A 57,671-nucleotide genomic window follows, 5' to 3' on the forward strand; every position below is an offset into this window, starting at 1 on the left:
CTCGAATTACAAACAGCCGGTTACCTATCCCAAACTAAGCAACAAAAAAAGCGTAAACCTAAATTAGGCAAACCAGAAACCTTTGTTGCTACTGATGGGACCGAGATCTCAGTCGGTAAAAATAATTTGCAAAATGATCGGTTGTCGTTAAAAACAGCACAAAAAAATCACTATTGGCTCCACGTAAAAGACATCCCTGGATCTCATGTGATCGTGCATAGTGCCCAGCCGACTAAAGAAACTTTACTACAAGCTGCTAGTTTAGCCGCCTACTATTCTAAGGCTCGGAACTCAGCCAATGTTCCAGTCGATTATGTGCAAGTTCGACATCTAAGAAAGCCCAATGGTGCTAAACTGGGCTTTGTGATCTATGAAGGACAAAAGACCCTTTATGTCACGCCAGACAAAGCATTAGTAGCTAAACTAAAAAAATAGATATATCAAAAAGAGTATGCTATCAACTTGGATAACATACTCTTTTTTAATTATTCAGTTTCAGTATCTTCTATCGTATAGAGTCTTATAGTTTGTGGTCCACCCTCACTTTTAGCATCAAATACGTACGATCCATTGGAATAGCGCTCATTAAAGTTATGGGCATTTGGTTCAACAGTGATCATTTTTTCAGTCTCGGTGATAACTTCTAAACGTTGATCAGGTGCGATCAAAAACGCAGTGAATACTCGATGTGGTTTGCTCTTTAGTTCCCGTAAGATCTGTACTCCTCGGCGAGCCCGTGATGTTATTGGGATCTCAGTGATCTTCATCTTCTTAAATGATCCTCGTGTCGTTAATAACCCAAGTGCGCTTTGCTCATCGGCTAACAATACAGAAACTAAAGTATCATCACGTAGATCCATACACTTGACCCCTGCTGCTCGTGCCCCTGTTGTTGGAACTTCAGCTAGATCATAGCGTAGACCGTAACCATTATAAGATACACAGACTAATTGCTTGTTCTCAGTTGTGTAATACAACGAAATAACTTCATCGGTCGGTGTTTTGAGTGTGATATAACGACTTGCCCGTGACTTATAAGTCCGGCCAGGCTTTAGATCAACTAGTGCGGTCTGCTTGATAAAGCCTTCTTTAGTTGCAAAAACAAAGTTTCCTGGTTCGTCTAAACTTTTGAAAACTTTAGCAAAAATGACACGCTCATCGGAATCTAAGCCTACAGTTTGCGAGAGATGTTCCCCTGTATCTTTAAAGCGTGATTCGGTGATCTCGTGAACTGGACGATAGATCACATTTCCTTTATTAGTAAAGATAAAGAGATGATCTAACGTGTTGACAGTCGTTTGTAGGATAGGTTCATCGTCTTCGCGCAAGCCATTATCATTAACATCTGATGCGTTGAAAGAACGCAATGAGGAGCGTTTAACATAACCCTCCCGTGAGATCTGAACGACCACATCTTCTTGAGCAACTAAGACTTCAGTTTCTATCTTAAGTGATGCGATCTTGGCTTGGATCTCGGTTTTACGTGGAGATGCGTATTTTTTAGCGATCATTTGTAATTCTTGGCGAATGACCTTATCTAATTCCTTAGGATCATTTAAGATCTTTTCGTATTTAGCGATCGCTTTTTTAAGAGTAGCGGCTTCTTTTTCTAGCTCAGTCACGTCAGTATTCGTTAACCGATACAATTGTAAGGCAACGATCGCATCGGCTTGTTTTTCAGTGAAATCAAACTGTTGAACTAAATTCTTAGTAGCATCTTTACGGTTTTTAGAAGCACGAATCACCTTGATGACTTGGTCTAAGATCGATAAAGCTTTGATCAGACCAATAACGATATGTTCTCTTTGCTTAGCTTTATTTAAGTCAAATTCAGTCCGTTTAGTTGTAACTGCTCGTTGATGTTCTAAATATGAGATCAAAATCTGTTTTAACCCAACATGCTTAGGGCGCATATGATCGATCGCGACCATGTTAAAGTTATATGAGATCTGGAGATCAGTATTTTTAAAGAGATAATTCAAGATCCCTTCAGCATTGGCATTTTTCTTTAACTCGATCACGATCCGTAAACCGTCACGGTCACTTTCATCCCGAACTTCAGCGATCCCTTCAACTTTTTTGAGTAACCGGATCTCATCTATTTTTTTGACTAAAACGGCTTTATTAACTTCATAAGGGATCTCAGTGACCACGATCGCAGATTTTCCTCCACGGAGGGCTTCGATCTCAGTCTTAGCACGTAACATCGCACGACCACGGCCAGTTTCATAGGCTTTCTTGATCCCGTCTGATCCTTGCAAGATCCCACCAGTTGGGAAATCAGGTCCTTTGATAAATTGCATCAACTCTTCCAAGCTTGCTTCGGGGTGTTTCATCAAATAGATCGTTGCTTGGATCGTTTCATCTAAGTTGTGGGTCGGGATCTCGGTCGCATATCCCGCTGAGATCCCTGTAGCACCGTTTACCAGTAAGTTAGGGAAACGGGCGGGTAAAACAGTCGGTTCGTATTCCGTATCATCGAAGTTTAGGACCATATCAACTGTCTTTTTATCAATGTCTTTAAGCATTTCAGCAGCGATCTCAGACAGACGCGCTTCAGTGTAACGCATCGCAGCAGGCGGATCTCCATCCATCGAACCGTTATTACCGTGCATTTCGATCAACGGTTCACGTAACTTCCAATCTTGACTCAAACGCACCATCGCTTCGTAGATCGAACTATCGCCGTGAGGATGGAAATTACCCATCACGTTACCTACAGATTTAGCCGATTTTCTAAATGGTTTATCGAAAGTATTTTTATCTTCGTGCATTGCAAATAAGATCCGGCGTTGCACGGGTTTTAAGCCATCCCGAATATCAGGTAAGGCGCGCTCTTGGATGATGTATTTAGAATAACGTCCAAAACGTTCACCCATAACGGCTTCCAAGGATAGTTCTTGGATATTTTGTTCAGACATTTACAAATTGCTCCTAACTATGCTTTATCTTCTGTTTCATGAGCTTTATTAGCTAAAGTCGTATCTAATAAGCTTCCATCTTCTTCTAGGGTGAACTGGACATTTTTCTCGATCCATTTGCGTCGTGGCTCGACTTTATCACCCATCAAGGTCGTGACTCGCTTTTCAGCTAAGGCATCATCATCGATCTTGACTCTGACCAAAGTTCTTGTTTTGGGATCCATCGTTGTTTCCCAAAGTTGATCGGCATTCATTTCACCTAAGCCCTTGAAACGTTGCAAAGTATACCCTTTACCGATCTCTTTAGCTTGTTTTTCCAATTCCTCGTCAGTCCAAGCGTAACGTACTTGAAGTTTTTTATTGACACTTTTTTGGAGTTTATATAATGGAGGTAAAGCGATATATACTCGACCGGCATTGATCATCGGACGCATGTATTTATAGAAGAAAGTCAACAATAGCGTTTGAATGTGCGCACCGTCAGTATCAGCATCGGTCATGATGATGATCTTGTCATAGTTGGCATCTTCAAGCTCAAATTCAGCACCAACACCTGCACCGATCGTATAGATCATCGTATTGATCTCTTCATTTTTCAAGATATCTTGCAACTTAGCTTTTTGTGTATTCAAAACTTTCCCACGTAACGGTAGGATCGCTTGGAATTTACGGTCGCGCCCTTGTTTAGCAGATCCACCAGCTGAATCCCCTTCGACGAGGAACAATTCATTTCGTTTGGCATTACGTGATTGTGCGGGGGTCAATTTACCTGAAAGCAACCGATCTTTTTTATGTCGTTTTTTGCCATTCCGACTTTCATCACGCGCTTTACGCGCAGCTTCGCGCGCCTCTCTAGCTTTAATAGATTTTTTAACAAGATCTTTAGCGAAATCGCCATTTTCCATCAAATAGTAGGTCAATTGCTCATTGACGACATTATCAACGATCGCCCGCGCTTCGGGTGTTCCTAACTTACCCTTTGTTTGTCCTTCAAATTGCAATAATTCTTCAGGGATGCGCACAGAAACGATGGCCGAAAGCCCTTCACGAACATCGCTACCTTCAAGATTTTTATCTTTGTCCTTTAAAAGACCGACTTTACGAGCGTATTCATTGAACGCTTTAGTCCAAGCGGCTTTCATCCCTGCCTCGTGTGTTCCTCCGTCTTTAGTGCGGACATTATTAACAAATGACATGATATTTTCTGAGTAACCGTCATTGTATTGACCAGATACTTCAACTTCAACACCATCTTTTTGCCCTTCAAAATACATCACATCGCCTAATGTATCTTTATCTTCATTTAAATAGGAAACAAACTCTTTGATCCCCTCTTCAAATAAGAAGATATCTTGGGTATCTGTCCTTTCATCAGTCAAAACGATCTTGACACCTTTTAATAAAAAGGCTGATTCACGTAGACGTTCTGCTAAAGTATCATAATTGAATTTTGTTGTCGAAAAGATCTCAGGATCAGGCTTAAAAGTGACCGTAGTCCCACTGTTTTTCTTTGTTTTGCCTAATTTTTTGAGAGTCCCGACTGGTTGACCACCATTTTTGAAATCTTCTTCGTACTCAACGCCATCACGAACTGTATTGACAGTCAAGCTAGAAGATAGTGCGTTTACGACTGAGGCTCCTACACCATGAAGACCACCAGAAGTTTTATAGTCACCTTGACCAAATTTCCCCCCAGCATGTAACACTGTGAAAATAACTTCCACTGTTGGGATCCCCATAGCGTGCATCCCAACTGGCATCCCGCGCCCGTAATCAACGACTGTGATCGAATTATCAGGATGGATCGTGACATCTATCTCTTTACCATAACCAGATAAGGCTTCATCAACTGCATTATCGACAATTTCATAAACTAAGTGATGCAATCCGCGGCCGTCAGTGGAACCGATATACATCCCAGGTCGTTTTCTAACTGCTTCTAAGCCCTTTAAGACTTGAATGGAGTCATCACCGTATTTTACTTTACTCATACATTCATTTCCTTTATCAAATTTAAAAGTCACGTTATCTATCTTACCGCATCAAAAGGATAACTATCAATATAAATTAATGTTATCTTGAACTTGGTAGATCTCGGATAAAGTGTCATTGGCAAAAACTTTGTACATTTCATCAAAAGTTTTTGCCAGGTCTTGCTTTAGTAGATCGCATTCAGGCAACCAGAAGACCTCACCTTCACTTGATGACTTAAGTTCACCTGAAAATTTGGTTGCGCGATAAAGCAAAACTATGTAGCGGGTCTCATTGACAAAAAATTGTTTGATCCCACAAAGTTTGGGATCTAATAAAGTCAACCCCGTTTCTTCAAAAAATTCTCGGATCATTGCTTGGTGAAATGATTCACCCATTTCAACATGTCCGCCTGGAAAAGTGATCCCCGGCCATTGCTTTTTACGTCGGTTTTCAACTAGCACTTGTTCACCGTTGCGTAATAAACACATATTAGTGAGTTCGATAGTCTCGGTTCGTGCCATTAAATTCACTCCTTTATATAACGCTGAGAGACGCATTTAAACGCAGCGTTCACGTTCTAGTTAATAGATTATCAATCTTAGCGCAAAATATCAAACGATATTATTTATCGAACATACATTCTATATTATACACAAATATTAACAAAATGGGGATGATTTTGGCTAAAAAACTTTCAACTTCCGCTAATGTTAATTTGCGGAAGTTGAATTTTAGGGCATAAAAATAGTGTGATCAGCTTTTGCCACTGAGCACACTATCTATTATTAACGTTTGTTTTTATAGATCACGATCTCTCCGATCAATATAAAAATGAGTGTTGCACCAAATTCGAGTAGCCACGAAGTTTTTAGACTAAAAAGTTGCAGACAGATCGTTGTCAGTAAGATCCCTAGTGGAGCAGATATCAATAAAACAAAATTGATAAGACTATCGACACGAGTTAGCTGTTCTTCATCGATGACCTGGACCAGATCGGTATAATATTTAGGTGCCATATATCCACTAAGAATGATACCGATCAATTTAAAAAACAGCGTATACCCTAATGGCAATCCGAGAAAACAACTCCCTATAGCAAACACAAGTGCTACATTAGCCAACATAATAAGTTGACCATAATTTACCTTTTCTAACCAATTAAAACGTAAAAATGAACCTAAAAGTAAACCGATAAAAGAAGTGAGTTGTAAAATGACTAGGGTCTGTGAATAGCTTCCCAAACGTAAATTACTAGTCGAGACCATGGCAACGTTTAGTAGTAATCCATATCCCATAGCTATCACTTTGCCGAATGTAAGTAACCACACGGTCTGCATAATATGTTTTTGTTTCATATGAGTATATGCTAATCTCATTTTTTGTAAAAAATCTGTGGCTGAGACGTGATCTTGGGCTGAAATTACCATTTTTACTGTATCATCAAACTTGATCTTTTTTAGAAAAAATAAGCTCAAAGCAAAGGTTACAGCATTCAAAAGTGCTAATCCCCAAAAATTATTGGGGTATACGACTAACCATTGCGCACCAATGAGCTGTCCGATAATTATACTTAAGCTGAATAAAACGATATCTAACGAAGAAATTTCGCGCCGTTCACTTTGATCGATCCAAGTCTTTGAAAACGGAGTAAACATCTTACTCATATAACCATCGAGTAGATCTGATAATACGTTTGCTAATAAGATGATCACGAACAAAGCTAGTGGCATATGATATTTAAGCAACAAAAAAGCAAGTGCAAAATAGAGCAAAACTTGTATCATGTTAAGTAATGCTGCTTTTTTGAGACGTTTAGTTTCACGGTCAGTCAAATAAGCTAATACAGGCTCAAGCAATCCTGGTAAATTTTCAAACAATTTGACTAATGATATCGCTAAAGTACTATACGTTTGTTTAGAAGCCAAAGTCAACAAGGCTAAGTTATATAGCGCACTTCCGATCCGATTGACTGTTTTTTCACAGATCAAATAGCGTACGTGCTTTTTTTCTCTCAAAACAACGATCAATTTAGCATTTGTCACCCTTCTTAAATTCATAATTTTCCCCCATCAATAACCTTTGAAAATATCTGATACTGATATTGCTGTACTTTTTATCCTACTAATAAAAAAGATAATGCTTTAATTAATTGTCCCCCGATTTTGAATCTATATGTTCTAAATTACAGTTACTATAGCATATTAAGAAGAAAAACAATAATACTTTTATGATTAAAATATACTAATTATAATTTCAATTAGAAATGACTTGTACTTTATCAGTTTTTCGAGTTATTTTTCAATAAAAAAACGTTGGCTTTCAAACCAACGTCTACTTAAAGATCGCATCACTGATCCGATCACTGCTTTTGTTATTTAAACTGTTCAAATGATGTGCATAGATCTCAGTCGTTTGAATGTTTGTATGCCGCAAAAGCTGTTGAGTCTCTTCCAACGTGGCACCATTCAGCAAGTTCAAAGTAGCACTGGTATGTCGCGTGCTATGAGCCGTTAAACGTGAACTATTATAACCAGCTTCAATAAAGCAGTGTTTTACGATCCCACGAATGCTTCGAGTTGAAAGCCGCTTACCTAGGTTGTTATTAGAAGTCGAAGCAAAGAGCGGTGCTACACTATTTGTCTCTTTTCTTGCTCTCAAATATTCACGTAACGCTGTTTCAACTTGATCGGGCATTCTGATCGGAGCATCCTTTTCGATATGCCCTTTACCTTGAACATATAAAACGACCACATCACCACTGACACGCATATCTTCAATATTAGCACGTCTGACCTCGATCGTTCGCAAAGCCATCGTCAACATCAAGGCTAACATTGCATAATCGCGCTTACCTTTTAGAGTGCTGCGATCGATATTTTCCAAAACTGCTGCCGCTTGCTTAGAAGTCAGATAATCTTTTTTATGTTCGGTCCCTAGCTTTAAACCTTTGACATTTTTAGCAATATCACGATAGATCCCCATCTCCTCGGTCCATTTGAAAAATTGCTTGACCGCCATTAAATAATTTTGTACGGTTGTTGGGCGTAACCCAATTGCTAACAAAGATTCGCGATAGTTTTTAACATCTTGTGGGGTCGGCTTTGTGATCTGGTGTTGTTTAGTGTAATTAAACCATTGTTTCAATGAGGTTTTATAAGTACGGATCGTGTTAGGTGAAGCATCGATAAAATTGATAAAGCGTTCCAAATAATCAATTTCAGCTAATTGTGTAGCGTAACTAGTTTGCAGATCCATAAAAATTCCTCCTGTTAGTTTTTAGATCCCCAGCTTATTTTAAGCTGGGGATCGTTTTTGTTTACTAAAGTTAAAGTAACTTTTTATTTATCGAACTTTATTTTGATAAGCGATCACTTCTTGGTCATAACCGTACTTTTCATTATACTTAGCTAATAATTCTTGATCATGTGTATAGACCTTGCCTGTTGTCAAAAGTTTTTCGTAAAGCTCAAGGTAGGCAATATCAGCTTTTTTTGCTAATGCCAATTCTTTTTGGTGGTCATAGGCGACTTTACAAAAAGATATCCCGCTAACCCCAGAGCCATCGATCTCTAGTAAAGCATACTGCGCTCTAAGATCAGCTTGCAACTTTTTCCAATCACAAAAAGGCTCACCGACTGAGCCGGGATTTAACACGATCTGTTCAGCAGTCGTATAACGCATCAGTTGATGGTGAACATGTGCATAGACTGCTAGATCGGCGTGGATCCCCTCTAAAACGGCATCAAAGTCTGTTTGTGGTCTCGTAGGATAGAGCTTTTGACCATAATTTAACTCTGGCAAATTATGTGAGACACTGATCGTCAATGGACCACGCGTAAGTGTTTGTTGGATCGGATTTTTAGCTAAAAAATCTAATTCAGCTTGTCCTAGATCTTGACCACAAGTCATTGCTAATTTAGAAAAATACACATGACTAGGTTTGACTAATTCGATCTTACCGGCTAACCCGTGTAATAACAGATCATCCCAATTGCCGCGGATAAATACCGTTGGCTGTAATGAATGCAGTAATTCTAAGATCTGTTTTCCCCCAGGTCCAGGCATCAAAATATCGCCTAAGACCCAGACCTCATCAACTGCTTTAGCTTTGATATCAGCAATAACAGCCTCTAACGCTGTTAAATTACCATGGATATCCGAAATTATCGCTATTTTATCCATCAAACCATCCCTATTCCTTAATCATTTACCAAATTATCAGTCTTTGGTTTCAATAATTTCATACATTTGCGTCGTTCTTTGACTACTGCCGTTTGCATCTCTTTCTTTGACCACTCAACTACCGGTGCAAATTCATATTTAACATACATATTTTTATCTTCAAAGCGTACATTTAAAATGGCATCGATCTGGACCCAGATCCCGGTACTTTCATCATAGATAAATTCCCCTACTTCCGAGACTTCACGAAATTCGTGCGGTTGATACATGATCTCGGCTTGAGTCGTCGTATATTCAGCCGACAGATCTGGCGTTTGGAGCTGTTGACATAAACAGTCACAATAGATAAACTCACCCGCAGCACGAGGAGCAACTCTAATACTTAAAATGTTTATCACAACAAATGTTGCTTTACGATAATTAACAATATCGCCAATACTGATCACTTCATTTGAACGACGCCTAACTCGAATTTTTTCTAACATTGACTTTCCCAGCTATATAAAATGTGAAACAACATAATCTTTGGTAATTATACTTGCGAAAGAAATATAGTTTTTCCCTTCCTAAACTTGAGACCCACATCTAACGAACTGTGAGCAACTCTTCTCGCACATTTTTAACTTTCCGAATAGGCCACTCCAGCTAAATAGCAGATCTCAGTATACGAACTAATTCCATAATAATATACTATCATTTTTCCTAAGTTTTAGCTATAACTTATGGAAACGTTTTAAAAATATAGCTAAAAAATACTCGCCAATATTTACGACGAGTATCTCTTTACTTAGACATTATTGGTAAAATTCTTTTTTCTTGGACGCCAATTCAAGGCTAAAACAGCAATAATGACCAAAAATGAGCCTAACAGATCTGCTCCACTGAGTTGTAGACCAAAAAAGATGATCGAACCGATCGTTGCTGCTATTGGCTCAAAGGCATCTAGCATACTAGCTGTTGTTGGGCGGATGTATTTCAAAGCATTAGTAAAGAGTTGAAATGGGATGATCGTCCCTAAAACGACAACAGCTAAAACTAATAATACTAATTCTAATGTCAAAGAAAATGACTCAAATTTTGGATGGATCACAGTCAAACCGATCCCGGCGATCAACAATCCCCAACCGGTCACTGCCGTTGACGAATAATGTTTTAATAAGCTACGAGGGATCAAAGTATTAGCTGCTCCCCCAACTGCTGAAAGTAATCCCCAGATCAAAACGGCTGGTGTGATCGCTAATTGAGTTAGATCACCATGCGTTGCAAGCAGTGCTACACCTAAAAATGCCACCATAGCACTGATCAGTTCGATCCGCCGTGGTCGTTGCTTTTGAAAGACTGCTAGATATAAAATAATGAAAAATGGTCCGACAAATTGCAAGATCGTCGCGATCGAAGCATCACCTAATTTGATCGCCATAAAATAACAAAATTGTACTGGAATTATTCCACCTAGCCCATAAGCGATCGCTGTTTTGGCACTTTGCTTATTTTGCCAAAGCGCTAATGGGGCTTCCTTTTTATAGCTGGCCAAGGCCAATAAAACTAGGCCCCCACTGAGCATTCGGATCTGACTCAATAATAGTGGAGTCAATCTAGGCTCGAGTTCAAAGATAAATTTAGCAAATAAGCCCGACACGCCCCAAAGAAAAGTCGACAAAATCGTCAGCATCGTCCAGAGTTTTTGTTGTTTTGTCATTTGTTGTCCTCACTATCTAAAAAATTCCAAATAAAAGAGCTGAGAGGTCTTCTCAGCTCAAAGTGACTGTGTTAATCAGTCAAGTCCATCAGTTTTTTGCTCAGCTCAATTTCAACTGGTGTGGCATTACTATTTTCAAAAATTATTTCACCGGCTGTTTGATTAGGTGAAAGCAACTGCTTTTGTGTCAATAAATGCTTCAACTCGCGCGCTGCCCCTGCACCTCCGTCAAAAACAGCGATATTTTTTCCAATAACATCCTGGATCGCTTTTTTAACAAATGGAAAATGCGTGCATCCTAAAACAACTGAATCAACGTTTTCTTTATACGGTGCTAATATATCTTCTAAGTATGCATATAATTCTGATGAACTTAATTCGCCTTTTTCGACAAACTCAACTAACTTCGGTGCTGGTAACTTGATGATCTCGCCTTGATCAGAAAAACGTTCCATCAAATGATTGAATTTTTCTTCCTTTAAAGTCAATGGAGTCGCCATCACTAAGACTTTAGAACCCGTTTGATGCAAAACAGCTGGTTTAACAGCTGGTTCCAGTCCTACGATCGGAATTTCAGGGTACTTTTGACGTAAATATGTGGCCGCAGCGCTTGTCGCAGTATTACAAGCGATCACGATCGCTTTGACTTTCTTTTGCTGGATAAAGTCCTCTACGATCGCTTCGCTCAAAGCTTTGACTTTGGCTACACTTTTTGTACCATAAGGGGAATTTTTCGAATCCCCAAAGAAATAATAGCGCTCATTTGGCATGAGCTTATAGATCTCACGTAAGACACTGATCCCGCCGAGACCTGAATCAAATACTCCGATCGGAGCTAAAGCCTTATTTTCCGTCATCACTGTTCCTCATCTCTACTGCATTATTCACAATTAAATATTCTAACACTTTTTGACAGTGAGGAGTAGTCTTAATAATTATCAGTAAATTTTTTGATACGTTCACTTGCTTGGCGTAGGTCATCCATAGAAGCTGCATAACTCAAACGCACATACCCTTCACCACCTTGACCAAAGGAAACACCTGGGATCAAAGCAACTTTTGCTTTCTTGGCTAATTCACGGACAAACTTCCATGAGTCATGCCCACATTTAGCGGGGATCTTAGCAAATAAATAAAAAGCACCGTCTGGTTTGACCACCTCAAAACCAGCATCTTCTAAAGCTTGGCGCATAAAATCACGTCTAGCTCGATATTCCTTGCGCATGCTCAAGGCGTCATCTTTTCCTTTAGTCAATGCTTCTAAGGCAGCAAATTGAACATTTGTCGTTGGTGCGGTTACCATATATTGATGTGCTTTGACAACTTGTTCACTAAAATCCTTTGGCCCTAAAATAAAACCCAAACGCCAGCCAGTCATCGCATGTGATTTAGATAGACCGCTGATCACGATCGTATTTTCGGGTAAAAAACTTGCTAACGAAACATGTTGGCCCTCATAAGTCAACTCAGCATAAACTTCATCACATAAAGCCCAAATATCATATTCAGCGATCACTTTAGCTAAAGCCGCTAATTGTCCTTTTGTATATGTCGCCCCTGTTGGATTACTTGGGTAGACCAACACGACTGCTTTGATATTTTTATCTTTATTTGCATCTAAAGTAGCACGTAATTTTTCAGGTGTTAAAATAAAACCATCAGCGCTCGTATCAACTTGCAATACATCGGCTCCATTCAACTGACTGATCGGAGCATAGATCGGAAAGACTGGAGTTGGCATCAAGACTGTATCTCCTGGATTTAAGATCGTTTGCAAACTAGCTGCGATCGCTTCTGTCGCCCCCACAGTCGTAATAACCTGTTCTGGAGTGTAAGCTAGATCATATTTTTCTTTGTAGTACTTAGCGGCAGCACGTCGCAACTCCATTATTCCCGAATTAGGTGTATAGTGGGACTGGTCCGCATTGATCGCCGCGATCGCAGCTTGTTTTACATGCTTTGGTGTATTAAAATCTGGCTCTCCTAATGTTAACTTAATGATCCCCTCGATCTGACTGACTTCCATATCGAATTGCCGAATATCTGATACAGCAATGGATTCGATCCTATGGTTAAATCTAGCTTGCATAAAAACATTACCTCACTTTTTTAAATTTACTCCATTATATAGCAGATAAATTAAAATTGCCAAAGAATTTTAAATAAATAAAAAATGCAGCCCGTGTGACTGCATTTTGACATAGCTATACCTTAGCACTTCGTTTGGTAAATTCGCGATAATAGATCTGTGCGCATATGCATACTAGGATGACCTTAACTGCTCCAGGAAGAAGAAAGGGAACTCCCAATAAAAGAGCATTTTCCAAGTTGATATCGCTGATCACAAGTAACCACAGTGAACCACATAACAACTGTATTAAAGCTCCTAGACTGTTAGCAACTAATAACCAGCCAAACGTTTGCTTTTTTATGACCAATGAGCCAACAATTATGACATAGACTAAAAAACCCAGTAAATAGCCCCCAGTATTACTGAATAAGACGCCTAGCCCCCCTTTAAAATTAGCAAAGATCGGTAAACCGATAAAACCAAGTAATAGATACACTAAAATCGTCTGTAAACTATATCTTAGCGGTAAGATCGAGGCTAACAAACCGACAGCAAATGTCTGAAGCGTCAACGGTATCACAGGTAAGGGGATCGTTAATTGTGAACAAACGATCAGTAAAGCGAGCATGATGCCAGCTAAAGATATGTAATATAATCTATTTTTCAAATTCAGTCATCCTCTCTACTACCAATATCATAAGCATACGAGTTTTAAACCTTTTTGTCAACTTTATTAAAATTAAAAGTTTACTATATCTATAAAAAAAGAAGCTAGCAGGCTTCTTTTAACTAGTCTTCTTGGGTCACGATCATCTTAGTTTCAGGAGCAAACATCGCACGTTGTTCTGGCGTCGGTGCTTGGTCGGTGATAAATAACGAGATCTTATCCAAAGGACAAATACGATAGTAAGATTTATTGACAAACTTTTGATGTTCAGCTACCAAAATGACTTTACGCGCCCGTTTGACCGCCATTCCAACGATCTGAGCATCATCTTGATCAAGTAAATAGGCACCATTTTCATCGATCCCAGATGCGGCAATAAAGGCTGTATCAAATACGACGTTTTGCAATTCTTCGATCGCTAAATTTGAATAGAAATAACGATTCTCATGATTCAAAGTTCCACTCAAGACCTTGACCCGTACTTTATTATGCTCGGCTAAAGCCATACAATTATCTAAAGAATGGGTCACGATCGTTAGGGGCATATTGATATTTTGACAAGTCTTCAATAAGATCGTTGACGAATCGACAAAATAAACATGATGCGGTTTAAAATAGGGCGTGGCTGCTAAGGCGATCTGCGTTTTTTGCTTAGTGAAACGAGCTAAACGGCTTTGAAAGTTCGGCACGCTACGCCCAAAATCTAATGGTAAGATCCCACCATGTGTGCGCCTGACCTCACCTCGTTTAGCTAACAACACGATATCGCGTCGCGCAGTATCTTGCGAGATCCCAAATTCCTGCATGATATCTTTAGTCGACAATTCCTGTCTTTCTTCTAATAATTGTTTGATCAATTCAATTCTCTTTTCTTGACTCATCAAGCGCACCTCTTAACTAATTATCTATAATTATTATACCTTTAGTTATCAGCAATTAAAAGCATTTATAATGATGTGCTTATTTAAATAGGTTAATTCCCTTAAAGAATAGCTTATTTTCTCCTACTGAAAAATAAAAAGCGCATACGTCCTTAAATTGAGCGCATGCACTTTTATTACTTAACTAAAACAACTTTTAAGCGTTAAAAGCTTCTTCTAATTGTGGAACGATCTGTTTCTTACGGGAAACAACACCTGGTAGATCAACTTTGTCAGCCACCAATTCTTTTTCAAAGGCCTTTTCGACCATTTCCTTAGGTTCGCCAACGACTAAAAGACGTGTGTTGGAATCTAGGATGTTAGTTACCATCAGCAAGAACAGATCATAACCTTCAGCAGCCGATTGTTTTTCGATAGCTTCACGTAAAGCAGCTTCACGTGCGAAAACTTCATCAAGATCGACTGTGTTTACTTGATCGACACGGACTGTCTTCCCGCCCATGTCAAATGATTTTGCATCGGCTGTGATCAATTCTTCTTCTGTCTTACTTGCCAAGTTTGTCCCGGCTTTAAGCATTTCAAGGCCATAAGCTTCTAGATCTACATTAGCGATCTTAGCTAAAGCTTTTGCAGCAGCTTCATCTTTAGCTGTAGTCGTTGGTGATTTGAATAGCAAAGTATCAGAAATAATAGCAGATAACATCAAACCAGCCAATTTAACTGGGATCTCAACGTTATTTTGCACGAATTCACCGTAAATGATCGTACTTGTACAGCCAACTGGTTCAGCATGATAGTACAAAGGTGCAGCTGTCGCAAAGTTAGCGATCCGGTGATGATCAACAACGTGTGTGACTGTCACATCAGCAATATCAGCGACACTTTGTTGTTCTTCGTTGTGATCGACCAACATTACAGCATTTACTTCAGGAGCTGCCTTTTCGATCACACGTGGAGCTGGTTCTTCAAAATGTTCTAAAACAAATTTTGTTTCTTCGTTTGGTGTACCCAAAGCAACAGCTTCGACTTCATTACCCAAAGCGTTTTGCAAAAATGCGTAAGCTTTAGCAGCTACGATCGCATCTGTATCTGGATTTTTATGTCCGAAAACTAATTCTTTCATCAAAAAATATCTCCCATCTAAAGTATTCCTAACTTCAATAATTCTACCACACAACTAGCCAAACTTAAATAACAATAAAAAAGCTGTGACATAAGTCGCTATTTGACGTTCAAAATATGTAAAAAGAACTCACCATGATGCGCATTTGCATCGTGGTGAGCCCTTTTATGTGGAACTGATCCTTTGATAATAGCTTATAGGCTTTCTTTGAGACGTGAAACGTAATCTTTTTTAGCTAGATAACCATCAAAAGTTTTCAAAAAACTATTGATACGTGGGATCTGATCCTTACCACGTCTAAAAACGAAGGCCAAATCGAACTTGATCTCTGGTTCAAATAACGCCATCCCCATCTCACCATGGTTTTTAGCTGTTACAAACGACATTGGTAGTGCAGTGTAACTACCAGTTCGTTTAGCAAATTCAAAAAGCTGCTCTGGTGTAGCAAAGTGAGCTACGCTATTAGGATGATCGACCATTGCGTTCTTATAAGCTTCTCTGATCGTATCATTCAAGTAGTATTGTGGTGGATATGTCACCCATTTATTGTTCAAAGTGTCCTTGAACCGCACCCGCTTGCGCTTTTCTAAGCGTTCATTATTGTGCAAGAAGATCAGGTCTTCGGTAATGATCTTTTTAGTTTCGTATGGTTTCCAGTTCTTGATACTTTCATCTGGAAGATACATTACCGCTAGATCGATCGTATTATTTTCTAAGCGCTCCCAAATCTCCTTACGTGTCAACATATGCGTGGAGAGTTTGATGCCGTTATTTTTTTCGTAATATTCGATCGCAAAATCAGTGAAGACTTGATCCTCGATCGAAGCTAAGATCCCAATGTTGATCGTCCCTTGAGTTGCACTTGTCGATTGTTGGATCTCATCAGCTGCTTTATTTAATGTTTCATAGATCTGGTGAGTTGCATCTAGCATGGTGTAGCCCGCATCAGAAAGGTGCAACTTTTTACCAACCGAATAAAACAGTGGTGCTCCGACCGTTCGTTCTAATTTCTTTATTTGTTGAGTCAAAGCTGGCTGCGTGATCCCCAAGATCTGAGCTGCTTGGGTATAACTCATCGTTTCAGCTAATTGCAAGAAATAGGTCAACGTCTTTGATGAAAAGATGTTTTCTTGTTGTGTCTTCATATAAGTATATCCTTTCCCGTAGCATTATCCTTCATTAATTCAAATGCCAAATATCTTATCTTTATATAAATAATTATACTATATTATGATAGTAATGTTAAAACTTTTTGAACTCTCTAAGGGGAATAATTCCATTATAAGTGAAAAATTCTATAACTACTAAAAATTTGGATAAATTAATGAATATAGTACACAAAATAAAATAAAAAACGATAATTTATGCTTCCACCCATAAATTACCGTTCCACTAGTAGATAACTTCCACATGATCTACCATTTTCAAATACGCAAGCACAAAACAATAAACAAAAAATTATATTGTTATGATCTGTACTACAGTATCAGTATACTATCACTCATTCTAAGTTTCAATGAAAATATATGAAAAAAAGTTGAGAACTTATTAATCCTCAACTTTGATTTTAATTATTTGATTTTTAGCGTTTGCTTCAATTGAGATTGAACTTTATCCAAATTTTCCTTTGGTACGACTTCATATGAGACTCCATCGATCATTTGACCATTACCCTTGAGTTGGATCTGATCGATATTTTTAGCCCCGCCATAATTAGTTACGATATCTTTAATATCATCAAATGTTAAATCAGTTTTCATATTAGCCGAAATAGCATTCAAAATGCTATGGTATTTAGCTAAACTATCGATCGAAGCTGCTTTTTCCACTAAAGCAGTCAATACTTGACGTTGGCGCAATTGCCGCCCGTAATCGCCTCGCGGATCCTCATAACGCATCCGAGTATAAGCTAAGATATTATCAGAATCGATCGTGACTTCTCCTTTAGGAAAATGAACATCTAAGTTAGTAAATTCTAAGTCATTATCGACTTTGACCGGACCGATCGCTTCTGACAACTGTTCAAGGCCTTTCATATTGATCTCGATATAATGGTCGATCGGAATATCTAAATAGCTTTGTAATGTATTCAATGCTCCAGAAACACCATCGTATGAATAAGCTGCATTGATCTTATTGTTGCCTGGATGGCCTGCGATCGTAACTAAAGTATCTCGTGGAATACTCAATAATTCCGTCTTTTTAGGAGTAACAGCCGCTACCATGATCGTATCGGAACGCCCTTGTTCAGTCCGGCCGTACTCACCAGTATCGCTTCCTAATAAAAGGACCGAAAACGGTTGTCCGTTGTCTAAATTGACACTGCCGGTACGCTTATCGTCATGTTTGACAGCTTTATATGTAACATCGACAGCTTTTTTAGCATCGAAATAGAGTTTGCCTACAATAACTGCATCAATTAGTAAAAAGAGGCCCAATGCGATCAAGACCCACTTCCACCAACGTCTTTTCTTCTTATGATGATGCTTATGTTTATGTTGTTCATCAGGCATCAACAATCACCGCCTTAGTATCTATATTAATAAAAACAAACCTTGTATATTATACCAATATTCCTAAATTTTGTATAACAAAAGCTTTTCATATCTGAGTTAAAAATTTAAAATGACCACCCAATACGTATGGATGGTCATTTTTATCATTTAGTCTTTAGCTGACCAGTTTTCAGGATCATGGCGCCATTTTTCCAAGACTTTACGTTCTGCAGTTGAAATATAGTTAGCTTCAACGGCTGCTTCCAATAATTCTGAGTAATTAGTCAATGTAAAATAACTCAGATCTGCTTGACTAAAATTATCAACGATCGCTTGTAATTGATAACTAAAGATCGCGCCAACGCCTAAAACATCGGCTCCTTCATTTTGCGCAGCCTTAACAGCTTTCAAGACGCTCCCACCCGTCGATAGGAGATCGTCGATCACGACTGTTTTAGCCCCAGGATGCAAAACACCTTCGATCTGCTTACCACGCCCATGATCTTTGGGTTTAGAACGAACATAAACCAATGGCAAGTCTAACTCAGCGGCTATCCAAGCTGCATGTGGGATCCCTGCCGTAGCTGTCCCTGCGATAACTTCGACTTCTGGATACTTTTCTCTTATCAATTCGGCAATTCCTTTGGCGATCGCTGTTCTGATCTTAGGATAGCTGATCGTCAAACGGTTATCACAATAGATCGGACTTTTGATCCCACTTGCCCAAGTAAAAGGTTCATTTGGGGATAATTTTACAGCTTGAATTTTGAGTAAGTCTTTTGCGATTTCTTTCATTTACTTTATCCTTTCTTACTGGTTCCAAAGCTCAAAAATTTCTTGATAAGCCATCACGGGATCTTTGGCTTGCGTGATCGGGCGCCCAACGACGATCGCACTTGAGCCATTTAGTGCCGCCATATCTGGGGTCATGACCCGTTTTTGATCGCCTAAACTGTCGGTTTTTAGCCGGATCCCAGGCGTGACCCGTAAGAAATCTGGCCCCGTAACTTCTCTTAGCCTACTAGCTTCCCAGCCAGAACAAACGACTCCATCTAAGCCTGCATTTTGCGCTAATTTAGCATAATTTTCCACACTTTTATCAAGTCCGACCGAGATCAATTGTTCTTCTTTGACTACTCGTTCATCAGTTGAGGTCAATTGAGTGATCGCTAATAATTTTGGTTCTTTTTTACCAGCTTTTAGCGCCCCTTCAACTAAGCCGAATCTAGCTGCCTTGAGCATCTCATGCCCCCCATTAGCATGTGTCGTGGTGAGACTAACACCTAATTGGCCTAAGACATACATTGCCCGTTCGACTGTATGCGGGATATCATGGCATTTTAGATCTAAAAAGACATCGTGTCCTTGCGCTAAGACCGCTTTAACTAGATCTTGGCCTGCACTGTAATACAGTTCCATTCCGATCTTTACAAAAAGCTTCTCAGTTTGCGGAAAGTTTTGCAAAAAAGCAAGAGCCCGCAAAGCATCATTGAAATCAAGGGCGATGATCGGACGTTTAAGCTTCATTATCTCTAGCCTCCCGTACTTCTTGGATCAACTTTTCAATACTTTCGATCCCCAACTCATCCATTACTTTGGGCAATTCTGCAACTAAATGTGGACAGATCAAAGGATCGTAGAAGTGCGCCGTTCCGACTTGGACGGCTGAAGCTCCAGCTAAATACATCTCGATGATATCTTTGGCACTCTTGATCCCTCCGACCCCAATGATCGGGATCTCGACTGCATGGGAAACTTGATAGATCATTCTGATCGCGATCGGTTTGATCGAATGTCCCGAAAAGCCACCAGTCAAATTACCCAAGACCGATCTACGAGTTTTTAAATTCAGACTCATCCCCATCAATGTATTGATCATTGTCAAGCCATCAGCGCCAGCAGCTTCAACTGCTTTTGCGATCGCTACTACATCAGTCACATTAGGGGAAAGTTTAACATAGACTGGTACCTTAGAAACAGCTTTGACTTGTTTGGTCAATTCAGCTGCGGTCTGTGGATCAGTCCCAAATGCCATCCCGCCTTCATGCACGTTAGGACAAGAAATGTTCAATTCTAAAGCAGTCACTAAATTAGAATCGGAGAGTTTTTTAGCAACTTCCACATAATCGGCGACCGTTGAGCCACCTACACTACCTAACACTGGTAAGTCGGGATAATCTTGCTTTAACGCTGGTAATTTCTCATCAATAACTGCTGTTATCCCCGGATTTTGTAATCCGACCGCATTGATGACCCCATTGTCTAACACAGCGATCTTAGGATTGGGATTACCGTCACGAGCCTCAGGTGTCGTCGTCTTGATAACTAACGCCCCTAAAGTATTCAAATTAAATTTTTGAGCTGCCCCAACATCTCCAAAGCCAAAAGTTCCACTTGCTGGCATGATAGGATTTTTTAGATCTAAACCTGGTAATTTGACTGATAACCTTGACATAATTTACCTCCCTTTATAGTGCTGTAGTCGAGAATGAACGATTTTCTAAAGCTTTCAATAAAGCATCCACGGTATCAAACGATGTCAACAAAGCAATATTATGCTCGATCGCAGTTTGTCTGATCACAAAGCCATCAGATACTTTTTCTTGGTCGTGATCCATCGTGTTGATCACGATATCAACTTCATTATTTTGTAAAACATCTAAGATCCCGGGTTTAGCTTGTCCGATCTTGGCAACGGTCATGGTATGCAACCCATTTTCATTTAAAAATTCAGCTGTTCCAGCAGTCGCAAAGATCCGATAGCCGATCTTTGCAAAACGTTTCGCTAAAGCTAAAGCTTGCTGTTTATCTTTATCTTTGACCGTAAATAAAACGCTCCCGTTAGCCGGCAATTTCATGTTGGCTCCAATAAAGGCTTTATAAAGTGCCTTTTCAAAGCTATGATCACTGCCCATGACTTCACCAGTTGATTTCATTTCTGGTCCTAGTAAGCTGTCGACATCGGCCAGTTTATTAAAGGAAAAGACCGGAGCTTTGACATGGATCATTTCAGATTCAGGATAGATCCCCGATCCATAACCTAGCTCTTTTAAAGTCTTGCCTAAGATAACTTGAGTAGCAACTTGAGTCATCTTGATATCAGTGATCTTACTCAAAAATGGTACCGTCCGACTAGCCCGTGGATTTACTTCAAGAACATAAACTTCACCTTTATGCACGATAAATTGGATATTCATGATCCCGATACACTTCAAAGCAATGGCTAATTTCTTAGTTGCATCTTCAATTTGGTCTTTGACACTTTGATCAAAGTTTTGCGATGGATATACCGCCATCGAATCACCTGAGTGGACGCCAGCTTGTTCGATATGTTCCATGATACCTGGGATCAAGACATCTTTACCATCGCAGATAGCATCGACCTCACATTCGTACCCTTCAAGATAAGCATCGACTAGGATCGGATGTTCTTTGGCCAAGTATGCATTTTCAGCTAAATATTGGGTCAATTCTTCATCGTTATTAACGATCTCCATTGCCCGCCCGCCAAGTACGTAACTCGGGCGAACCAAAACTGGATATCCGATCTCATGGGCGCACGCAAGGACTTCTTCTTCTGACATCGCAGTCTTACCCACTGGTTGTTTTAGGCCAAGTTGTTTGATAACTTGATCAAATAACTCACGATCTTCAGCTCGATCAAGATCAGCAACTGCGGTCCCCAAAACATTGACGCCATTTGCTTTTAAGCCAGCTGCTAAATTGATCGCAGTTTGTCCCCCAAATTGCACGATCACACCTTTAGGCTGTTCAAGATCGATCACGTTCAAGACATCCTCTAGATCAAGTGGTTCAAAATATAATTTATCTGAGACTGAAAAATCAGTAGAGACTGTTTCAGGATTAGAGTTCATCACGATCGCTTCATAGCCTAGTTTTTGGATCGCTTTAACACTGTGGACTGTAGCGTAATCAAATTCGACCCCTTGTCCGATCCGGATCGGTCCAGAACCGATAACTAGGATCGATCCTTTAGCTGAAGGGTGACTTTCATTTTCAAGATCGTATGAACTATAAAAGTATGGTGTATGCGATTCAAATTCAGCTGCACAAGTATCGACCATCTTATAGACAGGAAGGATCTGATTTTCTTTCCGTAAAGCACGGATCTCTTCAGCAGTCGTATCCCACAGTTTAGCGATCGTATGGTCACTAAAGCCATAATACTTAGCCTCTTTTAAGCAAGCCAGATCATTAGGATGCGCCTTTGTTTTAGCTTCAAGTTCGACGATATGTTTTACAATATCTAAATAATAGAGATTGATCTTAGTAAACTCATGGACCTCTTCTAATGTATAGCCACGACGAAAGGCCTCAGCCAAATAAAAGAGACGGTCATCTTGGGCGTGAACTAATTTCTTCTCTAATTCTTCATCCGAAGCTTTAGCTACTCGCGGTGATAAAAGATCTTTTTCATCGATCTCAAGTGAGCGGACTGCTTTTTGCAACGCTTCTTCTAAGTTACGGCCGATCGCCATAACTTCTCCAGTTGCTTTCATTTGGGTCCCCAAGGTCCGATCTGCCTGTGCGAATTTATCAAATGGCCAACGTGGGATCTTAGCAACTACATAGTCTAAAGCTGGTTCAAATTCGGCATAAGTCGTTTGGGTAACAGGATTTTTGATCTCATCTAGTGTCAGACCAACTGCGATCTTGGCTGCCATTTTAGCGATCGGATACCCAGTTGCTTTAGAAGCCAAGGCTGAGGAACGTGACACCCGTGGATTTACTTCGATCACGTTATACTTGAAACTGTTAGGATCAAGTGCTAACTGAACATTACAGCCACCTTCGATCTTGAGTGCACGGATCAATTTTAAAGAACAATCTCGTAACATTTGATACTCACGATCAGTTAATGTTTGTGTTGGTGCGACCACGATCGAATCACCAGTGTGGATCCCAACTGGATCAAAGTTTTCCATCGAACAAACTACCATCGCATTGTTAGCTGAATCACGCATCACTTCAAATTCGATCTCTTTGTAACCCATGATCGATTTTTCGATCAAACACTGGGTCGCAGGTGAAAGATCCAATCCATTAGCTGCGATCTCTTCTAATTCAGCCGGTGTATCGCATAAGCCACCACCGGTACCGCCCATCGTAAAAGCAGGACGTACGATCACAGGATAACCGATCGTTTCAGCAAATTCCAAGGCTTCTGCTACTGTATTGACCGTCTTTGAAGCTGGGATCGGTTCATCTAATTGTAACATCAGCTCTTTGAATTTTTCGCGGTCTTCAGCTTGATCGATCGCAGATAATTTTGTACCTAAAAGTTCGATCCCAAGCTCATCTAAGATCCCACTTTCATGCAATGCGATCGCTAAGTTCAACCCGATCTGACCACCTAATGTTGGCAACAAAGCATCGGGATATTCTTGGCGCATGATGCGCGAAACTGATTCGACCGTTAATGGCTCTAAATAGACCCGATCAGCAATGTCAGTATCTGTCATGATAGTTGCAGGATTGGAATTGACCAAAACTACTTCATAGCCTTCTTCACGTAACGCCATACAAGCTTGAGTCCCGGAATAGTCAAATTCAGCAGCTTGTCCGATGATGATCGGTCCTGATCCCAGAACCATGATTTTTTTAATATCTGTTCGTTTAGGCATTTTCTTCTTCCTTTCGTTGATCGATCATATGCATAAAGTCATCAAAAAGATCGACTGCATCATGTGGTCCTGGTGCAGCATCAGGATGAAATTGCACACTAAAAGCTTTATAGCGCTTATGACGTAACCCTTCGACCGTACCATCGTTGATCTCACGGTGAGTAATGATCAATTCATCTTTATCGATCGTTGCTGGATCGACTGCATAACCATGATTTTGTGAAGTAAAATTGATCCTTCCCGTTGCGATCTCACGGACCGGATGGTTAAAGCCACGGTGTCCAAATTTCATCTTATACGTATCAGCATTGTTAGCTAAAGCAAAAATCTGGTGTCCTAAGCAGATCCCAAAGATCGGAAGATGTTTTTGGACTTCTTTTACCATTTCGACAGCATGTAAAACGTCTTTAGGATCTCCAGGCCCGTTAGATAACATGACGCCATCTGGTTTTAAATTCAATATATCTTGGGCTGTTGCACTTGATGGTAGCACGATCGTATTGCAATCACGTTTAGAAAGTTCACGTAAGATACTGTGCTTGAGTCCATAATCAACTAGAACAACATTGCGCTTTTCACCAGGATTTGGATAAGGTTTGATCGTTGAAACTTGTTCCACTACCCGATCACTTAGTACAGTTGCACGCAATTGATCAAGTGTGTGAGTCATATCATGAACTGAATCGACTAAACATCCCTTCATCGTTCCATGTTCACGTAATTTCTTAGTCAATGCCCGAGTATCGATATGACAGATGCCAGGGATCTGCATTTGCTTTAAGAAATCATCGAAGGTCCCTTGCTTGCGCCAACTGTCAGAAACACGTGCCACCTCACGACAAACGACTCCACAACAATTAGGCATAAGCGACTCGTAATCATCAAGATTTACCCCGTAATTTCCGATCAACGGATTGGTGAAAACTAAGATCTGATCAGCAAACGATTGATCGGTCACGGCTTCTTGGTAACCTGTCATCCCCGTTGTAAAAACCACTTCTCCGGTCGTTTGCCCTTCAAAGCCAAAAGCTTCTCCCGAAAATACTGTACCATCTTCTAAAACTAAATAACGCTCCATGCTAATCCTCCTTTTGATAAACCACATTACCATCGACCATAGTCAAGTAAGTTTGCCCAAAAACTCTCTCACCAGTGAATGGAGTATTTTTACCCATTGAGAAATAATCGGCTTCAGTGATCGTGGTCTCATGTTTTAAGTCAAAAACGGCTAGATCCGCTTTAGCTCCTGCAAAAATACTCCCTACCTCAAACTTGAATGCTTCAGCTGGATTTTTAGACATGAGTTCTAATAGTTGTTCCAAAGTCAAAACTTGCTGTTGCTTTACCAGTTGAGTATACAGCAAGGAGAAAGCTGTCTCACTACCTGTGATCCCAAAAGCAGCTGTACGCATATCGCCAGTTTTTTCGTCGATACTATGAGGAGCGTGATCAGTTGCGATCATATCGATCGTGCCATCTAAGATCCCTGCGATCAAAGCTTGTTGATCTTCATTGGCCCGCAATGGTGGATTCATTTTATAAAAGCCATCATTTTTTACGATATCATCTTCACTCAATAATAGATGATGCGGTGATACTTCACAGGTCACATTGACCCCATGCTTTTTAGCAATGCGGATCAATTCAACGCTTTCTTTGGTCGAAACATGGCAAACATGGTAATGGACACCTGTTTCTTTGGCTAATAATAGATCGCGTGCGATCTGAGAAGATTCACTGATCCCCAATATACCTGGTAGACCTAATTCTTTAGCCTTCTTTCCGGCATTCATCACACCGCCAAACAACAATGAATCATCTTCGACATGGGCGACCAAAGCCACATCTAGTTTTTTAGCTGCTAACATGGCTTGATACATCGTGCCAGCTGTTTGGACTCCACAACCATCATTACTAAAAGCAAAGGCTCCCGCTGCCTTCATTCCTGCATGATCAAGCAACTCATCACTTTTCAATCCCGCTGTGATCGCACCATATTGTTTGATCTTAACGACCCCATTAGCCTTATTCAACGCAACTTGAGCAGTAACTTTAGCTGGCGTATCAGGGACAGGATCTAAGTTTGGCATCGCACAAACAGTTGTATAACCCCCATGAGCTGCAGCTAAACTCCCGGTTTTGATCGTTTCTTTGTGTGTAAAACCCGGTTCGCGATAGTGCACATGAACATCAACTAAACCAGGAGCAACTAATTTATCGGTCACATCGATCACTTGATCGACGTCTACTTTTAGATCCGTACCTAAGGCTGTGATCACGCCATCTTCGACCAATAGATCATTTTTTAATAACTTACCAGCTTGATAAACTGTCCCATTTTTAAGCAATAACTTCATTTTACTTTTCCTCCTAGCTCGCGGCCTTCGATCACTTTTTCTAACATTGCCATCCGCATAAACACACCATTTTGCATCTGTGCCTTAAACCTTGATTTTTCTGCCTCAACTAAGCTACTGGCAAACTCAACATCTCGATTGATCGGTCCGGGATGCATAACGATCGCATCATCTTTTAATTTAGCATAGCGTTTAGTCGTTAAACCGTATTTTTGATGATAACTCTCCTTTGAAAAAGCTTGCTCCTCAATAGCGCCATGGCGTTCGTGTTGAACTCTTAAAAGCATCAAGACATCGACTTTTGCGACTAATTCATCTAATGGGCGATAAGTGCCGTATTCTTCAAATGCTTCATCATACCAATAACTTGGCCCCGAGAAATATACGGTCGCACCTAATTTATGCAATAACTCCATATTACTCTTGGCGACCCTAGAATTGGTCAGATCGCCAACGATCGCCACCTTTAAGCCCGCAAATTTTCCAAATTGCTCGTAGATCGTCAACATATCTAGCAGGCATTGCGAAGGATGCTGACCACTTCCATCCCCGCCATTGATGATCCCGATATCTAGTGTTTTTCCAGCATCTGGCTTGATCAATGGTGCATAATATTCATTTTGGGAATGCCTGATCACAGCTAGTTCAACACCTAAAGCATCCATCGTCAACAATGTATCATATAAAGTCTCTCCCTTATTGACCGAGCTTTGCTTAGGATCGAATTGCAAAACATTCAAACCTAATTTCCGTTCAGCCATTTCAAAACTCGTATGCGTCCTAGTCGAATCTTCAAAGAACATATTGACACAATAAACATCACTTAGATCATGGTTTGGACGTCCCCCTTGTTTGAAATATCGAGCGCGTTTGATCAACGCTAAAACTTGTTTTTCATCTAAATCATCGACTGTTACAAAATGTTGCATGGCTCTTTTTGGCTATAGATCATGTGGTTATCAGAAAGTGCTATAGTTTTCCTTTCTTAGATTGCTGGCAAATATCAGTCCCACATTTTACTTTCCACTGATTATTTTTTATCGTTCACTAAAAGCGTATTTTGGTAAGATCAAGTTCAGACCGATCCCAAAGATCGTTGCTAAAGCAATACTTGTCAATTGGAAATTTCCTAATTGAAGATATGTTCCACCAACACCCACGACCAAGATGACTGAAGTGATCACTAAATTGCGCTTCAACGCATAATTTACTTTGTTATCAACTAAGATCTGTAAACCATTGGAAGCGATCATCCCAAAGAGTAGAAATGAGATCCCACCGATGACTGGACTTGGGATCGATTGGATCAAGGCTGAGATCTTACCACAAAAACTAAAGATGATCGCAAAGAAGGCTGCACCTCCGATCACCCAAACTGAGTGGACCTTTGACATGGCTAAAACACCAATATTTTCACCATAAGAAGTGGTTGGAGGACCACCAGCAAAACCAGCGATAATACTTGAAAAACCATCGCCAAGTAGAGTTCTATTCAAACCTGGATCTTTGAAGAAATTGCGCTTAGTCAATTTATTCAAGACCATGATATGTCCCATATGCTCAGTCATCGTCACAAAAGCGATCGGTGCCATCCCCAAGATCGCTGCAGGATACCATTTAAAGTCATAATTGATAAACATTACGTCAAACGCTGGTAATGTGAACCATTTAGCTTTAGCAACGGCTGTAAGATCCACGATCCCCATCATAACAGCAAAGATATATCCACCGATGATTCCAAGCAAAACGGGGATCATACTTGGAAAACCGCGTAAGAAGATGTTAAAACCGATCGTCAGTAACAAGGTAAAGATCGCAACACTGAAAAATCTCAGATCGTAATTCGAATTGTTCAACATCGCATCATTAGCCGCCGTCGTGGCAAGGGATAACCCGATAACGATGATGATCGGCCCTACAACAACAGGTGGCAATAATTTATCGACCCAACTCGAACCAAATTTACCAACGATCAAAGAAACGATCACGTAAACTGCTCCGGCTGCGATAGCTCCTTGACCGACAGCGGGATAGCCGTAATTTTTCATCAAAACTTGCATCGTCATGATAAAAGCAAAACTCGAACCTAGATAAGCTGGTATCTTAGCTTTTGTGCACAGTAAGTATACGATCGTCCCGACACCGGAACAAAAGAGCGCGATACTTGGATTCAAACCGATCAGTAACGGTACGAGCACAGTAGCTCCAAACATCGTAAAGAGATGCTGGATCGATAAGACTAACCAATGCGGAAAACTAGGCTTATCGTTGATATCTAATAGTGCATCTTTATTTCTAAAAACTTCTTTTTCTGACATAAAATAATCTCCGTTCTATTTTGCTAAGAAAAAAGCCCGAAATATTACATTTCGGGCTCTAAAAGGTAGACTTAATCCGTACTGTCTTAAGCCTATCAACCTTTTTTGCCCTCTCTGGAGTCAATTAAAATGGTTAATTTATTTGATTGTCTTTAATTCGATCCCATCTTTGCCATCTATCTCTTCGACATAAACAGAAACTTCTTCATTTAATGAGGTCGGGATATTTTTACCAACGAAATCTGCACGGATCGGCAATTCGCGATGACCCCGATCGACTAAGATCGCTAAGTTGATCGTCTTTGGTCGTCCCTGATCCATCAAAGCGTCTAAAGCCGCGCGGATCGTTCGTCCAGTAAATAACACATCGTCAACTAAGATCACATGTTTGTCATTGATATCAAATCCGATCTGACTACTTTTTACGATCGGTTCATGCTTGGCTTTAGGATCATGATGGACATCATCACGATATAAGGAAATGTCTAATTCGCCTACCGGGATCGTTACATCCTCTAATTGTTGCAAGCGCGCTGCGATCCGTTTAGCTAAATAAATGCCGCGGGTCTTGATCCCGACTAAAACGATCCCGTCTACCCCTTTATTCTTTTCAATGATCTCATAAGTCATCCGTGTTAATGCTCGTTTCATCGTAATTGCATCGCTCACTTCTTTTGCCAAAGTAAAAACCTCCCTAGGATATTAAAAAAACGCCAGCCTCAAAGAATACACTTCAAGACTAGCGCTAAACAGACCCACTGATAGCGTGGGTATATCGAATCGTACCTTGCTAGCCTCTCTGGACTATCCTTAAAGGACTCACTTATTTATTTATAATCTACTTGATTTCATTTGTTTTGTCAAGATATGCCAGTTGATTTTCAAAAATTTCTGGCAGTGGAGCTTCAAAAGCCAAAAATTCACCCGTTTTGGGATGGATAAATCCTAATTTAGCCGCATGCAAAAACTGTCCATTACCCTTCAAAGTCTTCTTTGGTCCATAGATCTGGTCACCAACTAACGGATGACCGATATATTTCATATGCACACGTATCTGGTGGGTCCGACCAGTTTCTAAGCGACAACTTACCAAGGTATAATCTTGATAACGTTTCAAGACTTTAAAATGCGTCACTGCATCTCTCCCACCAGAAACGACAGCTTGTTTTTTACGATCCTTAGGGCTGCGTGCAAGCGGAGCTTTGATCGTCCCAGAATCTTCTTTGATCCGTCCGTGAACAAGAGCGACATATTCGCGTAAATTAGTTTTATCTTTTAATTGCTTAGCCAAACTGCGATGAGCCTGATCATTTTTAGCAACCATCAAGAGCCCTGAAGTATCTTTGTCGATCCGGTGCACGATCCCTGGCCGATAGGTCCCATTGATCGTTGAAAGTGGGCAATGATATAACAAAGCATTGACTAATGTATGGTGTTCATGTCCAGGTGCTGGATGAACGACCATTCCCTGTGGCTTATTGATCACGATCACGTCATCATCTTCATAAACGATATCTAAAGCGATATTTTCAGGTTCGACTGCAAGCTCTTTGATCGCTGGTTCGGTCAAACTGATCTTATCGCCTTCTTTGACCTTGTATTTCCCCTTTTGTAGGGTCTCATTGACTAAAATATTGCCCTGCTCCAATAATTGTTGGATCTGGGATCGCGAATACTGCGGAAAGATCGTCGTTAAAACTTTATCTAACCGTCCCGTTTGCGTTGTGATCGTTGCTTCTACCAATTCATTATCATCCTTCTTTATAGATTTAAATTATCCCTTCATCATCTTTTAGCATCGTGATCAAAACTACGATCACACCTAAAGTCAAGGCGCAATCAGCAATGTTGAAGACTGGAAAATTGATAAGATCCAATTCAAACATATCGACCACATACCCAGAGAAAAGACGATCAAGTAAATTTCCAAGCGTTCCACCGATCAACAGTGAAAAGCCTAGTCCATAGCCCCAGTTATGGTGCAATTTCTTAAAATAATAGCCAAAGATCACTAAAGCTATAAGTGAAATAATACTTAGTAACCATCTTTGGCCTAACCACATGCTCCAAGCCGCTCCAAAATTTCGCACATGCCCGATCGATAGGACACCTGGAATAACTTCATAGCTAACATTAAGTGGAACATTTTGCTGAATATAAAATTTCAACAACTGGTCGGATAAAACTACCGCGACCATTAAACAAATATATAACGTCATCCGATCCATAACCCTTCTAAACTAATGACTTAAAAACCTTTCATTTCAATCTTAACGTAAAAATCGTTGTTAGACAATTACTCAAACAAAAAAGGCACCACTGCTGATGCCTTTTAAGGCTGATCTGACCTATCAGCCTACAATTTAAAAAAATCAGAAACAGTCTTAGTATAATCCCGTGACCGTACCATCATCTGCTAGATCCATTCCCATCGCAGCTGGAACTTTTGGTAGACCAGGCATTGTTAAAACATTACCGGTCAAAGCAACGATAAACCCTGCCCCTAATTTAGGCACAAATTCACGAACATGGATCGTAAAATCAGTCGGTGCCCCAAGTAATTTAGGATCGTCAGAAAGTGAATACTGTGTTTTAGCCATACATACAGGTAATTTGTCCCAACCAAGCGTTTTGAACTCACTTAATTGGCGTAAAGCTTTCGGACTGAATTCAACATCTTTACCACCATAGATCTTAGTTACGATCTGTTTGATCTTGTCTTCAACACTATCATCAGACGCATACAAGCGTTTAGGTGCAGTAGCTTGATCACAGCTAGCGATCACAACTTGAGCTAATTCTTTTGCACCAAGACCACCCTTAGCCCACACATCGGCAACAACAGCGGTAGTACCTTCCTTAGCACAAAGCTCAACTAACATGTCTAGTTCAGCCGAAGTATCAGCTGTAAACTTATTGATCGCAACAACTACGGGAATATCATATTGTTTCATACTTTGAATATGACGCTTCAAATTAACAAAGCCTTTTTCTAAAGCTACTAGATCTTCATGATCAAGTTGATCTTTTGCCACGCCACCATTCATCTTTAAAGTACGAACTGTAGCCACGATCACGATCGTATTCGGTGCTTTGCCTAACTGGGGTACTTTGATGTCCAAGAATTTTTCAGCCCCAAGATCAGCTCCAAAACCAGCTTCAGTGATCGTATAGTCAGCTAACTGCAAAGCTGTCTTAGTTGCCAACACACTGTTACATCCATGTGCGATATTAGCAAATGGTCCACCATGAATGATCGCTGGTGTATGCGCTAAGGTTTGAACTAGATTTGGCTTTAAGGCATCCTTTAATAACAAGGCGATCGCACCTGTTACGTCTAAGTCGTCAACTGTCACTGGCTCCTTGGTAAAAGTATAGCCGATCACGATCTGTCCTAAACGTTTCTTTAGATCAGCGATATCTTTTGCTAGACACAAGATCGCCATCATTTCTGAAGCCACCGTAATATCAAAACCGTCTTCACGTGGGATCCCTTGGACTACACCACCAAGCCCGATGACTACATGTCGCAAGGCACGATCATTGATATCCAATACGCGTTTCCAGATCACCCGACGCTGATCGATACCTAGTTTGTTACCTTGATAGATATGATTATCGATCAAAGCCGCTAAAGTATTATTGGCAGTCGTCAAGGCATGCATATCACCGGTGAAATGTAAATTGATGTCTTCCATTGGGACTACTTGAGAATATCCTCCGCCAGTTGCACCACCTTTCATCCCCATCACAGGACCTAAGGATGGCTCACGCAAGGCGATCATTGTTTTTTTACCTGCTAGACTCAAGGCATCGCCTAGACCAACAGTAACGGTCGACTTTCCTTCACCAGCCGGCGTTGGGTTGACAGCAGTTACTAAGATCAGTTTTTCTTTAGTTTTTGGGCGGTCAGCCAGCGGTAATTTGATCTTTGCTTTATATTGTCCGTATTGCTCGATCTCTGATCCACTTAGACCAGCTTTTTTAGCGACCTCAACGATCGGTAACATCTCACTTTGTTGTGCAATTTCAATATCTTTCACGTTTACGCTCACGACTATATCACTAAAATGATAGATATAGCTTTTCCTTTCTTTTTACCTGTATCTTATAGCTAATTCCTGATGAATTTAAGACTAGTATAAAACATATTTCGCTTTTTGTCATTATTTTTTATAAAAAGCTAATAAATATAATTTAAGCAACTTAAAAAGCGAACTATTTCAATAACCCCAAACACTTTTCTTTGCTTTTTGGTAACATCAAAACTGAATAAGTCCGATATTGGTCAGTGATCTTCAATTGGCATTTCGTGGCTACGACTTCTTTGATATCGCTACGAGCAATGACTTTATCATTTAAAGATAAAACGCGCTTGAATTTCACTTCACGGTCTGTAATAACCAATCGGCGTCGCCATAATTGAATCGCAGTGACTAGCACAAAGATCACAAAAGAAATTGCGGTCCAGATCTGAAAAACTGTGATCTCTAACCATAAAAACAAACTCAATAAAAAGATCATAAAAGTATAGGACCAACATGTGATCGAACTAGGAATATCAGGTTGACAATAAAATTTTTGTTCCACAGAAAAAACACCTTTCCGTTGCACTACTTCTCTTTTAATTTTACAATTTGAAGAAGACCACTTGTTTATTGAAGTGGTAATTTAACAATTATTTAAGAAAAGAGCACACTCTATGGTAAAATTATACACTGATGCCGCAACAAACAAAACCCACAGTGCAGCTGGGATCTTAGTTATCGCTGATCAAAAACAATACCAATTCAAACAAAAGATAACAGCTTCAAATAATCATCAAGCTGAATTTGAAGCTGCTATCATAGGTTTTGAATATTTGCATCGATACTTCCCAAGCGCTCAAAATGTTTTCTTTCACTCTGATAGTAAGATCGTGATCGATAGCTTAGATAAGCGCTATAGTAAGTCATTTGCACCTGAGTTGGCAAAACTACTCACACTACAAGAAAAATTCCCACTGGTCATCGATCAATGGATCCCTGACAAACAAAACACTGGCGCTCATAACCTCGCTTTACAAGCCTTAAAAGCCTAATTGCGAGGCTTTTTTTGTCCCCAATATTGAAATAGATCAGTTCTTAAAGTACCATTATAGAGCTTACGTCGCTTAGTCGCCTTTTGCCCGTAATACTGTTCAAAAGCTAAGTCACTAGTCAAGATATATTTGCTCCAAGTCGTTAATGGACGGTAAAGATCTCCCATTTCTTGATAGAGCTTATGCACGCCAGCCTCATCGCTAAGACGTTCACCGTATGGTGGGTTAGCCACGATCACGCCGTATTCTTTATCAGTCTTAAAATCTTTGACAGCCAGTTGTTTGAACTTGATACTATGAGATAATCCTGCTTCCATTGCATTTTGCTTAGCGATCTCGATCATCTTACCATCAATATCGTAGCCACAGATATCAAGTTCAATATCATAATTGGCTTCTTGTTCAGCTTTAGCTCGTAATTCTTCACTCAAGCCAGCCGGCATCCAGTCCCATGTTTCACAAACAAAATCACGATTGAAGCCTGGCGCGATATTATGCCCGATCATTGCAGCTTCGATCGGTAAAGTCCCTGAACCACATACTGGATCGACAAAAGGTTTTTCTGGATACCAATGTGCCAATAAAACAAGCGCTGCTGCCATATTTTCTTTCAATGGCGCGCCCCCTTTACCAACACGATAGCCACGTTTGAACAAACTGCTCCCAGTCGTATCTAACGTCAATAGGACTTTATCTTTGTTCAATGCTACTTCCAAAGGATATTTAGCCCCTGTTTCTGGCAAAAATGACCGACGATGATACACCGCTGAAAGCTTTTCAACGATCGCTTTTTTTACGATCGCTTGCACACTAGGGACGTTGTGTAACTTAGATTTTTGGGATTTTCCAGCAACTGGGAAGTTAGCATCTAACGGTAAATATTCATCCCAAGGCAAAGCTTTTGTCTTTTCAAAAAGTTCATCAAAAGTCGTTGCTTTGAATTCTCCAATGATGATCTTGACCCGATCGGCCGTGCGTAACCAGAGATTGGTATTGATAATATCTTCTGCCGTTCCTTGATAGCGAACTCGTCCATTTTCAACGGCCACTTGATAGCCTAGATGCTTTAATTCATTTCCTGTAATTGCTTCGATCCCAGCAGCACAGGTTGCTAGTAAGTTGTATTTTTTCATAATACTTCCTTTCTGTATGAGCATAGATTTAATAAATTATTTTTACATTAAAAAAACTAGGACAAAAGTTTCCTTCCGCCCTAGTCATTTCCTGAATATGTAGTCCTCTATAAGCCACGTTCTGTACGTCATTTAGCCCAGGAGCTAAAATCGGTGGTAATCATCTATCTCCGAGTTGGATAACTCGCCCCCATGATTAGTTCATTTCCGTCATGAAGCGCCCCTACCAAAGTTTGGGTTACCTGCTCGCGGGGTTTACCGCGTTCCACCAATAATGTTTCCACTATTGCTTCGTCACTGTGGCACTTTTCAAGACTACTCGGACATGGTCAAACGACTTTAGCCCTTTTATCTGCCGTTACCATAAAAATGGTACCTTGCCTTATTTTTTCAGCAAGCACGATCACTACAGGCATCGCAGCCTGTGCAAGCTTGGACTTTCCTCAGCCTATATATAATAGACCGCGATTACCAGAAAACTACACACTATTTACTTATTTAAAAACGATTACTACGATCGTTATCATCATTAAGTTGAGCACCAAAAACATGTCGCTCTAAGTTAGATAACCGTTTTAAAACATCCATATTAGTCATATTCGTCGTTGGACGAGCTGTTTGACCCGAAGAACCGACCGCAACTTGCTTAGTCAATTCATCGACTTTGCTTACTAAACGATCATTTTCCATTTGAAGACGTTGATTTTCTTTAGCGTATGCTTCATAGTCTTGGATAACTTGATCCAAAAATTCATCAACTTCATTCGAGTCATAACCACGTAGACCGCGTGAAAAATTCTTATTTACGATATCCTTAGGCGTAAGATTTACATTTTCCATCGAAACTGCACCTCATTTGCATATTAGGAACTTAACTCATAACGTCGTTCATTATAGCATAATTGTTTGGTACTTGTAAATATAAATTTTTAGATGTTTTTTAACGGTCATTCTTTTGTTCTAGATACTGTTCTGCCTCATCTTGAAGCTGATACATGTCGATCATTTCAAGCTCATAAGCATGTGCTTGTTGATAACGTTTGATCGCTTCATAGTCAAATTTTGGCTTACCGGGATGTTCTTGGTCATAGATCAGGACCGCTTTATCCGTATGTTCTAGCATAAACTGTTGATAATTTTTCAACTGCACTGGCAAACTATATGGTCGTTTACTGACGCTAGCACAAAAATCAACTTGTTGTTCTAACTGTGCTAGTTGTATCTGCTTATCTTCTTGCCAGTCTTTGGAAAATTCTGTATAGGGATACATCAATGCGGTCTTGATCCCTACATATTCTTGGGTAAAAGAAACTGCTTCTTCTAACGCCCATTGTTCGATCCCTAACTGTCCCCCAGAAATGATCCAATCAAGCCCCCTATCAGTATTTTGCATAAAATTTTTACGTAAACAATACTTTAAAACTTCGATCTTGGGGTCATCTAATTTAAAGATCCCTAGTTCGTAACTTCGATAGCCACTTACCCATAAACGCACGCGCTTCACCTCACTGAAATATTTTCTTTATCTTATAATACCACAAATCTTTTGCTTTAAATTTCACCCAACTTTTGCCAATAACTGTTTAAATTTGTTATAATTAACCGGATAGGAGCGTGATATTTATCTATGGCAATCCACTATCCAAACGGCGGTTTGTTCACTACTAAAAATAGTGCGAGTAAAAAAAGCCGCGCCAACAATACTATTTATGGAAAGCGCGGAATGTCGTTAGAAGATGAAATAAACGAAAGTAATAAATACTATCTTTCAGCTGGGATCGCGGTCATTCACAAAAAACCAACACCGATCCAGATCGTTGATGTTTATTATCCCAAGCGTAGTGCCGCAGTGATCAAAAAAGCTTATTTCAAACAGGCTTCTACTACTGATTACAATGGTGTCTATCGTGGTCATTATCTTGATTTTGAAGCAAAAGAGACTAAAAATAAAACCTCATTTCCGCTCAATAACTTCCATGCTCACCAGATAAAACACATGAAAGCATGTCAAGATCAGGCTGGTATCTGCTTTACGATCGTTAAATTCGTCACAACTGATCAGGTGTTTTTGATGCCAGCTGATATTTTATTTGATTATTGGGATTCCCAAGCAACTGGGCGCAAATCGATCCCAAAAGCAGTGATCAAACGCGATGGCTTTGAGATCGATTATGCACTCCAACCACGTATCCCATATCTAAAATACGTTGATCTACTACTCAAAAAGTAGTTCAATGTTTCCCTAGTGGATAAATACAGTTAACTATATCAGTTAGAAAGTTAAAAATGTGTGACTGATACTTACAATAATCCAGTCAGGCAATTTGCCTAAACTACACTTTATCACTATATAACTGTAGTAACTAAAATTAAGAAAGGAACGCTATATTCTTTCTGATCATATATTTTATGATTCCACATTTGTATAGTAGCAGTATCGTTATGGATAAAAATCCGAAATACTCGCGCACAAATGGTCCGAAAAGAAACGGCCGGTTAAAACGTAGCGGCAAGAAAAAAGCTTCACATGCTGGCAAAAAGCCAATGTGGCTCAAGATATTATTATCCTTAGCAGCCGCTCTAGTAGCTGCTTTAGTGGTCGGGGTCACTGTCTTTTTTGTTTACGCAAGCAGTGCTCCTAAATTAAGTGAGCAACAGCTTGAAAGTGCCGGTTCAACGGTCATTTATGATTCAAATGGCAAAAAGATCATGTCTTTGGGGACCGAAAATCGGACCTATGTTGCAGAAAAAGACATTCCACAGCAATTAAAAGATGCGGTCATCTCGATCGAGGACCGTCGTTTTTATAAGCATCATGGGGTCGACCCATGGCGGATCGTATCAGCTGCAATGTCTAACGCATCTGGCTCAGCCGGATTACAAGGTGGGAGTACATTAGATCAACAATTGATCAAACTCTCCTACTTCTCAACTAAGCGCTCCGATCAAACGATCAAGCGGAAAGCACAAGAAGCTTGGCTAGCGATCAATATGGACCGCCAATACAGCAAAGATCAGATCTTGACTTTCTATGTCAATAAGGTCTTCATGGGTGATGGATGTTATGGGATGCAGACCGCGGCTAAGTATTATTTTGGTAAAACATTGGATAAATTAGACTTAGCTCAAACAGCTTTGATCGCCGGGATCCCAAATGCTCCATCCTCTTACAATCCTTATACCAATCCAGAATTTGCTAAAAAACGTCGGGATGATGTTTTAAATGCGATGGTCGCTAATAAAAAGATCACCCAAACTCAAGCTGACGAAGCTAAACAAGAAAGCATCACCACTGGTCTAGTTGAGAAGAATACTTCAAAAACTGTGACCTCAACTGAAAAGATCGCTGATCCATATATCAAGCAAGTTATCGAAGAAGCTAAGAAAAAAGGCTACGATCCTTATAAAGACAGCTTACAGATCTACACCAATTTAGACATGTCGATCCAAAAACGTCTTTATGAGATCGCAAATAGTGATGAATATTTGAACTTCCCAGATGACAATATCCAAGTTGCTTCGACCGTGATCGATCCAGATAATGGTAATGTGGTCGCGATGCTAGGTGGACGTAAAACAGGTGATATTACCTTTGGACTCAACCGTGCAGTTCAAACTGATCGGACGAATGGTTCTACGGCTAAACCTTTGATGGATTATGCACCTGCGATCGAATATCTCGATTGGGCTACGTATCATCCGATCAAAGATAATCGTTATGTTTACCCTGGAACAAATATCCAGTTATACGATTTTGACCACCAATACAAGGGTCTGATGACGATGCGTCAAGCCTTGATCGAATCACGTAACGTCCCTGCGATCCGAGCTTTAGCTGCAGTAGGGATCACTAAAGCTCAAAACTTCATTTCACAAATGGGCTTTGATTACGATAAGACCCTAGAATATCAAAACGGTATCGGGTTACCTTCTTCGACCCTACAAAATGCTGCAGCTTATGCGGCTTTTGCCAATGGTGGGACTTATTACCAACCACAATATATCAAAGAGATCGTGACTGGTGATGGTGAACGCAAAGAATTTTCAAGCTCTGGCAAACAAGTCATGCAGTCATCGACCGCTTATATGATCACTGATATGCTAAAGGGTGTTATTACTTCGCCTGAAGGAACGGGAACTAGAGCTAATATCAGCGGTCTATATCAAGCCGGCAAGACCGGGACCAACGCTTACCCATCTGATATTTCAGCTAAATTCCCTGATAATGCTGCAATGGATTCTTGGTTCAACGGTTATACTAAGCACTACTCTGTCTCTGTTTGGGTCGGCTATGATCACCAATACGAAGCTGGTAATTATCTAGATAACAATTCAGTTGCTTTAGCATCGCTTTTCTATAAGAGCATCATGACCTACATGTCACAAGGTAAGACCAACACCGATTGGCGCAAACCAAGCAACGTCTATGTTCGCTATATCAATGGCGTTCGTGAACTTTACTTGGCCGGTTCTGCCGCTCCAAGCTCTGAACTTTCTGGTAGTTCAAGTTCTAGTCGCTCAAGTTCTTCAGAATCTTCGAGTTCATCGTCTGAATCTTCTTCAAGCTCGGAAAGTTCATCTAGCTCAGAAAGTTCATCAGAACCTTCTTCAAGCTCAAGCAACTCTGAGAGTCAATCGTCAAGTCACCCTTCTCAATCGACTACCGATAATTCTAGTTCAGCAACTTCTACATCACAAGCTGAACCTAACAACTCACAAGCTGAAGATCAAACAACTGACGGTGGAAATCCACCACAATAAAGCAAAAAAGTGTCCGTCAACTGATATGGACGGATCTGTACACTCCTCGCAAAAATGTGGGGAGTATTTTTTATAAAAAATGTACACTAAAAAAACGGTATCTATTTTCGTAGATATCGTTTTTTTACGCTTATTTTTATTTAAAAGATGCTACATATTTATCATGTTTTTCTTGATCAAATTCATTTTCGGATTTGCCAATGATCAATGTCGCAGTAACATTTCCCGCAACATTGACAACTGTCCGCCCCATATCAACTAAACGGTCGATTCCGGCGATCAAAGCCAGACCTGAGACTGGAACACCGATCGTTGAGATCGTTGCTAATAAAACAACAAATGACGCCCCTGGAACGCCTGCCATCCCTTTAGAAGTGATCATTAAAACTAATAATAAAGTCAATTGCTGACTCAACGAAAGATCAATATGATAGGCTTGGGCTAAAAAGATAGCTGCTAATGATTGGTAGATCGCAGATCCGTCCAAGTTAAAGGTATAACCAGTTGGAATAACGAACGAACTGATCGCTTGATCAACACCTAATTTTTGTGTTTTTTCCATCAAACGTGGTAGTGTGACCTCTGAGCTAGCCGTTGTAAAAGCCAACACCAATTCATCTTTGACCACTCGCAATTGGTCCATGATCCTGAAACCAAAGATCCGTGAAGTGATCCCTAAAACTACTAAAATAAAAAAGATCATCGTTGCGTAAGACATTACGATGAATAATCCTAGTGGTTTTAATGACTCGAGCCCCAATTGAGCTACGGTAGCCCCGATCAAACCTGCGACCCCAAACGGTGCAAAATGCATGATCCAACCAGTGATCTTGAACATTACTTCTGCTACAGCTTGGAAAAATTGTAATAAGATCTTACCTTTTTCACCAATTGCCGCGATCCCTAAACCAAATAAACAGGAAAAAAAGATCACTGGCAACATCTGACCTGTCGCTAATGCATCAAAGAAATTAGATGGCACGATCGACATCAAGATCGATCCTAATCCGCTGTGCGAAGCCTGTTTAGCTGTTTTAACATACGTTGAGATATCAACTTGTGATAACTTGCTTAAATCAAGCATATATCCGATCTTGGAAATATTAGATACTAACATCCCAACAATAAAGGCGAGCGTTGATAGCACCTCAAAATAGATCAAAGTTTTTAGTCCGATCCGCCCTAACTTTTTGATATCGCCCATATTAGCGATCCCTACAACTAAACTCGAAAAAACGATCGGTAAGACGATCATCGAGATCATATTGATGAAGGTCGACCCGAGTCCATTTGCAAATCTGATAAATCCTTTATCATCAGTAAATATGACTCCTAAGCCGATCCCGATCAAAAGACCTAAGATGATCTGCCACCCAAGTGACAAACGATATACTTTTAACTTTTTCAAATTCACCATCTCCATAGAATTTTTATGCCAGTTAATAATTTACCATATTTTATATAAAAATTCATTATGTTGTTTGTTTTTTTATTAAAATTATATCTTTATCACTGATTATGTTCGGCTTTTCACACTCTTGACCGGCCTTCTGGACAAATATCTAATAGCGGACAAGAACTACACTTTGGATTTCTTGACATACATTGGTACCGACCCCAAAATATCATGCGGTGATGCCCTTTGATCCATAGATCTTGTGGGACTTTTTGCATTAGGATCTTTTCGATCGTTAAAACATCACTGTCAGCTGGAACCATCCCTAAACGTTTGGCAACGCGACTGACATGGGTATCGACTGCAAATGCTGGGATCCCAAAGCATTCAGCTAGAACCACATCTGCTGTTTTGCGTCCGACCCCACTTAAGCTCATCAGTTCTTTTCTAGTTTTAGGGACGACTCCATTAAAGCGCTCGACCAGTTCCTGTGAGCATTTGATCAAAAAGCGAGCCTTATTGCGATATAGACCGATCGTTTTGATATAACTTTCAACTTCTGATTGACTTGCATTAGCTAAGTCAACAGGGGTCTTATAACGTTCAAATAAAGCTGGTGTAACTAAATTAACTGCTTTATCAGTAGTTTGGGCACTCAATATCACTGAAAGCATAAAGTGATACGGATCTGTCTTAGTCAACGATGTTGTGGCATTAGGAAACATTTCCCCCATGACTTCGATCGCATGTGTCGTTTCTTCACTATTAAGCATCATCGGTCCCTCCTGTCCAATCATACATTGGAATACTTGGCTTAGCTTTATTTTGTTTAGGTGCTGTTAAACGTTCTTTTTGAGCCAATTCTTGCCGGCGCTTTTGGCGTGATCGTTGTACATCGGCGCTAGTTTTGATATTTTGCTTTTCCCAACTCAATAAGATCTTATCAATATACTTCAAATTATAAACCTGATTTAAAACTGCCTCACGTAAAGCTAACACGATCAATTCTGGTGAATAATTCTCTGTATTGAGCCAGCTATCGATCGTTTGCAGCTCCATTGGGGTCAAGAGGCGCCCAAATTCGACCTCAATATTTTTATAAACTTCTTGCTTACTAGTCGTTTCATTTTGTGTTAGTTCAGCCGTTACTTCATTTTGTTCTAAAGCAAATAATTTCTCGTAAAGTAGCGTAAAATCATATTTGTCATACTTACGTCCCGCAGCATCAGTTGCTGTCGTTAATCTGAGAAATTTTTTTTCGATCAAATTACGCAATAAATTTCCCAGCTTACTAGTATCAAGTTGCATACTTTGGGAAAGTTCAGTTAGATCGATCGCTTTTCCCTGTTGAGTTCGACTCATGATCTGTAACATCAAGATAAACTCAGCTTCATCCAGTCCTAACTGACGATAATTATTCAACAATAGATTGGATACTGTCATTTGTCCAGCAGCTAAATATTTTTGTAGTATTTTATCCATCTTGATCTTCCTTTTTAAGTAAAAAAACAGGACACAACGCTCTGTCATGTCCCGCAGCCCATCAACTATTATGGGTAGATCCGGTTTAATAAACGTGGGAATGGAATAGCTTCCCGGATATGGTCTTCACCTGTGATCCAAGTTACCGCACGTTCCAGACCAAGTCCAAAGCCAGAGTGAGGTACACTGCCATAGCGACGTAGATCTAAGTACCATTCATAATCAGCTTTGTTTAAACCTGCAGCTTCAATTTGTTTTGCTAAATACTCTGGATCTGTTGCACGTTCGGAACCACCAATGATCTCACCATAGCCTTCTGGAGCTAACAAGTCAGCACACACAACTAAATCTTCTCTAGTTGGATGTGGTTTCATGTAGAATGGTTTGATCGCTTTAGGGTAGTTCAACACAAAAACAGGCTTGCTGAAGTGTTCTGCCAAATAAGTTTCTTCTGGTGAACCAAAATCTTCGCCCCATTTTACATCTGGGAATTTACCTGATTCTTGTAATAATTTGATCGCATCATCATAGGAAATGCGTGGATAAGGTAATTGCGTATAGCGCTTGAGGACTTCCTTATCTCGACCCAAAATATCAAGTTCGTAGTCACAATTTTCAAGTACTTTTTCAACCAAGTAAGCAATATAGCGTTCTTGGATCTCTAAACTTTCTTCTTGATGCATAAATGCCATTTCTGGTTCGATCATCCAGAATTCGATCAAATGACGGCGCGTCTTGGATTTTTCCGCTCTAAATGTTGGCCCGAAAGTAAAAACCTTACCATAAGCCATTGCTCCAGCTTCAGCATAAAGCTGACCCGATTGTGAAAGATAAGCATCTTTTTCAAAATATTCAGTATGGAACAATTCTGTTGTGCCTTCAGGAGCACTACCGGTCAAGATCGGTGAATCCAACTTGATGAAACCTTCCTTGTTGAAGAATTCATAAGTTGCACGGATCATTTCATTTCTGATCTTCATGATCGCAAATTGACGCTTCGAACGCAACCAAAGATGACGATGATCCATCAAGAAATCTGTCCCGTGTTCTTTAGGAGTGATCGGATAGTCTTCACTTTGACCTACCAGTTCAATATCTTCAATTTCGATCTCATAGCCAAAGTGTGAGCGTGTATCTTCATGGATCGTACCTGTGACGTACATACTTGCTTCTTGTCTTACTTCTTTTGCAAGCTTAAATACATCTTCAGAAACATTATTCTTAACTACGACTCCTTGAAAATAAGCTGTTCCGTCGCGTAGCTGTAAAAAGGCGATTTTACCGCTGGAGCGCTTATTAGTCAACCAAACTCCGATTCTTACTTTTTGGTCAACATAGTCTTTAGCGTTAATAATACTGATAGTTTCCACTAAATTTTTCCTCCTATTTTATTTACTATATTTTTCAACAAATTTTTCTATTCGCACGACCGCCTCACGCAGGTCTTCAAGTGAAGTTGCATAACTCAAGCGAATATGCCCAGGCATGCCAAAGGCTTCTCCTGGAACTACTGCGACAAAAGACTCGTTCAATAAGGCATCAGCAAAACTTAATGCATCACTAAATCCAGTTGCTTTTAAAGCCTTTTGAATGTTAGGAAATAGATAAAAGGCCCCTTCTGGCTTAGCTGTCAACTCGAAACCAGGGATCTTCTCCACTAAGGGATAGATCTCATTTAACCGCATTTCATACTCTTGACGCATCTCTTCAACGCAAGCTTGGTCTTGTTTTAAAGCTGCCAAGGCTGCATATTGGCTGACCGCTGAAAGATTCCCAGTTGCATGTCCGACCACAGTACCTAACTTAGCGATCAATTCTTTATTCGCTAAAGTATAGCCAACACGCCATCCGGTCATCGAGTACGTTTTAGAAAAACCGTTGATCAATATCGTTTGCTGCTTGATTGCTTCTGAAAGTTCAACTAAAGAAACAAAGCTGTTTCCATTATAAACTAACTTATTGTACATGTCATCAGCAATTAGCCAGATATTATTTTTTACGGCCCAATTTCCGATCGCTTCTAACTCAGCTCTGGTGTAAATGACACCAGAAGGGTTTTGAGGTGAGTTAATGATCACGGCCTTTGTCTTTTCAGTTCGTTTAGCTTCAAGAGCAGCTACCGTGACCTTTAATTTTCCGTTTTCAGGCAGTACAAAGACTGGGCTACCTTCAGCTAACTTGACTTGTTCGCTATAACTGACCCAATATGGCAAAGGGATCAAGACTTCATCGCCCGGATCAAGGATCGTTTGAGCAACCGCATATAAAGAGAATTTTCCCCCTACTGTAACAGCAACATTTTCAAAGGTATAATCAGTGTGATATTCAGCATTAGTTGCTTTAGCGATCGCCTTGCGTAATTCAACTATCCCCAAAGCAGCGGTATAAAAATCTGATTTTCCCGCTTGGATCGCTTGGATCGCTGCTTCTTTGATATGTTCTGGCGTATTGAAATTAGGCTCACCGGCAGTTAAATTTTTAACATCATAGCCTTCTGCCTTTAATTGCTTTGCCTTAGCTGATAAGGCTAAAGTTGCTGAGGGTGAAACATTTTGCACTCTTTTTGATAATTCCATCTTGATTGGCCCCTTTATTAAATATTTTGGATCGTTTTAACGACTTTTCCTGTTTTAAAATCAAGTAGATCATAACAAAGATTACCGTAGGAATTGAGATAACTTACTTCCCAGACCGGTTTATTTTTATGCATCCCTAAAGCAGTATGAGTGATCTTTTTCACATTTCCAGTTTGTTGAGCGATCTTTTTAGCACTTGCTTCGGAGATCCCTTCGTTTTGCTGGTAAACATTGATCTTTTTACCATTTTGTGCAACGATAGCATAAATTTTTTGTTTTTTATCATTAGTTCCCGCGACCGTGTAATAGGTATGATTTCGATTGTAGTGATAAAAGGCTGTCTCTTCTTTTAATCCAGCGTATTGTTGTGCTAATTGCGTTGCTTGCTTTCTGGCATTTTTCATAGGCGAAAGTGCCAAGTTGAAAATAACGAGCACTAATACCAAGACAGCCAAAACTCCAAGATACCACAAACGATACTTTGTTTTCTTTTTGATCCTCGTTGTCCGCTTCATAAATTCCTTCCTCTAGTCAAAAAACTGTTTATCTCAATTATACCAAGTTAGTGCTGTTTGTCATGTAAAAAATCAGCAACTAATTTCGGGATCTCAGCTGTCAAAACTGGGTGTAATTCTAATTTATCTGGAAAGACCTGCTTAAATTCCTGGCCGTAGCGCTTAGTTAAGATCCGTGAGTCTAATAAGACAAAAGCTCCTCGATCATTTGGGGTTCGGATCAAGCGTCCAAAGCCCTGTTTTAGCCGTAAGACAGCCTCAGGTAAAGCTAGTGTTGTAAACGGATCATCGCCTGCTTGCCGAGCGCGCTCATATCGAACTTGGTTAAATAAGGTATTGGGTGCTTGAAATGGTAAACGTACGATCACTAAGAGCTCTAATAATTTTTCGGGTAGATCTATCCCTTCAAAAAATGTCCCTGTCGCAAGCAAGATCGCCGTCTGATTTTGATTCAAGATAAAGCGTTTCTTTAACTTTTCAGGACTTCCATTGACTCCTTGAGCTAAAACTTCTCTTTCTTTAGTAAGGCCTAAGACTGCTAGATATTCATAAGTTCGTTCGAGTTCATCTAACGAATTGAACAAGATCATTGTCTGACAGTGATTTTTAGTAGTTAGATCATAAAGTGTCTTAGCTAGGTACTTAACATATTCCTCGTTTTCAGTTGCACCAACATTAGGCGCATCCTTTGCGATCAAGGCTAATGTTTTTTGATAGTCAAAATTACCTTGATAGCTCAATAAACGCGTATCTTTAGGCAGGTCTAATTGCTTTAACGTATAGGCATGGGTCTGTTTTGTAAACAAGCCTGCGCCTAAAAATAATACATGTTCAAACCTTGGATATACTTTACTTTGTAAAAAGTCAGCTCCATCTAAATAGCTGAAGTGTAACCGTAGATGTGCGGTTTCTTGTTCAGCTAAACTCAACCAGATCAATTGCTTAGTCTGGTTAGCTTCTAGATCAGTAAAGGCTAATTTTTGCCAAGGCTCAAAAGCAGTCACTAATTGTGAAGCTAATCTAAAGAAATCTAATAAGTATAACGTTGCTGTTTGATCGATCTGTTCTAAACGGCTTGCTTTGAAAAATACTTTTTGTAGCCACGCAAATTGCTGTAAAAAGCCGTCATAGGCGCGAGTTATCTTATTGATCACACCATAATGTTCCTTTAAAAAGCCCAAAAACTTCTTTTCACTTAATGGCTGCTCAGTGATCCCATTTCGCCGGAATCTTAAAAACCTTCGAATAAAGGCATCCCTCAGATCCCACATATCGTGATCTAATACTTGGAGATCTTTTAAAAGAGCGTGGTATTGTTTTTTAGTCAACAAACTTTGCTCGATCAATTGCTCAAATGAAAATGAGATCTGCGACTCCATTTTGACTAACATACTATCACAAAGGATCTTGATCTCGTCAAAATCCAAAACTTGCTGGATACTTTTAGCTACTGTAGCAGGAAGATTTTGAGCTTCATCAACGATCAATTCCAAGTCATTGCCTTTAAAATCAGTGGCATGCGTCAATAGATATGCATGATTTGTAATGATAAATGAGGCGTTTTCTTTTGCGATCTCATTTAAGCGTAAATAATCGACTCGATAAAATGGACTTGCTGGCTCTAAACTATCAAGACCAGTATGCTCGATATTAGCAAATAAAGGATCTTGACGTGTCGTCAATCTAAGCTCATCAAGATCACCAGTCTTAGTCTGTAATAACCATACTATCAAACGCATCTGTAACAAACGCGAATTTTTATTGTACGGTTGTTTCAACGAACGCCAAAACTTATCTAGATCGATATAATGACGATTTCCCTTTAAAACAACGACATCAAGATCAAATGGAAAAAGATTTTTCAAGGTCAGATCGATCTCTTCTGCTAGTTGGGCTTGAAGTGCTGTTGTTGCTGTGCTGATCACGATACGCTTATCTTGGGTCGAAGCGTACGCGGCTGGCACTAAATAACCTAAAGTCTTCCCCATCCCTGTTGGTGCTTCGATCAACAAGCGCCGTTCATTTGGATCATCAAAGAAATCGGCGATCGTAGACATCATTTTGACCTGTTCATCACGCCACTCGATACTTCCTGAAAAGAGTTGTTCTTGTTCTTCTTTAGTCTTAGGAAATGTCAGAGCTATATTATCCTTTGTCTTGAAATTTGGCCTTAGAATAACTAAGTCTTCGATCTGCATCCACTTTTTAGCTAAGGGTTGAGCCTTCTTCCTTTGCTCCTCATATGCTTCCTTAAAACACTCAGCTGTATCATAAAGCAACGCACCACTCAAGTTACATAAAGTTTGTAAAACACTTGCTGGTAGTAATTCTAAACGTTTCTGCAAAAGCAAAAATAACTCTGCCGTAACGTAGGTATCACTATCCGCTTGATGCGGACGTTCATGCTTGATCCCAAGATAATTACCAAGATCGACTAATCGATATGAAGGTAGCGTCGGCAATAAGATCTGTGCCAACTGTACCGTATCGATCCCCTTTAATTCAAGTTCAGGATAGCCCGCACGCTCAAACTCTGCATTTAAAAAGCGATAATCTTGCATAATATTATGCGCTACAAAGACTGTATCCTGTAACAATGCATAGATCGTATCCGCCACATCACTGAATAATGGTGCTTTGCGAACATCACTGTTTTTGATCCCGGTCAGCTTTTGCACTTCTGGTGGGATAAGACATTGTGGATCGATCAACGTGCTAAAGGTATCCGAGATTTTTCCATTTTCAATAAAAGTACAACTAAATTGGATAATTCTTCCAGTTCCATCCAATGCAGGGGTCGTCATCTCAAGGTCAACTACTGCATAGGTTTTTGATTTAGTCATTCATCATCACCGACTTTAAATAATGTTTCTGACAATAATTCTATCACACTCAGCTTAAAAATAAATAACCAGCGATCGGCTCTCCTTGATCGTTCTATCCTTAAATACTGATCTAAACTTGTCGCTCAAACACTAAACAGGTATAATCTAGTTTGAGACTTATCCATCCTTATTTAGCGGTATGGTATAATTTAGTTTGAAATTGCAATGTTTTTCATTGTAAATATTTAGAATAGATACGATAGAAAGGGTGCTCTTTTTGCTTAGCACACAAAAAAAGACCGGCCAAGGTTTAAGTCATGCTAAGATCATTTTGATCGGTGAGCATGCGGTCGTATACGGGCAACCAGCGATCGCTCTACCACTAAAAACGCTCAAGACTCATGCTAAGATGACCTTGCGCCAAGATGACCAACAAATACTAGAAAGTAGTTACTATACGGGGCCGATCGCTGACGTTCCCGCATTTATGCAGGGTATCAAACATTTAGTCATGTATATCCTGGCTCAACAAAATAAAGCGATCGGCTTTACGCTTCAGGTAACTAGCCAATTGCCGATCGAACGCGGGATGGGCTCATCAGCCTCTGTTGCAGTAGCGATCATTCGCGCTATGTACGATCTATTTTCTCTAGAACTTGATCATCAAACGCTCTTAAAACTTGCTGATGTGGCTGAAAAAGATACACATAAAAATCCAAGTGGCTTAGATGCAGCGACAACCTCTTCAGACACACCGATCTGGATGATCCGCGACCAAACGATCGACCCGATCCCACTTGATCTAGATGCTTATTTGGTGATCTGTGATAGTGGTATCAAAGGTCAGACTTCACAAGCGATCGCAACTGTCAAAGCAAAACTTCGATCCACACCTACTGCAACTAAAAAAATGATCGAAGCGCTCGGAGCTTTAAGTTGGCAAGCGCGCAAGCAATTAGCACAAAATGACGTTTTAGGTCTAGGACAGACGCTAAATATAGCCCAAGAATATTTAAGGCAATTAGATGTCAGTGAGCCAACACTAGATAAATTGATCGAACTAGCTTTGCAAAATGGAGCCTTGGGCGCTAAATTGACTGGTGGTGGCCGTGGTGGTTGCTTTATCTGCCTAGTCAAAGATCAGCGTTCAGCCAAGCAACTCTCGGATCTTTTGCTCGCTAATGGCGCGATCTCAGCTTGGATCGAACCACTCAAAAAATGATCATCAGTTAGAAAGTTAAAAATGTGTGACTGATCATATATAGTTATCAACGTAGCACTATGATATGAAAGGAAAACTATATCGCTTTCTGGTCTTTAGGCCAACACATTTATATAGGTAATATCAGATGAAAACACCTAAAGTAACTGCTCGTGCACATACGAATATCGCACTTGTTAAATATTGGGGCAAAGAAGATGAAGAACTCATCATTCCGCAAAACAACTCCCTTTCTTTAACATTGGACCATTTTTACACCGATACGACTGTCCAATTCGTTCCTACTTTGACGGCTGACCAGTTCACACTAAACGGTCAAGTCCAAGAAACAACTAAGATCACTAAATTTTTGGATATCATTCGGCAAATGGCTGGTAGTCAACTTTTTGCACGAGTCGAATCAACTAACCACGTCCCTACTATGGCTGGGTTAGCTTCTTCTGCAAGTGCTTATGCAGCCTTAGCTTTAGCTGGTAGCAAAGCTTTGGGATTAGATCTTAGTTCTAAAGACTTATCACGCTTGGCTCGCCGTGGATCTGGTTCTGCTTGTCGCTCGATCTATGGTGGCTTTGTGGAATGGCAAAAAGGTGATTCTGATCAGACCTCATATGCAGTTTCCTTGGTGGAAAATTTAGACTGGGATCTTAAGATGATCGCGATCGTTGTCAATGATAAACAAAAAAAGATCGCTTCACGAGCTGGCATGCAAACTGTTGTCCATACTTCGCCTTACTATTCTGCTTGGGTAAAACGTTCAAAAGAAGACCTATCAGCACTCAAACAAGCGATCAAGGAAAAGAATTTTACGCAATTGGGTAAGATCGCAGAAGGTAATGCTATGTGCATGCATGCTTTAAATCTTAGTGCGACACCACACTTTAACTATTTTGAAGCTGAAAGTCTAAAAGCAATGCAACTTGTCGAGCAATTGCGTGATCAAGGGCTAGAGTGTTACTACACGATGGATGCTGGCCCTAACGTCAAGGTCATCTGCCAAGGAAAAGATCTTGAAGCCATCGTAGATTCATTAAGTCAAGAATTCTCGAGCAAACAGCTTTTAGTCGCCTCACCTGGTCCAGGTGCACGGATCTTAGAAATTAAAAATTCGGAAAGGAATTGATTTTTTGCCTACTGTAAAAGCTCCAGGAAAACTCTATATTGCTGGTGAATATGCCGTTGTTGAACCTGGACAACCGGCTATTTTGATTGCAGTCGATCAATTCGTTTATGCCACTATCAGCCAAGCAAAGCAAGGTCTAGTGTCCTCAAAGCAATTGCTAGGTCAAGATATCTATTGGACACGTGAAAATGATCAACTGCAAACGACCCAGGCGACCTCAAAATTTGCCTATGTCCTCAAAGCGATCGAACTGACTGAACGCTATGCTAAAGAACAAAATTGTCAGCTATCGACCTTCAAATTACAAATTGATAGCGATCTAGATAGCCCCGATGGCAAAAAATATGGCCTTGGTTCTTCGGCAGCAGTTACTGTTGCCACAGTCAAAGCACTAGTTGCCTACTACAAATTAACTTTGACTCCACTTGAGATCTTCAAGCTCGCAGCCAGCGCACATTATCTTGTTCAAAAAAATGGTTCGCTAGGTGACATTGCAGCTAGTAGTTTTGGAGGCTGGATCGCCTATCATTCCTTTGATCGTTCATGGTTGCTCCAAGCTTTAAAAGACCATTCCCTGACCGAATTATTAAAACTTGCTTGGCCTAAGCTACAGATCGAACCCTTAAAGGCACCACCACGATTGCAACTTTTGATCGGTTGGACTGGTTCACCTGCTTCAACTTCCAATCTAGTCAATGAAGTTGCACTCTCAAAAGAAGAACGCCAACGCAAATATGACTATTTTCTAGAACAAAGTGCGCTCTGTGTTTCCCAGATGATCGCAGCTTTCAAACAACAAGATCTGGAAATGATCATGCACCAGCTTGCCTGTGATCGCGAATTATTGCGCTCACTTGAAACATTTTCCCAAGTGACCATTGAGACCCCTAAATTACACCAGCTGATCACCTTAGCTCAAAAATTTGGTGGCCAAGCTAAAACTTCAGGTGCTGGTGGTGGGGATTGTGGGATCGCTATTTTAGCTAAAGAGCGACCACTAGATGAACTCTTAAGCAGTTGGGAACAGGCGGGAATCACTCCACTTCCCTTCAATATTTACTATACTTTAGAAAGGAGCTGAGCCAATGGATATCCATGCACACCGTAAAGATGAACATGTTTTTATCGCTGAAAAACAATATCGCCCCCTTGCTGATAATGGTTTAGATCAAGTTAGGCTCTTGCCTGCGACCTTACCAGAACTTGGACTTGATGAGATCACGCTCACGACTACATTGGCTGGAAAACAAGTAGCTTATCCTTTCTTTATCAATGCAATGACTGGCGGGAGTCCACAAACTGACAAAATAAATGAAAAATTAGCCTATGTTGCAAACAAGACCGGTCTAGCTATGGCAACAGGTTCACAAAGTGTCGGACTCAAATCACCTAAATATGCCCAAGGTTTTACAACTTTACGGGCTCAGCTCAAAGAAAACATGGTGATCGGTAATCTTGGTGCTGATCATCCCTTAGAAAATTGTCAAAAAGCGATCGCCATGCTTTCCGCCGATGCCTTGGAATTACATTTAAATGCTGCACAAGAATTAGTTATGCCTGAAGGTGATCGTAAATTTTACTGGTTAGAAAATTTAAAGCATGTCACACAAAATTTAGATGTACCTGTGATCGTTAAGGAAGTTGGCGGTGGGATCTCACCGTTTGCTTTGGCCAAGTTAAAGCAATGTCACGTCAAGTATGTCGACCTTTCAGGAAAAGGTGGGACTAATTTTATTGCGATCGAAAATGAGCGCCGTAAACAAAAAGAGTATCACTTTTTGACTGATCTTGGCTTGACGACAGCCGAGGTCTTACTAGCAGCTCAACCCTATAAAGCTGATTTTTCTTTTACTGCTTCTGGTGGGATCAGAAATGCCTTAGATATCGCCAAATGTATCGCACTTGGGGCAGATAATGTGGGTATCTCAGGTTTATTCTTACACACTCTCTTAAAAGAAGGCACTACAGGCTTGATCTCATTGATCGAAGACCTCAAACAACAGTTGGCGCAGATCATGCTATTAGTAGGCTGTAAAAATATTACTGAATTACAACAAGCACCTTATGTTTTATCAGCTGAATTATTGGCTTTCAGATCTCAACTTTAAAGTAAGATCGTTCCTTTAACAGGAGCGATTTTTTTATATTTAAAGAGTTACTTTTATTTTTTTAAGAAAAATAAGATAAATTTAGTCATAAATCTAAAAAGTCTTATATATCAGCACTTCACAACCTAGTGAGTAATCGTGACTGACTTTTTGACTGACTTGCCGGTTATTTTCATATCAAAACAGACAATTTTATATAATTGAACACAAAAAAGCGCCCCGCCCGAAAAATCGAGCGAGGCGCTTAAGTTAGCTATTCATATTTTTTGCCAGTAATTTCTTCGTATTGTTCTTTCGTGATAGATTTCATCTTCACAAACTTCTTGATAGATAACCCTAGCTTGTGCATTGCTTTACATACATTATACATTTTCTGTGTCACCGCCTTCCAAAGTAGCCAAACGTGCTTCCGAAACAGCCAAACGTGCTTCATATTGTCCAAGCTGAATTGTTAAGGCTTCAATCAGGTCTAAAAGATCAAGTTCTTTATTTGACCCCGTCCACTTTTCGCCATCCCAAATAGGATCTTGGAGATTGTACGTTTTGTCATTAAAATTTCGAACTGGTGGCAACTCAGTTGAGTTCACTGGTTGGTTAGGTGCTTGCACTTCACCGATAAACTGCCGTGTTACCGCATCATACATATAATAGATAGCCATGTTTTAAACTTCCTTTCTAACTGCACCAAGACTTAAGACATCTGCATCAGACCAGATACCAAGTTCATACATCACTCGGGCAAAGACTGGTTTTCGTCCAAAAGATTCGCTGTTAGTCCCTTCATCACCAAAAGCGTTAGACCAGTCGAATTTTGAAGCATCTTGAAGTGGCTTAATCACTTTAGCCGTTGGTGACCAGTAATCAAAACCACCATTCTGCTTCTTGAATTTATCGATCGTGATCAATCCTCGTGACGCTTTCACTATATTTGTCACGAGTGGCCAATCATTAAAAGTGGTAGACTCTGTGCTCCCTAAGAAACCATAGCCATACACAGTGCCAGTTGTTGCATATTCTGATAACTGTAAGCCACAACCGTTATCAAACCAGATGGTCCAAGGCGTAGTGCTACGATCTAACGTCCATGCGGTCGGTGCATGTCGTACTTCACCCTTGTTGTCTTCATCTGATTTAGGTTTTAGGCTGTTAATAAAGTCCTGCTCCGATCCCGTATTCCCGAGATCTAACCAAATTTGATAGGCTGACTTTCCATCTTTTCCGTCATGACCATTTTGACCGTCTTTGCCAGCCGGTCCACGTTCACCAGCAGGGCCAGGATCACCCTTATCACCTTTAGGCCCCTGAGCACCGTCTTTACCAGCAACAGGAATGCCAGCACTGCCACTTTCAGCGATTTCTTTTCTGAGTTGTTCAATCGTGATCGCATTGATCAAATTTCCTTTGACGTCCATTAAATTATCAGTCAAAGTTAGTAAGATCTGATCTTTATCAGGATAGATATACTTTCGATCTTCCTTTTCAATCCAAATTTCTAAGCGATACTTATCAGCTGGAAATTCTGCAAGTTTTGTACTATCAAGTAATACTGATCCATTCTTTACGTCACATTCAATATCTGCTAAATATCCGATACGATTTCCGATCTTAACGGTCACATTATCACCATCAGTCAATTTAACAGCAGTTTTATCGTCAAACAAAGAAAGCTCGTACACACGACTAGTGTCACGAGCTTTCTGGATCTGATCATTAATAGATACTCGTCTCATAAGTACCTCCGTTATTTGAACGAACCCCAACTATCAAGACGCTTACCGTCATATGCACGTCCTGTAGCCAAATAAGCGTACTGCCCATTACCTCGTGGCTGTCTGATCCATACAAAGCCGTTACTGATAGAGTATGCATCATATTTAACTTCGCTGCCTGCTGGAAGCTCAGCTAACTTGCTAGATTGCAATGTAGCACCCCAACGCAAGTTGATTGCTGTATTAGACGTGAATGTTCCATCTTCTTTGTGCCAAGTAGCACCAAGCGTATCGACCCACTTATTAGGCACTGCGATTGGTTGTGGTGCAGGTGTATTGATAACGCTAGATGAGTTAGCTGTAACTTTAGCATTAGTGTAGAAACCGCTAAAATCATAGCTCATGTCAATTCTTTCGCCTCCAACGGGATAATCACTTCTAAATTGCCAAGTACCAACATTATCGACACCTGGTTGACTCACACCATAAGATGCGATCCATAAATTTTTGGCGATCAATCGGTTACGGTCGACACGTTTAGCCCAGATCCAACTTGCACCAGTATATAAATCAACATTAGGATAGCCAGCGTCTTTAACATACTGTAAGAACGCATTGCTATCTTCAGTTACATCATACTTATGCACTTTGTCTTCAACATCAAGTGCCATTACACTTTCTGGTCCAATACCATGATCACGAGCGTTTTTTACAAACCATGCTGCTTCTGCTTTAGCGTCTGCCACACCATGGAATTTAGCATAATGGTAAGCATGGACTAGCAAACCTACTTGCCGAGCATATTTGATTTGATTACGTGCTTTAGGATTGACATAAGCATCCCCCGGATTAGAACCTTGCGTGATCTTGACAATTACCGCTTTAACGCCTGCATTTTTCATTGCTTGAAAAAACGCTAGTGTATCTGGTTGATAAGATGCAACATCTGCTACTAAATTAACCATGTTATTTGTCCTCCTTAATTTCTACTGTTGGTGTTAATTCTGATTTTTCGTAAGCTGATTGTACTGCTGTTTGTGCAGCTTCATCATTAACTTTAAATCCTGCCGATTGCATAGCCATTTGGACATTTTTTGTTGCTAGATCAAATTTAGTCTTACCGTCCAAGTTTTGGCTGACTAATGATTCTACTGCAGTTGTAGCAACTTTTTCTAATAACTCCCACGCTAAAGCTGATTGTTTAGCTTCATTAGTCTTCACTTTAGCTTCAAGCCAAGGTTTTACATAAGCCCAAGCAAAAGCAATAAAACTTACTAAAGCACCACTTGAGATCAACCAATCGATCACATCATTTGCTACTTTCATCACGATTCTTCCTTTCCAATTCTTCTTTTAAGCGAGTGTTTTCCTCTTGTAATTTCTCTAACTCACTTTTCTTTTCGAGCTTATCCACTTTTTGTCTATTGTTCTCGTGTGCCGTGATCCATGCGACTAAGGCAGATCCCAAAGCACTGATCACGGCCACAAGTACTTGGTCGCTCATCTTACCACCCTTTCGCAAAAATCTCAGTCACCATTTCCGTCAAGACGAAAAACGCAAAAATTCCGGGGAAACCAATATAGACGCCGACTAGTGCATCTGTGATCGCAAATGACAAGAAAAATAACAGCCATACTCCTGTTAATAGTCCTGTCATCACAGGTCGATAAAACAGATGTTTAATATCCCATAAAGCGTAGACCAAAGTCACCGTTCCTACTGCTGCAAGTAAAAAAATAAACGGTGGATCATCTAAAACTTCAAGATACCCATACCCGTCTAAACTAAAGATCCCTGAACTGCGTTTGACAATAAAATAAAGCGCCAGAGCATAAGTCTCCAACGCTTTAAATAGCCAAAAACGATTCTTTTTTAAATTTTTGATCATGGTTATATCCTTTCTCCACCGCTCCCGCCCAGCACCATGAATTATTCTGTGGTCGTTGTATCTGATTCATCTGTTTTCACATCATCAAACAATTCATCTTCTTGATCAAATACATATTGCCGAAAATCATTCATATCTTTACGTACTTCACGCCGATTTTTTTCATAAAGTTCTTGATTATTAACGTACGTGTTGATTGTTGTAGTGCCACCAGTTGACGACAATCGAGCATCGAAACGTACTACATCAGTACCATTGATCAATGATCGTCCCGTTAAATTGAGTGTTTTTTCTTTTTTTAACATATTATTTGTCCTCCTTGATTTTTTCCAATTCATCTAGCAATAAATCATATGCGTTGGCATCATCACCAGATAAATCATACTCATATTCATTCAATGCATTATACAAAGCATATAATTTATCATGGTATTCTGTGATATCGATCACAGCTTTTTCATCAAATAATTCAACGATATCAGCTGTTGCTTTTTCTCTAGCTTCTTTATCTTTAAATTTAACGTTATTATTTTCAATCAGCGGTTCGCCATTATCACCAAGAATTAAATACGGTTTACGCACATCATTTAAATCATCATTCAACTCTTGTTCTTTTTTAGCCAAAAGTTTTAATAACTTTGATCGACCACGACTAGCTTTTCCACTGACTTTAACGCCATTTAAAAAATTCTTGATAATTGATAACTCGCCATTTTTAAATGTTACTGTATTCATCTTATCCTCCTAAAATTAATAGTTGACACTACTCCACTTATTAACCGTTCCATCGCTATTGATCTCACGTGGTATCTTCATTCCATCAAGTGGATATACTTTATTGTTAAATAAAAAGAATAGATCCCAATCACCAAACATTATCCCTGCCTTCATCGAAGCTGAGCCAATAGTTGGATAACTATGTCCATTGTATCTAGTCGTGAAAAACTTTAGTGCCATTCCATCACTTGGTTTTCCTGACGGATATACAAGATCATTTAACGTAACAGGATCATTAAAATTAAATCCTAAATTGGTATCATTTGGGCGCCATTCATTCCGATACCAAGCCATTTTTACTAATGGATTCATATTATAATTTCCATTATCTCTGGCGGCCCAAGCCATATAATCACCACCACCATCGAGCCAAAATGTAAGCCCCTGATAATTAGGAGGCATTCCTTTCATTCCTTGCCAACCAATCCCTCCGATAGACTCACCAACAGCTTTGATCGTCATTCCACTACTATCAAATTTTGTTGTAGTATTTCCATAAGTGACACGCATCCCGCTATAATCAATATTGACATAATTACCATAAGCGCTACGCCAAAATGACCGCACAAATTCTGTTTTATCACCCGTTATATTTCTAACATCTAGGTTAATAATATTAACTCTAGCAGCGTTGAGTGTTCCTGCCGTTATCTTATCAGCATTTAGTTCAGTAATCGCAGCACTTGGAATAAAGGCCCTACCGCTAAATGCTACTGTTTCAGCATCAAGATAGATTTTGTTAGAC

56 protein-coding genes and 1 other RNA gene (1 of these 57 running past the window's edge) are annotated in these 57,671 nt (G+C 40.0%); 8 read left to right on the plus strand and 49 right to left on the minus strand.

Features of this window, described 5'->3' with window-relative positions; genetic code table 11:
• Positions 1-435 (plus strand): NFACT RNA binding domain-containing protein (locus tag Q9Q35_RS10660; protein ID WP_304653344.1); only part of this gene is annotated, 435 nt, incomplete at its 5' end.
• A gap of 50 nt (positions 436-485) precedes the next feature.
• Here Q9Q35_RS10660 and parC read toward each other — a convergent pair.
• From parC to Q9Q35_RS10800, 28 genes are all read right to left on the minus strand, one after another.
• Positions 486-2,921, minus strand: a complete 2,436-nt coding sequence (gene parC / locus Q9Q35_RS10665; RefSeq protein ID WP_304653345.1) for a DNA topoisomerase IV subunit A — start codon at positions 2,919-2,921, stop codon at positions 486-488.
• A 17-nt stretch (positions 2,922-2,938) separates the two neighbouring features.
• Positions 2,939-4,912, minus strand: coding sequence for a DNA topoisomerase IV subunit B (gene parE, locus Q9Q35_RS10670; protein WP_304653346.1), 1,974 nt, complete (start codon positions 4,910-4,912; stop codon positions 2,939-2,941).
• A gap of 66 nt (positions 4,913-4,978) precedes the next feature.
• On the minus strand, positions 4,979-5,416 hold the full coding sequence (locus Q9Q35_RS10675; protein WP_304653347.1) for an 8-oxo-dGTP diphosphatase: 438 nt from the start codon (positions 5,414-5,416) through the stop codon (positions 4,979-4,981).
• 264 nt (positions 5,417-5,680) lie between these two features.
• Positions 5,681-6,952, minus strand: coding sequence for an MFS transporter permease (locus Q9Q35_RS10680; RefSeq protein WP_304653348.1), 1,272 nt, complete (start codon positions 6,950-6,952; stop codon positions 5,681-5,683).
• A 274-nt stretch (positions 6,953-7,226) separates the two neighbouring features.
• A complete protein-coding gene (locus Q9Q35_RS10685; RefSeq protein ID WP_304653349.1) occupies positions 7,227-8,150 on the minus strand; it encodes a tyrosine-type recombinase/integrase in 924 nt (307 codons plus the stop codon).
• Positions 8,151-8,237: 87 nt separating this feature from the next.
• Positions 8,238-9,077 (minus strand): metallophosphoesterase, encoded by an 840-nt coding sequence (locus Q9Q35_RS10690; RefSeq protein ID WP_304653350.1) that lies wholly within the window; start codon positions 9,075-9,077, stop codon positions 8,238-8,240.
• A gap of 17 nt (positions 9,078-9,094) precedes the next feature.
• Complete coding sequence (locus Q9Q35_RS10695; RefSeq protein WP_304653351.1) at positions 9,095-9,562, minus strand: hypothetical protein; 468 nt, start codon at positions 9,560-9,562, stop codon at positions 9,095-9,097.
• A 302-nt stretch (positions 9,563-9,864) separates the two neighbouring features.
• Entirely contained in the window at positions 9,865-10,776 is a 912-nt protein-coding gene (locus Q9Q35_RS10700) for a DMT family transporter (protein ID WP_304653352.1), read from the minus strand.
• A 71-nt stretch (positions 10,777-10,847) separates the two neighbouring features.
• Positions 10,848-11,633, minus strand: a complete 786-nt coding sequence (gene murI / locus Q9Q35_RS10705; protein WP_304653353.1) for a glutamate racemase — start codon at positions 11,631-11,633, stop codon at positions 10,848-10,850.
• Between the two features lie 71 nt (positions 11,634-11,704).
• Positions 11,705-12,865 carry a pyridoxal phosphate-dependent aminotransferase gene (locus tag Q9Q35_RS10710; RefSeq protein WP_304653354.1) on the minus strand — a complete coding sequence of 387 codons (1,161 nt, stop codon included), beginning with the start codon at positions 12,863-12,865 and terminating at the stop codon, positions 11,705-11,707.
• 115 nt (positions 12,866-12,980) lie between these two features.
• Entirely contained in the window at positions 12,981-13,514 is a 534-nt protein-coding gene (locus Q9Q35_RS10715) for a biotin transporter BioY (protein WP_304653355.1), read from the minus strand.
• 122 nt (positions 13,515-13,636) lie between these two features.
• A complete protein-coding gene (locus Q9Q35_RS10720) occupies positions 13,637-14,395 on the minus strand; it encodes a DeoR/GlpR family DNA-binding transcription regulator (protein WP_304653356.1) in 759 nt (252 codons plus the stop codon).
• 196 nt (positions 14,396-14,591) lie between these two features.
• Positions 14,592-15,518, minus strand: coding sequence for a manganese-dependent inorganic pyrophosphatase (locus Q9Q35_RS10725; RefSeq protein WP_304653357.1), 927 nt, complete (start codon positions 15,516-15,518; stop codon positions 14,592-14,594).
• Positions 15,519-15,712: 194 nt separating this feature from the next.
• Positions 15,713-16,663 (minus strand): LysR family transcriptional regulator, encoded by a 951-nt coding sequence (locus tag Q9Q35_RS10730; protein WP_035448283.1) that lies wholly within the window; start codon positions 16,661-16,663, stop codon positions 15,713-15,715.
• A gap of 426 nt (positions 16,664-17,089) precedes the next feature.
• The gene (locus Q9Q35_RS10735) at positions 17,090-18,031 is read right to left on the minus strand and encodes an LCP family protein (protein ID WP_304653358.1); all 942 of its coding nucleotides are present in this window, start codon (positions 18,029-18,031) and stop codon (positions 17,090-17,092) included.
• A 150-nt stretch (positions 18,032-18,181) separates the two neighbouring features.
• Entirely contained in the window at positions 18,182-18,808 is a 627-nt protein-coding gene (gene pyrE / locus Q9Q35_RS10740) for an orotate phosphoribosyltransferase (protein WP_304653359.1), read from the minus strand.
• A gap of 15 nt (positions 18,809-18,823) precedes the next feature.
• Positions 18,824-19,540, minus strand: coding sequence for an orotidine-5'-phosphate decarboxylase (gene pyrF / locus Q9Q35_RS10745; RefSeq protein ID WP_304653360.1), 717 nt, complete (start codon positions 19,538-19,540; stop codon positions 18,824-18,826).
• On the minus strand, positions 19,530-20,468 hold the full coding sequence (locus tag Q9Q35_RS10750) for a dihydroorotate dehydrogenase (protein ID WP_304653361.1): 939 nt from the start codon (positions 20,466-20,468) through the stop codon (positions 19,530-19,532). The genes pyrF and Q9Q35_RS10750 overlap by 11 nt, the downstream gene beginning before the upstream one ends.
• A gap of 13 nt (positions 20,469-20,481) precedes the next feature.
• Positions 20,482-23,658 carry a carbamoyl-phosphate synthase large subunit gene (gene carB / locus Q9Q35_RS10755; RefSeq protein ID WP_304653362.1) on the minus strand — a complete coding sequence of 1,059 codons (3,177 nt, stop codon included), beginning with the start codon at positions 23,656-23,658 and terminating at the stop codon, positions 20,482-20,484.
• Complete coding sequence (locus Q9Q35_RS10760; RefSeq protein WP_304653363.1) at positions 23,651-24,736, minus strand: carbamoyl phosphate synthase small subunit; 1,086 nt, start codon at positions 24,734-24,736, stop codon at positions 23,651-23,653. The genes carB and Q9Q35_RS10760 overlap by 8 nt, the downstream gene beginning before the upstream one ends.
• A gap of 1 nt (position 24,737) precedes the next feature.
• Positions 24,738-26,015, minus strand: a complete 1,278-nt coding sequence (locus Q9Q35_RS10765; protein ID WP_304653364.1) for a dihydroorotase — start codon at positions 26,013-26,015, stop codon at positions 24,738-24,740.
• Positions 26,012-26,944, minus strand: a complete 933-nt coding sequence (locus Q9Q35_RS10770; protein ID WP_304653365.1) for an aspartate carbamoyltransferase catalytic subunit — start codon at positions 26,942-26,944, stop codon at positions 26,012-26,014. Before Q9Q35_RS10770 ends, Q9Q35_RS10765 begins: the two co-directional genes overlap by 4 nt.
• 108 nt (positions 26,945-27,052) lie before the next feature.
• Positions 27,053-28,333: a solute carrier family 23 protein gene (locus Q9Q35_RS10775; protein ID WP_304653366.1), complete on the minus strand. Its 1,281-nt coding sequence runs from the start codon at positions 28,331-28,333 to the stop codon at positions 27,053-27,055.
• Between the two features lie 138 nt (positions 28,334-28,471).
• Positions 28,472-29,014, minus strand: coding sequence for a bifunctional pyr operon transcriptional regulator/uracil phosphoribosyltransferase PyrR (gene pyrR / locus Q9Q35_RS10780; RefSeq protein WP_304653367.1), 543 nt, complete (start codon positions 29,012-29,014; stop codon positions 28,472-28,474).
• Between the two features lie 157 nt (positions 29,015-29,171).
• Positions 29,172-30,077, minus strand: coding sequence for an RluA family pseudouridine synthase (locus tag Q9Q35_RS10785; RefSeq protein ID WP_304653368.1), 906 nt, complete (start codon positions 30,075-30,077; stop codon positions 29,172-29,174).
• 25 nt (positions 30,078-30,102) lie between these two features.
• On the minus strand, positions 30,103-30,552 hold the full coding sequence (gene lspA, locus Q9Q35_RS10790; RefSeq protein ID WP_304653369.1) for a signal peptidase II: 450 nt from the start codon (positions 30,550-30,552) through the stop codon (positions 30,103-30,105).
• A gap of 165 nt (positions 30,553-30,717) precedes the next feature.
• Complete coding sequence (locus tag Q9Q35_RS10795) at positions 30,718-32,376, minus strand: formate--tetrahydrofolate ligase (protein WP_304653370.1); 1,659 nt, start codon at positions 32,374-32,376, stop codon at positions 30,718-30,720.
• Positions 32,377-32,551: 175 nt separating this feature from the next.
• Entirely contained in the window at positions 32,552-32,923 is a 372-nt protein-coding gene (locus Q9Q35_RS10800; protein ID WP_304653371.1) for an EbsA family protein, read from the minus strand.
• A gap of 112 nt (positions 32,924-33,035) precedes the next feature.
• Between Q9Q35_RS10800 and Q9Q35_RS10805 the strand changes: the two genes are divergently transcribed.
• A complete protein-coding gene (locus tag Q9Q35_RS10805; protein ID WP_304653372.1) occupies positions 33,036-33,413 on the plus strand; it encodes a ribonuclease HI family protein in 378 nt (125 codons plus the stop codon).
• Here the strand turns inward: Q9Q35_RS10805 and Q9Q35_RS10810 are convergent.
• The 4 genes from Q9Q35_RS10810 to Q9Q35_RS10825 form a co-directional block, all read right to left on the minus strand.
• The gene (locus tag Q9Q35_RS10810) at positions 33,410-34,546 is read right to left on the minus strand and encodes a class I SAM-dependent RNA methyltransferase (RefSeq protein WP_304653373.1); all 1,137 of its coding nucleotides are present in this window, start codon (positions 34,544-34,546) and stop codon (positions 33,410-33,412) included. The two genes, Q9Q35_RS10805 and Q9Q35_RS10810, sit on opposite strands and share 4 nt — an antisense overlap.
• Before the next feature lie 105 nt (positions 34,547-34,651).
• An RNA gene (gene rnpB, locus Q9Q35_RS10815) (RNase P RNA component class B) lies at positions 34,652-35,026 on the minus strand.
• 18 nt (positions 35,027-35,044) lie between these two features.
• Positions 35,045-35,386, minus strand: coding sequence for a cell division regulator GpsB (gene gpsB, locus Q9Q35_RS10820; RefSeq protein WP_304653374.1), 342 nt, complete (start codon positions 35,384-35,386; stop codon positions 35,045-35,047).
• A 100-nt stretch (positions 35,387-35,486) separates the two neighbouring features.
• Positions 35,487-36,041 carry a DUF1273 domain-containing protein gene (locus Q9Q35_RS10825; protein ID WP_304653375.1) on the minus strand — a complete coding sequence of 185 codons (555 nt, stop codon included), beginning with the start codon at positions 36,039-36,041 and terminating at the stop codon, positions 35,487-35,489.
• Positions 36,042-36,173: 132 nt separating this feature from the next.
• On the opposite strand from Q9Q35_RS10825, the gene recU reads away from it, so the two are divergent.
• Together recU and Q9Q35_RS10835 are read left to right on the plus strand one after the other, a co-directional pair.
• Entirely contained in the window at positions 36,174-36,776 is a 603-nt protein-coding gene (gene recU / locus Q9Q35_RS10830; RefSeq protein ID WP_304653376.1) for a Holliday junction resolvase RecU, read from the plus strand.
• A gap of 212 nt (positions 36,777-36,988) precedes the next feature.
• Positions 36,989-39,307 (plus strand): transglycosylase domain-containing protein, encoded by a 2,319-nt coding sequence (locus Q9Q35_RS10835; protein ID WP_304653377.1) that lies wholly within the window; start codon positions 36,989-36,991, stop codon positions 39,305-39,307.
• Positions 39,308-39,443: 136 nt separating this feature from the next.
• Here the strand turns inward: Q9Q35_RS10835 and Q9Q35_RS10840 are convergent, their stop codons facing one another.
• The 7 genes from Q9Q35_RS10840 to Q9Q35_RS10870 form a co-directional block, all read right to left on the minus strand.
• On the minus strand, positions 39,444-40,715 hold the full coding sequence (locus Q9Q35_RS10840; RefSeq protein WP_304653378.1) for a cation:dicarboxylate symporter family transporter: 1,272 nt from the start codon (positions 40,713-40,715) through the stop codon (positions 39,444-39,446).
• Between the two features lie 122 nt (positions 40,716-40,837).
• On the minus strand, positions 40,838-41,476 hold the full coding sequence (gene nth / locus Q9Q35_RS10845; protein ID WP_304653379.1) for an endonuclease III: 639 nt from the start codon (positions 41,474-41,476) through the stop codon (positions 40,838-40,840).
• A complete protein-coding gene (locus Q9Q35_RS10850) occupies positions 41,469-42,185 on the minus strand; it encodes a DnaD domain-containing protein (protein ID WP_304653380.1) in 717 nt (238 codons plus the stop codon). The genes nth and Q9Q35_RS10850 overlap by 8 nt, the downstream gene beginning before the upstream one ends.
• Before the next feature lie 68 nt (positions 42,186-42,253).
• Positions 42,254-43,555: an asparagine--tRNA ligase gene (gene asnS / locus Q9Q35_RS10855; protein ID WP_304653381.1), complete on the minus strand. Its 1,302-nt coding sequence runs from the start codon at positions 43,553-43,555 to the stop codon at positions 42,254-42,256.
• An 18-nt stretch (positions 43,556-43,573) separates the two neighbouring features.
• On the minus strand, positions 43,574-44,761 hold the full coding sequence (locus tag Q9Q35_RS10860; RefSeq protein WP_304653382.1) for a pyridoxal phosphate-dependent aminotransferase: 1,188 nt from the start codon (positions 44,759-44,761) through the stop codon (positions 43,574-43,576).
• Positions 44,762-44,778: 17 nt separating this feature from the next.
• Positions 44,779-45,276: a DUF5590 domain-containing protein gene (locus tag Q9Q35_RS10865; RefSeq protein WP_304653383.1), complete on the minus strand. Its 498-nt coding sequence runs from the start codon at positions 45,274-45,276 to the stop codon at positions 44,779-44,781.
• A gap of 47 nt (positions 45,277-45,323) precedes the next feature.
• The gene (locus Q9Q35_RS10870) at positions 45,324-48,119 is read right to left on the minus strand and encodes a helicase C-terminal domain-containing protein (RefSeq protein ID WP_304653384.1); all 2,796 of its coding nucleotides are present in this window, start codon (positions 48,117-48,119) and stop codon (positions 45,324-45,326) included.
• A 259-nt stretch (positions 48,120-48,378) separates the two neighbouring features.
• Between Q9Q35_RS10870 and mvk the strand changes: the two genes are divergently transcribed.
• The 4 genes from mvk to fni all read left to right on the plus strand — a co-directional run bounded on the left by mvk (position 48,379) and on the right by fni (position 52,551).
• Complete coding sequence (mvk, locus tag Q9Q35_RS10875; protein ID WP_304653385.1) at positions 48,379-49,323, plus strand: mevalonate kinase; 945 nt, start codon at positions 48,379-48,381, stop codon at positions 49,321-49,323.
• Positions 49,324-49,450: 127 nt separating this feature from the next.
• Positions 49,451-50,443 carry a diphosphomevalonate decarboxylase gene (gene mvaD / locus Q9Q35_RS10880; RefSeq protein WP_304653386.1) on the plus strand — a complete coding sequence of 331 codons (993 nt, stop codon included), beginning with the start codon at positions 49,451-49,453 and terminating at the stop codon, positions 50,441-50,443.
• 4 nt (positions 50,444-50,447) lie between these two features.
• Positions 50,448-51,524: a phosphomevalonate kinase gene (locus Q9Q35_RS10885; protein ID WP_304653387.1), complete on the plus strand. Its 1,077-nt coding sequence runs from the start codon at positions 50,448-50,450 to the stop codon at positions 51,522-51,524.
• Between the two features lie 4 nt (positions 51,525-51,528).
• A complete protein-coding gene (gene fni / locus Q9Q35_RS10890) occupies positions 51,529-52,551 on the plus strand; it encodes a type 2 isopentenyl-diphosphate Delta-isomerase (RefSeq protein ID WP_304653388.1) in 1,023 nt (340 codons plus the stop codon).
• 253 nt (positions 52,552-52,804) lie between these two features.
• Here the strand turns inward: fni and Q9Q35_RS12010 are convergent, their stop codons facing one another.
• The 10 genes in view from Q9Q35_RS12010 to Q9Q35_RS10935 are tightly spaced (at most 41 nt apart) and all read right to left on the minus strand, a layout consistent with a single transcriptional unit that may run on beyond the window.
• Positions 52,805-52,984: an XkdX family protein gene (locus Q9Q35_RS12010; protein ID WP_370648907.1), complete on the minus strand. Its 180-nt coding sequence runs from the start codon at positions 52,982-52,984 to the stop codon at positions 52,805-52,807.
• The gene (locus Q9Q35_RS10895; RefSeq protein ID WP_221677470.1) at positions 52,914-53,210 is read right to left on the minus strand and encodes a hypothetical protein; all 297 of its coding nucleotides are present in this window, start codon (positions 53,208-53,210) and stop codon (positions 52,914-52,916) included. The genes Q9Q35_RS12010 and Q9Q35_RS10895 overlap by 71 nt, the downstream gene beginning before the upstream one ends.
• A gap of 3 nt (positions 53,211-53,213) precedes the next feature.
• On the minus strand, positions 53,214-54,281 hold the full coding sequence (locus tag Q9Q35_RS10900; RefSeq protein WP_221677469.1) for a collagen-like protein: 1,068 nt from the start codon (positions 54,279-54,281) through the stop codon (positions 53,214-53,216).
• Between the two features lie 11 nt (positions 54,282-54,292).
• Positions 54,293-55,225, minus strand: a complete 933-nt coding sequence (locus Q9Q35_RS10905) for a GH25 family lysozyme (protein WP_304653389.1) — start codon at positions 55,223-55,225, stop codon at positions 54,293-54,295.
• A 1-nt stretch (position 55,226) separates the two neighbouring features.
• A complete protein-coding gene (locus Q9Q35_RS10910) occupies positions 55,227-55,586 on the minus strand; it encodes a phage holin, LLH family (protein ID WP_025087897.1) in 360 nt (119 codons plus the stop codon).
• Positions 55,570-55,764, minus strand: coding sequence for a hypothetical protein (locus tag Q9Q35_RS10915; protein ID WP_304653390.1), 195 nt, complete (start codon positions 55,762-55,764; stop codon positions 55,570-55,572). Before Q9Q35_RS10915 ends, Q9Q35_RS10910 begins: the two co-directional genes overlap by 17 nt.
• Position 55,765: 1 nt before the next feature.
• Entirely contained in the window at positions 55,766-56,149 is a 384-nt protein-coding gene (locus tag Q9Q35_RS10920) for a hypothetical protein (RefSeq protein WP_304653391.1), read from the minus strand.
• 41 nt (positions 56,150-56,190) lie between these two features.
• Entirely contained in the window at positions 56,191-56,454 is a 264-nt protein-coding gene (locus tag Q9Q35_RS10925; protein WP_304653392.1) for a hypothetical protein, read from the minus strand.
• Position 56,455: 1 nt separating this feature from the next.
• Positions 56,456-56,884 (minus strand): DUF1617 family protein, encoded by a 429-nt coding sequence (locus Q9Q35_RS10930; protein ID WP_304653393.1) that lies wholly within the window; start codon positions 56,882-56,884, stop codon positions 56,456-56,458.
• Between the two features lie 15 nt (positions 56,885-56,899).
• Positions 56,900-57,671: the end of a phage tail spike protein gene (locus tag Q9Q35_RS10935; protein WP_304653394.1), read on the minus strand. 3,386 nt of this gene lie beyond the right edge of the window; the window shows 772 of its 4,158 coding nt (coding positions 3,387-4,158); its start codon lies off the right edge, out of view; it ends in the stop codon at positions 56,900-56,902.

The sequence above is a fragment of the uncultured Ligilactobacillus sp. genome (assembly GCF_948826705.1).
GTDB lineage: Bacteria > Bacillota > Bacilli > Lactobacillales > Lactobacillaceae > Ligilactobacillus.

Coding starts and splice junctions, on each gene's coding strand:
- parC (WP_304653345.1), bottom strand. CDS start 2,921: ATGTCTGAACAAAATATCCAAGAACTATCCTTGGAAGCCGTTATGGGT.
- parE (WP_304653346.1), bottom strand. CDS start 4,912: ATGAGTAAAGTAAAATACGGTGATGACTCCATTCAAGTCTTAAAGGGC.
- Q9Q35_RS10675 (WP_304653347.1), bottom strand. CDS start 5,416: ATGGCACGAACCGAGACTATCGAACTCACTAATATGTGTTTATTACGC.
- Q9Q35_RS10680 (WP_304653348.1), bottom strand. CDS start 6,952: ATGAATTTAAGAAGGGTGACAAATGCTAAATTGATCGTTGTTTTGAGA.
- Q9Q35_RS10685 (WP_304653349.1), bottom strand. CDS start 8,150: ATGGATCTGCAAACTAGTTACGCTACACAATTAGCTGAAATTGATTAT.
- Q9Q35_RS10690 (WP_304653350.1), bottom strand. CDS start 9,077: ATGGATAAAATAGCGATAATTTCGGATATCCATGGTAATTTAACAGCG.
- Q9Q35_RS10695 (WP_304653351.1), bottom strand. CDS start 9,562: ATGTTAGAAAAAATTCGAGTTAGGCGTCGTTCAAATGAAGTGATCAGT.
- Q9Q35_RS10700 (WP_304653352.1), bottom strand. CDS start 10,776: ATGACAAAACAACAAAAACTCTGGACGATGCTGACGATTTTGTCGACT.
- murI (WP_304653353.1), bottom strand. CDS start 11,633: ATGACGGAAAATAAGGCTTTAGCTCCGATCGGAGTATTTGATTCAGGT.
- Q9Q35_RS10710 (WP_304653354.1), bottom strand. CDS start 12,865: ATGCAAGCTAGATTTAACCATAGGATCGAATCCATTGCTGTATCAGAT.
- Q9Q35_RS10720 (WP_304653356.1), bottom strand. CDS start 14,395: ATGAGTCAAGAAAAGAGAATTGAATTGATCAAACAATTATTAGAAGAA.
- Q9Q35_RS10725 (WP_304653357.1), bottom strand. CDS start 15,518: ATGAAAGAATTAGTTTTCGGACATAAAAATCCAGATACAGATGCGATC.
- Q9Q35_RS10730 (WP_035448283.1), bottom strand. CDS start 16,663: ATGAAGACACAACAAGAAAACATCTTTTCATCAAAGACGTTGACCTAT.
- Q9Q35_RS10735 (WP_304653358.1), bottom strand. CDS start 18,031: ATGCCTGATGAACAACATAAACATAAGCATCATCATAAGAAGAAAAGA.
- pyrE (WP_304653359.1), bottom strand. CDS start 18,808: ATGAAAGAAATCGCAAAAGACTTACTCAAAATTCAAGCTGTAAAATTA.
- pyrF (WP_304653360.1), bottom strand. CDS start 19,540: ATGAAGCTTAAACGTCCGATCATCGCCCTTGATTTCAATGATGCTTTG.
- Q9Q35_RS10750 (WP_304653361.1), bottom strand. CDS start 20,468: ATGTCAAGGTTATCAGTCAAATTACCAGGTTTAGATCTAAAAAATCCT.
- carB (WP_304653362.1), bottom strand. CDS start 23,658: ATGCCTAAACGAACAGATATTAAAAAAATCATGGTTCTGGGATCAGGA.
- Q9Q35_RS10760 (WP_304653363.1), bottom strand. CDS start 24,736: ATGGAGCGTTATTTAGTTTTAGAAGATGGTACAGTATTTTCGGGAGAA.
- Q9Q35_RS10765 (WP_304653364.1), bottom strand. CDS start 26,015: ATGAAGTTATTGCTTAAAAATGGGACAGTTTATCAAGCTGGTAAGTTA.
- Q9Q35_RS10770 (WP_304653365.1), bottom strand. CDS start 26,944: ATGCAACATTTTGTAACAGTCGATGATTTAGATGAAAAACAAGTTTTA.
- Q9Q35_RS10775 (WP_304653366.1), bottom strand. CDS start 28,333: ATGTCAGAAAAAGAAGTTTTTAGAAATAAAGATGCACTATTAGATATC.
- lspA (WP_304653369.1), bottom strand. CDS start 30,552: ATGACGTTATATATTTGTTTAATGGTCGCGGTAGTTTTATCCGACCAG.
- Q9Q35_RS10805 (WP_304653372.1), top strand. CDS start 33,036: ATGGTAAAATTATACACTGATGCCGCAACAAACAAAACCCACAGTGCA.
- Q9Q35_RS10810 (WP_304653373.1), bottom strand. CDS start 34,546: ATGAAAAAATACAACTTACTAGCAACCTGTGCTGCTGGGATCGAAGCA.
- gpsB (WP_304653374.1), bottom strand. CDS start 35,386: ATGGAAAATGTAAATCTTACGCCTAAGGATATCGTAAATAAGAATTTT.
- recU (WP_304653376.1), top strand. CDS start 36,174: ATGGCAATCCACTATCCAAACGGCGGTTTGTTCACTACTAAAAATAGT.
- Q9Q35_RS10835 (WP_304653377.1), top strand. CDS start 36,989: ATGGATAAAAATCCGAAATACTCGCGCACAAATGGTCCGAAAAGAAAC.
- nth (WP_304653379.1), bottom strand. CDS start 41,476: ATGCTTAATAGTGAAGAAACGACACATGCGATCGAAGTCATGGGGGAA.
- Q9Q35_RS10850 (WP_304653380.1), bottom strand. CDS start 42,185: ATGGATAAAATACTACAAAAATATTTAGCTGCTGGACAAATGACAGTA.
- Q9Q35_RS10860 (WP_304653382.1), bottom strand. CDS start 44,761: ATGGAATTATCAAAAAGAGTGCAAAATGTTTCACCCTCAGCAACTTTA.
- Q9Q35_RS10865 (WP_304653383.1), bottom strand. CDS start 45,276: ATGAAGCGGACAACGAGGATCAAAAAGAAAACAAAGTATCGTTTGTGG.
- Q9Q35_RS10870 (WP_304653384.1), bottom strand. CDS start 48,119: ATGACTAAATCAAAAACCTATGCAGTAGTTGACCTTGAGATGACGACC.
- mvaD (WP_304653386.1), top strand. CDS start 49,451: ATGAAAACACCTAAAGTAACTGCTCGTGCACATACGAATATCGCACTT.
- fni (WP_304653388.1), top strand. CDS start 51,529: ATGGATATCCATGCACACCGTAAAGATGAACATGTTTTTATCGCTGAA.
- Q9Q35_RS12010 (WP_370648907.1), bottom strand. CDS start 52,984: ATGAAGCACGTTTGGCTGTTTCGGAAGCACGTTTGGCTACTTTGGAAG.
- Q9Q35_RS10895 (WP_221677470.1), bottom strand. CDS start 53,210: ATGGCTATCTATTATATGTATGATGCGGTAACACGGCAGTTTATCGGT.
- Q9Q35_RS10900 (WP_221677469.1), bottom strand. CDS start 54,281: ATGAGACGAGTATCTATTAATGATCAGATCCAGAAAGCTCGTGACACT.
- Q9Q35_RS10905 (WP_304653389.1), bottom strand. CDS start 55,225: ATGGTTAATTTAGTAGCAGATGTTGCATCTTATCAACCAGATACACTA.
- Q9Q35_RS10910 (WP_025087897.1), bottom strand. CDS start 55,586: ATGAAAGTAGCAAATGATGTGATCGATTGGTTGATCTCAAGTGGTGCT.
- Q9Q35_RS10915 (WP_304653390.1), bottom strand. CDS start 55,764: ATGAGCGACCAAGTACTTGTGGCCGTGATCAGTGCTTTGGGATCTGCC.
- Q9Q35_RS10920 (WP_304653391.1), bottom strand. CDS start 56,149: ATGATCAAAAATTTAAAAAAGAATCGTTTTTGGCTATTTAAAGCGTTG.
- Q9Q35_RS10925 (WP_304653392.1), bottom strand. CDS start 56,454: ATGTTAAAAAAAGAAAAAACACTCAATTTAACGGGACGATCATTGATC.
- Q9Q35_RS10930 (WP_304653393.1), bottom strand. CDS start 56,884: ATGAATACAGTAACATTTAAAAATGGCGAGTTATCAATTATCAAGAAT.